The sequence below is a fragment of the Pantoea septica genome (assembly GCF_002095575.1).
GTDB lineage: Bacteria > Pseudomonadota > Gammaproteobacteria > Enterobacterales > Enterobacteriaceae > Pantoea > Pantoea septica.
In genome coordinates, this window is sequence record NZ_MLJJ01000034.1 from 1 (window position 1) to 44813 (window position 44813).

General features: G+C 58.4%; 43 protein-coding genes. 27 read left to right on the plus strand and 16 right to left on the minus strand.

Annotation, left to right across the window (positions count from 1 at the left end; all coding sequences use genetic code 11):
* Positions 1-662, minus strand: a 662-nt coding sequence (locus HA46_RS16300) for an aminotransferase class III-fold pyridoxal phosphate-dependent enzyme (RefSeq protein ID WP_143807651.1), incomplete at its 3' end; no start/stop codon positions are given.
* A 211-nt stretch (positions 663-873) separates the two neighbouring features.
* Between HA46_RS16300 and erpA the strand changes: the two genes are divergently transcribed.
* Positions 874-1221 (plus strand): iron-sulfur cluster insertion protein ErpA, encoded by a 348-nt coding sequence (erpA, locus tag HA46_RS16305; protein WP_033749565.1) that lies wholly within the window; start codon positions 874-876, stop codon positions 1219-1221.
* Between the two features lie 32 nt (positions 1222-1253).
* Here the strand turns inward: erpA and HA46_RS16310 are convergent, their stop codons facing one another.
* The 3 genes from HA46_RS16310 to mtnN all read right to left on the minus strand — a co-directional run bounded on the left by HA46_RS16310 (position 1254) and on the right by mtnN (position 3114).
* On the minus strand, positions 1254-1505 hold the full coding sequence (locus HA46_RS16310; protein ID WP_033793554.1) for a hypothetical protein: 252 nt from the start codon (positions 1503-1505) through the stop codon (positions 1254-1256).
* A 123-nt stretch (positions 1506-1628) separates the two neighbouring features.
* On the minus strand, positions 1629-2423 hold the full coding sequence (gene btuF, locus HA46_RS16315; RefSeq protein WP_084885423.1) for a vitamin B12 ABC transporter substrate-binding protein BtuF: 795 nt from the start codon (positions 2421-2423) through the stop codon (positions 1629-1631).
* Positions 2416-3114, minus strand: a complete 699-nt coding sequence (gene mtnN, locus HA46_RS16320) for a 5'-methylthioadenosine/S-adenosylhomocysteine nucleosidase (protein ID WP_033749569.1) — start codon at positions 3112-3114, stop codon at positions 2416-2418. Before mtnN ends, btuF begins: the two co-directional genes overlap by 8 nt.
* A 99-nt stretch (positions 3115-3213) precedes the next feature.
* Here mtnN and dgt point away from each other — a divergent pair, with 99 nt between their 5' ends.
* The 3 genes from dgt (at position 3214) to HA46_RS16335 (ending at position 7597) form a co-directional block, all read left to right on the plus strand.
* The gene (gene dgt, locus HA46_RS16325; RefSeq protein ID WP_084885425.1) at positions 3214-4704 is read left to right on the plus strand and encodes a dGTPase; all 1491 of its coding nucleotides are present in this window, start codon (positions 3214-3216) and stop codon (positions 4702-4704) included.
* A gap of 135 nt (positions 4705-4839) precedes the next feature.
* Entirely contained in the window at positions 4840-6267 is a 1428-nt protein-coding gene (degP, locus tag HA46_RS16330) for a serine endoprotease DegP (protein WP_033793558.1), read from the plus strand.
* Positions 6268-6439: 172 nt separating this feature from the next.
* Entirely contained in the window at positions 6440-7597 is a 1158-nt protein-coding gene (locus HA46_RS16335; protein ID WP_084885428.1) for a CdaR family transcriptional regulator, read from the plus strand.
* Between the two features lie 203 nt (positions 7598-7800).
* Here HA46_RS16335 and HA46_RS16340 read toward each other — a convergent pair whose 3' ends face one another.
* The 4 genes from HA46_RS16340 to map form a co-directional block, all read right to left on the minus strand.
* Entirely contained in the window at positions 7801-8193 is a 393-nt protein-coding gene (locus HA46_RS16340) for a DUF3461 family protein (RefSeq protein ID WP_084885430.1), read from the minus strand.
* A gap of 223 nt (positions 8194-8416) precedes the next feature.
* On the minus strand, positions 8417-9241 hold the full coding sequence (gene dapD / locus HA46_RS16345) for a 2,3,4,5-tetrahydropyridine-2,6-dicarboxylate N-succinyltransferase (protein WP_033793560.1): 825 nt from the start codon (positions 9239-9241) through the stop codon (positions 8417-8419).
* Positions 9242-9316: 75 nt separating this feature from the next.
* The gene (glnD, locus tag HA46_RS16350; protein ID WP_033793561.1) at positions 9317-11971 is read right to left on the minus strand and encodes a bifunctional uridylyltransferase/uridylyl-removing protein GlnD; all 2655 of its coding nucleotides are present in this window, start codon (positions 11969-11971) and stop codon (positions 9317-9319) included.
* A gap of 67 nt (positions 11972-12038) precedes the next feature.
* Positions 12039-12833 (minus strand): type I methionyl aminopeptidase, encoded by a 795-nt coding sequence (gene map / locus HA46_RS16355; protein ID WP_033793562.1) that lies wholly within the window; start codon positions 12831-12833, stop codon positions 12039-12041.
* 316 nt (positions 12834-13149) lie between these two features.
* Here map and rpsB point away from each other — a divergent pair, with 316 nt between their 5' ends.
* The 21 genes from rpsB (at position 13150) to HA46_RS16460 (ending at position 37192) form a co-directional block, all read left to right on the plus strand.
* Complete coding sequence (gene rpsB / locus HA46_RS16360) at positions 13150-13875, plus strand: 30S ribosomal protein S2 (protein WP_033749579.1); 726 nt, start codon at positions 13150-13152, stop codon at positions 13873-13875.
* Positions 13876-14056: 181 nt separating this feature from the next.
* Positions 14057-14908 (plus strand): translation elongation factor Ts, encoded by an 852-nt coding sequence (gene tsf / locus HA46_RS16365; RefSeq protein WP_084885433.1) that lies wholly within the window; start codon positions 14057-14059, stop codon positions 14906-14908.
* A gap of 154 nt (positions 14909-15062) precedes the next feature.
* Complete coding sequence (gene pyrH, locus HA46_RS16370) at positions 15063-15788, plus strand: UMP kinase (RefSeq protein WP_033793563.1); 726 nt, start codon at positions 15063-15065, stop codon at positions 15786-15788.
* Positions 15789-15929: 141 nt separating this feature from the next.
* Positions 15930-16487, plus strand: a complete 558-nt coding sequence (frr, locus tag HA46_RS16375; RefSeq protein ID WP_033749583.1) for a ribosome recycling factor — start codon at positions 15930-15932, stop codon at positions 16485-16487.
* 145 nt (positions 16488-16632) lie between these two features.
* Positions 16633-17835: a 1-deoxy-D-xylulose-5-phosphate reductoisomerase gene (ispC, locus tag HA46_RS16380; RefSeq protein WP_033793564.1), complete on the plus strand. Its 1203-nt coding sequence runs from the start codon at positions 16633-16635 to the stop codon at positions 17833-17835.
* 168 nt (positions 17836-18003) lie between these two features.
* Positions 18004-18756, plus strand: a complete 753-nt coding sequence (gene ispU, locus HA46_RS16385; RefSeq protein ID WP_033793566.1) for a (2E,6E)-farnesyl-diphosphate-specific ditrans,polycis-undecaprenyl-diphosphate synthase — start codon at positions 18004-18006, stop codon at positions 18754-18756.
* An 18-nt stretch (positions 18757-18774) separates the two neighbouring features.
* Positions 18775-19632 carry a phosphatidate cytidylyltransferase gene (gene cdsA / locus HA46_RS16390; RefSeq protein WP_033793567.1) on the plus strand — a complete coding sequence of 286 codons (858 nt, stop codon included), beginning with the start codon at positions 18775-18777 and terminating at the stop codon, positions 19630-19632.
* Positions 19633-19644: 12 nt separating this feature from the next.
* On the plus strand, positions 19645-20994 hold the full coding sequence (gene rseP / locus HA46_RS16395) for a sigma E protease regulator RseP (protein WP_084885435.1): 1350 nt from the start codon (positions 19645-19647) through the stop codon (positions 20992-20994).
* 51 nt (positions 20995-21045) lie between these two features.
* The gene (gene bamA, locus HA46_RS16400) at positions 21046-23457 is read left to right on the plus strand and encodes an outer membrane protein assembly factor BamA (RefSeq protein ID WP_084885438.1); all 2412 of its coding nucleotides are present in this window, start codon (positions 21046-21048) and stop codon (positions 23455-23457) included.
* Between the two features lie 113 nt (positions 23458-23570).
* On the plus strand, positions 23571-24068 hold the full coding sequence (skp, locus tag HA46_RS16405) for a molecular chaperone Skp (RefSeq protein WP_033749591.1): 498 nt from the start codon (positions 23571-23573) through the stop codon (positions 24066-24068).
* Positions 24069-24071: 3 nt separating this feature from the next.
* A complete protein-coding gene (gene lpxD / locus HA46_RS16410) occupies positions 24072-25097 on the plus strand; it encodes a UDP-3-O-(3-hydroxymyristoyl)glucosamine N-acyltransferase (protein ID WP_033793570.1) in 1026 nt (341 codons plus the stop codon).
* A 151-nt stretch (positions 25098-25248) separates the two neighbouring features.
* A complete protein-coding gene (fabZ, locus tag HA46_RS16415; protein ID WP_013507953.1) occupies positions 25249-25704 on the plus strand; it encodes a 3-hydroxyacyl-ACP dehydratase FabZ in 456 nt (151 codons plus the stop codon).
* Positions 25705-25707: 3 nt separating this feature from the next.
* Positions 25708-26496 carry an acyl-ACP--UDP-N-acetylglucosamine O-acyltransferase gene (gene lpxA / locus HA46_RS16420; protein ID WP_084885441.1) on the plus strand — a complete coding sequence of 263 codons (789 nt, stop codon included), beginning with the start codon at positions 25708-25710 and terminating at the stop codon, positions 26494-26496.
* A 3-nt stretch (positions 26497-26499) separates the two neighbouring features.
* Positions 26500-27648, plus strand: a complete 1149-nt coding sequence (gene lpxB / locus HA46_RS16425; protein ID WP_084885443.1) for a lipid-A-disaccharide synthase — start codon at positions 26500-26502, stop codon at positions 27646-27648.
* Entirely contained in the window at positions 27641-28267 is a 627-nt protein-coding gene (gene rnhB, locus HA46_RS16430) for a ribonuclease HII (protein ID WP_033749598.1), read from the plus strand. The genes lpxB and rnhB overlap by 8 nt, the downstream gene beginning before the upstream one ends.
* Before the next feature lie 31 nt (positions 28268-28298).
* Positions 28299-31781: a DNA polymerase III subunit alpha gene (gene dnaE, locus HA46_RS16435; RefSeq protein WP_084885446.1), complete on the plus strand. Its 3483-nt coding sequence runs from the start codon at positions 28299-28301 to the stop codon at positions 31779-31781.
* A gap of 12 nt (positions 31782-31793) precedes the next feature.
* Positions 31794-32750 carry an acetyl-CoA carboxylase carboxyl transferase subunit alpha gene (gene accA, locus HA46_RS16440; protein WP_084885448.1) on the plus strand — a complete coding sequence of 319 codons (957 nt, stop codon included), beginning with the start codon at positions 31794-31796 and terminating at the stop codon, positions 32748-32750.
* Positions 32751-32900: 150 nt separating this feature from the next.
* Positions 32901-35039, plus strand: a complete 2139-nt coding sequence (locus HA46_RS16445; RefSeq protein WP_033793577.1) for a lysine decarboxylase LdcC — start codon at positions 32901-32903, stop codon at positions 35037-35039.
* An 88-nt stretch (positions 35040-35127) separates the two neighbouring features.
* A complete protein-coding gene (locus HA46_RS16450) occupies positions 35128-35517 on the plus strand; it encodes a VOC family protein (RefSeq protein ID WP_033793578.1) in 390 nt (129 codons plus the stop codon).
* 50 nt (positions 35518-35567) lie between these two features.
* Positions 35568-36887, plus strand: a complete 1320-nt coding sequence (tilS, locus tag HA46_RS16455) for a tRNA lysidine(34) synthetase TilS (RefSeq protein ID WP_084885454.1) — start codon at positions 35568-35570, stop codon at positions 36885-36887.
* The gene (locus tag HA46_RS16460; protein ID WP_033793580.1) at positions 36884-37192 is read left to right on the plus strand and encodes a c-type cytochrome; all 309 of its coding nucleotides are present in this window, start codon (positions 36884-36886) and stop codon (positions 37190-37192) included. The genes tilS and HA46_RS16460 overlap by 4 nt, the downstream gene beginning before the upstream one ends.
* Positions 37193-37229: 37 nt before the next feature.
* On the opposite strand, the gene rof is transcribed toward HA46_RS16460, so the two are convergent.
* A complete protein-coding gene (gene rof, locus HA46_RS16465) occupies positions 37230-37490 on the minus strand; it encodes a Rho-binding antiterminator (protein ID WP_033749607.1) in 261 nt (86 codons plus the stop codon).
* Complete coding sequence (locus HA46_RS16470) at positions 37477-37677, minus strand: YaeP family protein (RefSeq protein ID WP_033749608.1); 201 nt, start codon at positions 37675-37677, stop codon at positions 37477-37479. Before HA46_RS16470 ends, rof begins: the two co-directional genes overlap by 14 nt.
* Positions 37678-37885: 208 nt before the next feature.
* On the opposite strand from HA46_RS16470, the gene arfB reads away from it, so the two are divergent.
* Entirely contained in the window at positions 37886-38296 is a 411-nt protein-coding gene (gene arfB / locus HA46_RS16475; protein WP_033793582.1) for an alternative ribosome rescue aminoacyl-tRNA hydrolase ArfB, read from the plus strand.
* Positions 38297-38329: 33 nt separating this feature from the next.
* Here the strand turns inward: arfB and proS are convergent, their stop codons facing one another.
* From proS to metN, 6 genes are all read right to left on the minus strand, one after another.
* Positions 38330-40048, minus strand: a complete 1719-nt coding sequence (gene proS, locus HA46_RS16480) for a proline--tRNA ligase (protein WP_033793583.1) — start codon at positions 40046-40048, stop codon at positions 38330-38332.
* 69 nt (positions 40049-40117) lie between these two features.
* Positions 40118-40846, minus strand: a complete 729-nt coding sequence (tsaA, locus tag HA46_RS16485) for a tRNA (N6-threonylcarbamoyladenosine(37)-N6)-methyltransferase TrmO (RefSeq protein WP_084885450.1) — start codon at positions 40844-40846, stop codon at positions 40118-40120.
* A complete protein-coding gene (rcsF, locus tag HA46_RS16490; RefSeq protein WP_033749612.1) occupies positions 40843-41238 on the minus strand; it encodes an Rcs stress response system protein RcsF in 396 nt (131 codons plus the stop codon). Before rcsF ends, tsaA begins: the two co-directional genes overlap by 4 nt.
* A gap of 132 nt (positions 41239-41370) precedes the next feature.
* Positions 41371-42186, minus strand: a complete 816-nt coding sequence (locus HA46_RS16495; RefSeq protein ID WP_084885452.1) for a MetQ/NlpA family lipoprotein — start codon at positions 42184-42186, stop codon at positions 41371-41373.
* Between the two features lie 37 nt (positions 42187-42223).
* Positions 42224-42877: a methionine ABC transporter permease MetI gene (locus tag HA46_RS16500; RefSeq protein WP_033793588.1), complete on the minus strand. Its 654-nt coding sequence runs from the start codon at positions 42875-42877 to the stop codon at positions 42224-42226.
* Positions 42870-43901: a methionine ABC transporter ATP-binding protein MetN gene (gene metN, locus HA46_RS16505; protein WP_033793589.1), complete on the minus strand. Its 1032-nt coding sequence runs from the start codon at positions 43899-43901 to the stop codon at positions 42870-42872. The genes HA46_RS16500 and metN overlap by 8 nt, the downstream gene beginning before the upstream one ends.
* Before the next feature lie 200 nt (positions 43902-44101).
* On the opposite strand from metN, the gene gmhB reads away from it, so the two are divergent.
* Positions 44102-44662: a D-glycero-beta-D-manno-heptose 1,7-bisphosphate 7-phosphatase gene (gene gmhB, locus HA46_RS16510; protein WP_033793590.1), complete on the plus strand. Its 561-nt coding sequence runs from the start codon at positions 44102-44104 to the stop codon at positions 44660-44662.
* Positions 44663-44813: the final 151 nt, after the last annotated feature.

The window sequence follows — 44813 nt, forward strand, 5'->3', positions numbered from 1 at the left end:
GGCAGAAAGTCCGGCTGCGGCGGAATACAGTTCATATTGCCCGCGACCGGCTCGACGATAATACAGGCGATCTCTTCCGGATACTGCTCGAACGCGGCGCGCACCGAGTCGAGATCGTTATAGGTGCAGGTCAGGGTGTGGCGGGCGAAATCGGCCGGCACGCCAGGGGAGTTCGGCTGGCCCAGTGTCAGCGCGCCGGAGCCCGCTTTAACCAGCAGGCAGTCGGCATGGCCGTGATAGCAGCCTTCGAACTTCACGATCTTGTCGCGGCCGGTAAAGCCGCGCGCCAGGCGAATGGCGCTCATGGTCGCTTCGGTGCCGGAGTTCACCATGCGCACCATATCCATGCTCGGCACCAGCTCGCACACCAGCTGCGCCATCTTTACTTCCATCTCGGTGGGTGCGCCGAAGCTCAGGCCGCGCGCGGCGGCTTCGATCACCGCGTTGCGGATTTCGACGTTGTTGTGGCCCAGCACCATCGGTCCCCATGAACCGACATAGTCGATATAGGTTTTGCCGTCGGCGTCGTACAGCCAGGCGCCGTCGGCGCGCTCGATGAACAGCGGCGTGCCGCCTACGCCGTTAAACGCGCGCACCGGCGAGTTAACGCCGCCGGGGATCAGGCGTTGCGCCTCGGCAAACAGGTTTTCGGACTTACTCATTTATTCGGCTCCAGCGGTTCATAAAAAATCTCGCGCCATTCTACGGGAAGACCACGGCAGGACGAAAGGCCGGAAAGGGCGCGCTATACTTACCTTAGCTGAAGGCTGGCGGCACAGAGTGCGAAGGGCAAAACTTGATTGCGCTATCGTGCTGGCGGATAATACGGCAATTGAGGTCGTTTTATGGCCTGGACCTTTACCGGAGTATAAGATGAGTGATGATGTTGCAGCACTGCCGTTACAGTTTACCGATGCGGCGGCCAGCAAGGTAAAGAACCTGATTGCCGACGAAGAGAATCCCGATCTGAAACTGCGCGTCTATATTACGGGCGGCGGCTGCAGCGGCTTTCAGTATGGTTTTACCTTTGACGACAAAATGAACGACGGCGACATGACCATTGAGAAACAGGGCGTGGCGCTGGTGGTGGATCCGATGAGCCTGCAGTACCTGGTCGGCGGCTCGGTTGACTATACCGAGGGTCTGGAGGGATCGCGTTTTATCGTTACCAACCCGAACGCCAAAACCACCTGCGGCTGCGGCTCCTCTTTCAGCATCTGATGCAAAAAGGCCGTCTTGCGACGGCCTTTTTCTTACCATTCAACGGTTACCAGCTTCGCCGTTTCCTTACGCATACTATCCTTCTTTAGCACGCTTTCCGTTACGCGCGGCTGCGCGTTGATGCGGCGGCCGCAATCGATCTGCGGCATTGCCCGTTGCGGCTGGCTGTTAACTTCACAGCGCGAATAGATAATCAGCTGAACGCCTATCGTTCCCGTTGTCGACGCAGTGGCAAAGGGCGCGACGGTCGCGAGCGCGAAGGCCAGCAGCAAGGCTCTGGTCATATTTGATTCCTGGTGTGCAAAATGCGCGAGGCGCATAAAAGGACGCTGAGCTTACGTGGCGTCGGCGTCTCGTTTATTGATTAACGGCAAAATTAGCGGGATCTTTAATCGCTTTCTGCTGATTTATTGTTCCGGGTGCAGGGCGGCGCAGAGCCGCTTTGCCGCCAGCAGCATACGCGGGCCGGGACGGCTGATCCAGTCATCCTCGATGGCGATGACCGGTACGGCGAGCTGGGGCTGCCAGAAGCGCGCCACGCTCTGCGCCTGTGCGGCGTCGCCGGCGACCACGATCGCCTGCGGATGGCGCATCAGGACCTGCTCGCGGCTGACCTGCGGCCAGCTGACGCGGCTGTCGGCGAAAATATTCTTTCCGGCGCACAGCGTGATGATGTCGTTTTGCAGGGTATCGCGCGCGGCGGTAAACAGGGGTTGCTGGCCGAACTGCAGAAAAAGCGGCACGGCGGGCAGGGCGGCGTAGCGCGCGCGCAGGGAATTCGCCTGCTGCTTCAGCTGTTGCGCGGTCTCCTGCGCCTGCTGCGGATGCGGGCTCCAGCGCTGCAGCGACGCGACGGCGTCCGCCATCTCGTCCAGCGAGCCGGGATCGAGCCACTCGACCCTGACGCCGAGCCGCTGCAGCTGATCGATCTGACGCTGCGGATTGCCGCCGCGCCACGCGAGCACGACATCCGGCTTCAGCGCCAGAATGCGCTCGACCTTAACGCCTTGCCAGTTGGCGACCTGCTCCAGCGCTTTCGCGGCGGGCGGATAGTCGGACCAGGCGCTGACCGCGACCGGCGTGATGCCGGCGGCGAACGCCATTTCGGTGAGATGGGGGGCGAGCGAGATAACGCGCGGAGGGGCGGCGAACAGGCTGCCGCAAAACAGCAGCAGCCCTATCGTCCAGAGCGATTTAGCCACGCGCCAGACGCGCCAGCAGCTTCTCCACCATCAGCGACGACTGCTGCGCCGCGACGCTGAGAAACTCTTCAAAGCTCAGATGCGACGCTTTGTCGGCAACGTCCGAAATGGCGCGCACCACCACGAAAGGCACCTTGAACTGGTGGCAGACATGGCCGATGGCGGTGGCTTCCATCTCTACGGCGATCGCCTGCGGGAAGGTCGCGCGAATGCGCGCCAGCGGTTCGGCGCCGTTGATAAAGGCGTCGCCGCTGACCACCAGGCCGCGCACCGCGTTCAGGTTCAGCTCGCTGATGCAGGCTTCCGCGGCGGCAATCAGCTGCGCATCGGCGGTAAAGGCCGCCGGACAGCCCGCCATCTGGCCTGGCTCGTAGCCGAAGGCGGTAACGTCGGCGTCGTGATAGCGCACTTCGTCCGAGACCACGATATCGCCGACCGAGAGCGTCGGCGCCAGACCGCCGGCCGATCCGGTGTTGATCACCAGGTCCGGCTTGCACAGCTCAAGCAGCAGGGTGGTGCCCAGCGCCGCCGAGGTTTTACCGATACCCGATTTTAGCAAAGCGACCTCAACGCCGTTCAGCGTGCCGGTGTAAATTTCGCAGCCGGCCAGCGTCAGGGTCTGGCGGTTCTCGATTTTGTCACGCAGCAGGGTCACTTCCTGCTCCATCGCGCCAATAATGCCTGCTTTCATAAAAGAGTCTCGCTAATGTGGTGGAAGTGGTCGTAAAAAGTGAGGCATAGTCTAGCATGGCTGGCAGGGGATTGATTCACGAAGGTATAAGGGGAAGCGATGGCGACGGTTAATTTCAGGAAGAAGATCAGTTTTACTCGCCCTTATAACACGCGCAAAGAGCCGGAAGGGGAATACTATATTACCCGCCACTTTGAGAGCGATCGCGGCCGTATTATCAACTCGGCGGCGATTCGCCGACTGCAGCAAAAAACCCAGGTTTTTCCGCTGGAGCGCAACGCCGCAGTGCGCTCGCGCCTTACTCATTCGCTGGAAGTGCAGCAGACGGGACGCTATATCGCCAAAGAGATCCTGCAAACCCTGAAAAATCAGGGCGGTCTGGCGCAGTACGGGCTGGACGAGATGGAGGGCGCGTTTGAAAGCCTGGTAGAAATGGCCTGCCTGCTGCACGACGTCGGTAATCCGCCGTTCGGCCATTTCGGCGAGGCGGCCATTAACGACTGGTTTGAAGAGCACCTTCCGCTGGAGCTGGTGGATCCGCTGGTGGCCGGTGTCGAAGGCGAGCCGCAGCGCGCCGATTTCAGCCAGCTCAACGCCATGATCCGCCAGGATCTGTGCCACTTCGAAGGCAATGCGCAGGCGATCCGCATGGTGCATACCCTGCTACAGCTAAATCTCAGCTATTCGCAGGTCGCCTGCATCCTGAAATATACCGCGCCCGCCTGGTGGCAGGGCGAGAAGCCCGAGCAGTTCAGCGCGCTGATGAAAAAGCCGGGTTTTTACCTCTCCGAACGCGACTATATCGCCGATCTGCGCGCAGCGACCCATATGGAAGAGCATCATCGTTTTCCGCTGACCTATATTATGGAAGCGGCGGATGATATCTCCTACTGCATCGCCGATCTGGATGACGCCGTCGAAAAAGATATATTTAACATTGATGCGCTTTATGACTATTTATGTAAGAACTGGGGGCCGATTAAAAATAACGACGCCTTCAGCCGAACGGTCGGCGAGGCCTGGCGCGAAGCCTGTAACAAAAAGCGTCGCAGCAGAAGCGATCAGTTTTTTATGTCGTTGCGCGTTAACGTACAGAACGTACTGGTCAGCCATGCGGTAAAACGTTTCGTCGATAATCTGCCCGCTATTTTCAATGGCGATTTCAATCATGCGCTATTAGAGGACGACGGCGAAGAGGGAAGGTTATTGCAGATGTTTAAAACGGTAGCGCGCCGCCACGTATTTAACCATGCCGAAGTCGAACAGCTGGAATTACAAGGTTATCGTGTCATTAAGGGATTGTTAGAAATATATCAACCTTTGATGATGCTAACGTTCGAAGCCTTTACTACGCTGATTAACGAGGACTTTCTGCGTCAACACCCGATTGAAACGCGCCTGTTTCATAAACTTTCCGGAAAGCATCGTAAAGCCTATCAGCAAAAAATGCGCACGCTGGTCGTCGAGCATAAATATCAGCGACTATTATGGGAAAGATATTATCGCTTTCGCCTGATTCAGGATTATATTAGCGGTATGACCGATCTTTATGCGTGGGATGAGTATCGCCGGCTGATGGCGGTAGAATAACTGGACTTTTGTAAAGAGCGTGCATAAATTTTTACCTTTGCCGCAAACTTTTGCTGGAACTTCGCGTTAAAAGATTAATCTCATAACTGACCACAGCAAGGGTCTGGCGTTTATTACTGGATGAGACTAATACGAATGAAAAAAAACACCCTAACGTTGAGCGCGCTGGCGCTCAGTCTTGGCCTGGCGTTAAGCCCTGCCGCCGTTTTCGCCGCTGAATCGGCTTCTTCTACCAGTCAGCAGCTGCCGAGCCTGGCGCCGATGCTGGAAAAAGTTATGCCGTCAGTGGTCAGCATCAGCGTCGAAGGCAGCACCACGGTAAAAACGCCGCGTCTGCCGCCGCAATTTCAGCAGTTCTTTGGCGATAATTCGCCTTTCTGTCAGGATGGCTCGCCTTTCCAGAGCTCGCCGATGTGCCAGGACGGCGCGGGCGGCGCTGGCCCCAACACCCAACAGGAAAAATTCCGCGCGCTTGGCTCCGGCGTCGTGATCAACGCCGAAAAAGGCTATGTGGTGACCAACAACCACGTTGTCGACAACGCAACCAAAATTCAGGTGCAGCTCAGCGATGGCCGCCGCTATGACGGCAAGGTGATTGGCAAAGATCCGCGTTCAGATATCGCGCTGGTGCAGCTGATCGACGCGAAAAACCTGACGGCGATTAAAATCGCCGACTCCGACAACCTGCGCGTCGGCGACTACACCGTCGCCATCGGCAACCCGTACGGCCTGGGCGAAACCGTCACTTCAGGCATCGTTTCGGCGCTGGGACGCAGCGGGCTTAACGTCGAAAACTACGAAAACTTTATTCAGACCGATGCGGCGATTAACCGCGGCAACTCCGGCGGCGCGCTGGTGAACCTCAACGGCGAGCTGATCGGCATCAACACGGCGATCCTTGCGCCGGACGGCGGCAATATCGGCATCGGCTTTGCCATCCCGAGCAATATGGTGAAAAACCTCACCGGACAGATGGTGGAGTTCGGTCAGGTGAAACGCGGCGAGCTGGGTATTCTGGGCGCTGAGCTGAACTCCGAGCTGGCGAAAGCGATGAAGGTCGACGCGCAGCGCGGCGCCTTCGTCAGCCAGGTGCTGCCGAACTCCGCCGCGGCGAAAGCGGGCGTGAAGGCGGGCGACGTGGTGGTGTCGATGAACGGCAAGCCGCTGAGCAGTTTTGCCGCTCTGCGCGCCGAAGTCGGTTCGCTGCCGATCGGCACCAAACTGCAGCTTGGCCTGCTGCGCGACGGCAAACCAGTGAGCGTGACCGTCGAGCTGCAGCAGAGCTCGCAGGATAAGGTGCAGTCTGCCACCATCTACACCGGCATCGAGGGCGCCGATCTGAGCAACGACAGCGGCAGCGATAAAGGGGTGCGCGTAGACAACGTGAAGCCTAACAGCGCCGCAGCGCGTATCGGCCTGAAAAAAGGCGACATCATCCTTGGCGTCAACCAGCAGCGCGTCGCTAACCTGGGCGAACTGCGTAAAATCCTCGACACCAAGCCGTCAGTGCTGGCGCTGAACGTTAAGCGCGGCGACAGCAGCATCTATCTGCTGATGCAGTAACGCTATTTCTCCCGTCAGGCGGACTTCGGTCCGCCTTTTTTATGGGGGCGGTTCAGAGTGTGACCGGAACCGCAAAACCCGTAAATCCCCGTCTGGCTCTGTGCATTTGCACAATGCCTGGCCTCGCCGCCATGCGTATGCTGTAGCATCCACTCTCTGTCAGGATTTACAGATGGCAACCTATCATCTCGATGCGCGCCTTGCGCAGGATATCGTGGCGCGCACCATGAAAATTATTGACAGCAATGTCAACGTGATGGATGCGCGCGGCCGTATCATCGGCAGCGGCGATCGCGAGCGTATTGGCGAATTGCACGAAGGCGCGCTGCTGGTGCTCTCCCAGGGGCGCGTGGTGGACATCGATGAAGCGGTAGCGAAACATCTGCACGGCGTGCGGCCAGGCATTAATCTGCCGCTGCGCATCGACGGCGAAATCGTCGGCGTAATCGGACTGACCGGCGATCCGGTCGCGCTGCGCCACTACGGCGAGCTGGTCTGCATGACGGCGGAGATGATGCTGGAGCAGACCCGACTGCTGCATATGCTGGCGCAGGACAGCCGCCTGCGCGAGGAGCTGGTGCTGAACCTTATCCGCAGCGAAAGCCTGACGCCGCAGCTGACCGAATGGGCGCAGCGTCTCGGCATCGATCTCAACCAGCCGCGCGTGGTGGCGGTGGTGGAGGTCGACAGCGGTCAGCTCGGCGTCGACAGCGCTATGTCGGAGCTTCAGCAGCTGCAAACGCTGCTGACGACCCCGGAGCGCGATAACCTGATCGCCATTGTTTCCCTGACGGAGATGGTGGTGCTGAAGCCGGCGCTGAATGCGCACGGACGCTACGATCAGGACGATCACCGCAAGCGCGTCGAACAGCTGCTGCAGCGTATGAAAGAGAGCGGCCAGGTGCGGATGCGCATCGCGCTCGGCAACTATTTTACCGGGCCGGGCAGCATTGCGCGCTCGTATCGTACCGCGCGTACCACCATGATGGTCGGCAAGCAGCGCATGCCGGAGCTGCGCAGCTATTTCTATCAGGATTTAGTGTTGCCGGTGCTGCTCGACAGCCTGCGCGGCGGCTGGCAGGCGAATGAGCTGGCGCGTCCGCTGGCGCGGCTGAAAAACATGGATAACAACGGCCTGCTGCGGCGCACGCTGGTGGCCTGGTTTACTCATAACGTGCAGCCCAGCGCTACGGCACGCGCGCTTTTTATTCACCGCAATACGCTGGAGTATCGGCTGAACCGCATTTCCGAGCTGACCGGGCTGAATCTCAGCCAGTTTGACGATCGCCTGCTGCTATACGTGGCGTTGCAGCTGGACGAGCAGAGCTGAGACGACAAAAAGGCCAGCGTTAGCTAGCCTTCTGTCGACTGGTCTGAGCGTTAGCGCGGATAGTATGGCCCGATCGCAAAGTCGCTCAAGGCATCCATGCGCGCTCGGCCCGCGACATCCCTGTCGCGGGACGCTTTGCTCTTCGGGCCATACTATCCGCAAGTTGGCACTGGTGCCTTCTGTAGCAAGCAACAGCAGGCGCATTACCGATTATTGCGCGTCAGCTTGTCCAAATCGCCTTCAATCTCGGCAATTTTATTGGTTACCACGTTCTCCAGATGGCGCAGATCCGCCAGGATCTTACGTTTCAAATCCACTTCCACCTGATCGCGCTGGCAGATCTGATCCAGTTCGTCGATCACATAGCGCAGGTTCGGGCTGATCTCCTGAACCTCTTTGTAGCCCTGATTGATATTGTCTGCGACCACGGTTTTGCGCTGGCGCGGATATTTAAACTTCACGCTCTTGGCGAAGAACTCGCCTTTGTCTTTACGAAAGTAAATTTTAAGGATGTCGTTGTTGGCTTCCTGACGCAGGCTGTAGCGATCGATATCGTCCGGATTATTAATGCCTAAGCTTTTAAGGTTGTCATACATAGCGATTTTTCCACCAAAAAGAGAGAAGCGCGCATCTGTGTTCATGGCACAAAAATAACTGTAGACAAAAAACGGATTGAACACTGCGCGACGGGAGATAACTGGCGCGGATTATGACCTGGGTAAAAAGTAAACGCACCTGTTAATTCGTTTCGCGAATCAGGTTATAAGAGGGAGAAGTGTAAAGAAAAAATGACGGACCGCAGGGGCCCGTCACAGAGGCTTAATCGATGGTGCGCAGCAGTTCGTTGATGCCCACTTTGCCGCGCGTTTTCGCGTCGACTTTCTTCACGATAACCGCGCAGTAGAGGCTATAGCTGCCATCTTTAGAGGGCAGGTTGCCGGAAACCACCACGGAACCCGCCGGTACGCGGCCGTAGTGCACTTCACCGGTTTCGCGATCGTAGATTTTGGTGCTCTGGCCGATGTAAACGCCCATCGAAATCACGGCGCCTTCTTCCACGATCACGCCTTCGACGATCTCGGAGCGCGCACCGATAAAGCAGTTATCTTCGATGATGGTCGGGTTCGCCTGCAGCGGCTCCAGCACGCCGCCGATGCCGACACCGCCGGAGAGGTGGACGTTTTTGCCAATCTGAGCGCAAGAGCCTACGGTCGCCCAGGTATCGACCATGCTGCCTTCGTCGACATAAGCGCCGATGTTGACGTAGGACGGCATCAGCACGGTATTGCGTGCGATATAGGCGCCCTGGCGAACCGCTGCCGGCGGCACGACGCGGAAGCCTGCGGCTTTAAAGCGCGCGTCGTCCCAGCCGGCGAACTTCATCGGCACCTTGTCGTAAAAGCGGGTTTCTGCGCCTTCCATCACCTGATTTTCGTTGATGCGGAACGACAGCAGAACCGCCATCTTCAGCCACTGATGCGTTACCCACTGACCGTCGATCTTTTCTGCTACGCGCAGCGCGCCGCTGTCCAGCTGAGCGATCACCTGATTGATAGCTTCACGGGTCACCGGATCGACGCTCGCTGGAGTAATCTCGGCACGACGCTCGAAGGCCGTTTCAATAACGCTCTGTAACTGTTGCATAATTTTTTCCTGATCTGTCTGGTGCATGCCGGACCACGTCCCGGCACAAAGAGTAAATAAGTAAATCGATTGCGGTCACACTTTATCGTTTGGATTAAGGGCTTCTGTCAACCGTTGTCGCAACGCTTTACGCATTTCCGCGTCAAGCGCACGCCGCTCGCTGTTGGCCAGAATAAACAAATCCTCGACGCGTTCGCCGATGGTGCTGATGCGCGCGCCGTGCAGCGAGACGCCCATATCGGCGAAGACTTCGCCTACGCGCGCCAGCAGGCCGGGCTGATCGAGCGCTACCAGCTCCAGATAGCTGCGGCGATCGGTATGGGTCGGCAAAAAGTTGACTTCGGTATCGACGCTGAAGTGGCGCAGCTTCGCCGACGGACGGCGCGTGCGCGGCGGATTCCAGCTGGTCTGCGCGATCGCCTGCTCCAGCGCCTGGCGGATCATCAGGTGGCGATCGGGCGCCAGCGGGCTGCCGTCCGGCTCCAGCACGATAAAGGTGTCCATCGCCATGCCGTCGCGGCTGGTGAAGATCTGCGCGTCGTGCACGCTGAGGTTGCGACGGTCCAGCTCGCCCGCCACGGTCGCGAAGAGATAAGGGCGGTCGGGACTCCAGATAAAAATCTCGGTGCCGCCGCGCGTCGCCTGCGGGCTGACCAGCACCAGCGGCTGGCGCAGATCGTGCTCCATTAAATGACGCGCGTGCCACGCGAGCTGGTTTGGCGTGTGGCGCAGGAAATAGTCGGCACGGCAGCGGTTCCAGATATGGTGCAGCCGCTCTTCGTCGATATTGTCCATGCGCAGCAGCGCCAGCGCCTGCAGCCGGTGGTGACGCACGCGCTCGCGCAGATCCGGGCTGTTCTCCATGCCGCGACGCAGCTGCTTCTCGGTGGCGAAGAAGAGTTCGCGCAGCAGACTCTGTTTCCAGCTGTTCCACAGCGTTTCGTTGGTGGCGCAGATGTCCGCCACGGTCAGACAGACCAGGTAGCGCAGCCGGTTCTCGTTCTGCATCACCTCGGCGAACTGCTGGATGACGGTGGGATCCTGAATATCGCGGCGCTGCGCCGTCACCGACATCAGCAGATGATGGCGCACCAGCCAGGCGACCAGCTGCGTCTCGCGCGAGTTGAGGCCGTGCAGCTCGGCGAATTCCAGCGCGTCCTGCGCGCCGAGAATCGAGTGATCGCCGTTGCGGCCTTTGGCGATGTCGTGCAGCAGCGCCGCCATTAGCAGCAGCTCCTGCTGCGGCAGACGCGGCCAGAGTTCGACGCATAGGGGATGCATCGGGCGCGTCGTCTCGCTGGCGAAGCTCTCCAGCTTTTGCAGCACGCGAATGGTGTGCTCATCGACGGTGTAGGCGTGGAACAGGTCGAACTGCATCTGTCCGACGATATGTCCCCACAGCGGCGTGTAGGCCCAGAGCACGCTGTGGCGGTGCATCGGCAGCAGCGCGCGCTTGACCGCGCCCGGATGGCGCAGAATCGACATAAAAAGCTGGCGCGCTTCCGGGATCTGACACAGCGGCTGTTTGAGATGACGGCGCGCGTAGCGCAGCTGGCGCAGCGTGGTGGAGTAGATGCCGCGAATGTTTTCATTGCGCACCATCACGTAGAACATGCGCAGGATCGCCTGCGGTTCGCGCTCGAACAGCGTTTCGTCGCGCAGGTCGATCAGGTTGCCGCGCAGCTGAAAGGTGTCGTCCAGCGGGCGCGGCTTTTCCGTGGTGGAGAGCGCCAGGATCGCTTCGTCAAACAGCTGTAGCAGCATCTGGTTCAGCTCGCCGATGCGGCGCGTGACGCGGAAGAAATCCTTCATCATGCGTTCTACCGGCTCGTTGCCTTCGCCCTGGTAGTTCAGGCGCTGCGCGACGTTGAGCTGGCGGTCAAACAGCAGCCGGTTGTCGTAGCGCGTCAGCGTCAGATGCAGCGCGAAGCGGATGCGCCAGAGAAAGGCCTGACATTCGTTAAGCTCGTTGCGTTCCGCTTCGGTGAGGAAGCCGAACCCCACCATTTCATCCAGCGTGGTGGCGCCGAAGTGGCGCCGCGCCACCCACTGCAGCGTGTGGATATCGCGCAGGCCGCCTGGGCTGCTTTTGATGTCGGGCTCAAGGTTATAGCTGGTGCCGTGGTAGCGCTGATGGCGCGCCTGCTGCTCTTCGATCTTGGCGGCGTAAAAGGTCGCCGACGGCCAGAAGCCGTCGCTGAAGATATTCTTTTGCATCTCCAGAAACAGGGCGACGTCGCCGGTCAGCATGCGCGACTCGATAAGGTTGGTGGCGACGGTCAGGTCGGCTAACCCTTCCAGCAGAGACTCCTCCAGCGTGCGCACGCTGTGGCCCACCTCTAGTTTGAGATCCCACAGCAGCGTCAGCAGTTCGCTGGTTTGCTGCGCGCTCGCATCGTCGAGCGGATCGCGGCTGAGGATCAGGATATCGACGTCAGAAAGGGGATGCAGCTCGCCGCGGCCGTAGCCGCCGACTGCCACCAGCGCGATAGCGGGCAGGGCGTCGAAGCCGTAAAAGCGCCACAGGCGGCGCAGCAGGCGGTCGATAAACAGGGTGCGCGCGTCAATCAGCATTTCTGCCGATTCGCCGGCGTCAAACGCCGTGGAGAGAAAGGCGTTAAAGGTTTCCAGCTTCTGCTTCAGGGCGTCGCGGGTCAGCACCGCGTCATCCCAGTGCGCCGGGGAGTCTTTCAGGCCGTCAATGACCTCATCCGTCAGGATAGCGCTCATACCGCTTCTCTCTTCTTGAGCCATAAAAAAACCGGCGCAGGGCCGGCTTTTTATCAGTGGGGGACGATTACCCTTCGTTGACCAGCACCGCGTCGATGGTGTCGTCGCTACGCAGGGTCAGGATTTCGCAGCCGTTATCGGTCACCACAATAGTATGCTCGTACTGCGCGGACAAGCTGCGATCTTTGGTTTTTACCGTCCACCCGTCTTTCATGGTGCGGATGCGGTAGTCGCCGGCGTTGACCATCGGCTCGATGGTAAAGGTCATGCCCGCCTGCAGCACCACGCCGCCGTCATCGGCGTCGTAGTGCAGCACCTGCGGCTCTTCGTGGAAACCTTTGCCGATGCCGTGGCCGCAGTACTCGCGCACGACGGAGAAGTCGTGCGATTCGACATATTTCTGAATGGCGCGGCCCAGCTCGCGCAGACGAATGCCCGGCTTCACCAGGCGCAGCGCCAGGTAGAGGCTCTGCTGGGTGATTTGACACAGACGCTCGCCCTGGATGGTCGGCTTGCCGACGATAAACATCTTCGAGGTGTCGCCGTGGTACTCGTCTTTAATCACGGTCACGTCGATGTTGATGATGTCGCCATCTTTCAGCAGGCGATCGTCGCTGGGAATGCCGTGACACACCACTTCGTTGACCGAGATGCAAACCGATTTCGGAAAGCCGTGATAGCCGAGGCAGGCGGAGACGGCGTGCTGCTCGTTGGTGATGTAATCGTGGCAGATGCGGTCCAGTTCGCCGGTAGAGACGCCGGGTTTGACGTGCGGGGCGATCATCTCCAGCACCTCGGCGGCCAGTCGGCCGGCGACGCGCATTTTTTCGATTTCTTCAGGGGTTTTAATTGAAATTGCCATTAAATTAATCCGCAGTTGCCGAAAATTTCAGCAATAATGAACGATGTGCTGTCATGTTAGCAGCCGAAAACAAGGCCGCCAAACAGTTCGCGTCGCGCGGCCGCGCGCTGAACAAATTCTGGCTTCAGCAGCGTGGTTGTGGTATAAAGCGCGCCGACGATTCTCTGTCAGGCCCTTGCGGTCGACGAGAAACGCGAAAAACTCACTTTGTGTACTAAAACACACATGTATCGACACATACGCCGGGGTGCTTCGAAAGAGGTCGGTCGTATGGGATACATGGAGGCCCAACCCCAAACTTAATCTAGAGGTAATCATGGCAACTGTTTCCATGCGCGACATGCTCAAGGCTGGTGTTCACTTCGGTCACCAGACCCGTTACTGGAACCCGAAAATGAAGCCGTTCATCTTCGGTGCGCGTAACAAAGTTCACATCATCAACCTTGAGCAGACTGTACCGATGTTCAACCACGCTCTGGCTGAGCTGAACAAAATCTCTGCCCGTAAAGGCAAGATCCTGTTCGTCGGTACCAAGCGCGCTGCCAGCGAAGCGATTAAAGAGTCTGCACTGAGCTGCGACCAGTTCTTTGTAAACCACCGCTGGCTGGGTGGTATGCTGACCAACTGGAAAACCGTTCGTCAGTCTATCAAACGTCTGAAAGATCTTGAGACTCAGTCTCAGGACGGCACCTTCGACAAACTGACCAAGAAAGAAGCGCTGATGCGCGGTCGCGAACTGGCCAAGCTGGAAAACAGCCTGGGCGGTATCAAAGACATGGGCGGTCTGCCGGACGCGCTGTTCGTTATCGACGCCGATCACGAGCACATCGCGATCAAAGAAGCGAACAACCTGGGCATCCCGGTATTCGCGATCGTTGATACCAACTCTGATCCAGACGGCGTTGACTTCGTTATCCCGGGTAACGACGATGCGATCCGTGCTGTTAGCCTGTACCTGACTGCCGTTGCCACTACCGTGCGCGAAGGCCGTTCACAGGACCTGGCTGAGCAGGCTGAAGAAGCGTCTTTAGAAAACGCTTAATAAGGTTCGCTCTGACAAAGAGCCCTTAGACATCAGATGTAATCTGTTAAGGGGCCAGTCTTGGCCCCTTTATTTTATCTCCGTCTGTCACGCCTCCTTATCAGGCGGGCGGGACAGAGTAAATTTTCCGCAACAGGTGCCTTAGTGCGTAAGCACGGGGGTACGAACCGAGGATTCTGGAATGGCTGAAATTACCGCTGCAATGGTAAAAGAACTGCGCGAGCGTACTGGCGCGGGCATGATGGACTGCAAAAAAGCGCTGACCGAAGCGAATGGCGACATCGAGCTGGCGATTGAGAACATGCGTAAGTCCGGCGCGATCAAAGCGGCGAAAAAAGCAGGCAACGTGGCTGCTGACGGCGTGATCAAAACCAAAATCGACGGCAACTACGGCGTGATCCTGGAAGTTAACTGCCAGACTGACTTCGTTGCGAAAGACGCTGGTTTCCAGGCCTTTGCTGACAAAGTGCTGGACGCGGCGACCGCAGAGCGCATCACCGACGTTGAAGCGCTGAAAGCGAAATTCGAAGAAGAGCGCGTTGCGCTGGTAGCGAAAATCGGCGAAAACATCAACATCCGTCGTATCGCAGTGCTGGAAGGCGAGCAGCTGGGTTCATACCTGCACGGCGCACGCATCGGCGTACTGATCTCCGCGAAAGGCGCTGACGAAGAGCTGATCAAGCAGATCGCTATGCACGTTGCAGCCAGCAAGCCGGAATTCGTTAAGCCGGAAGACGTCTCTGCCGACGTGGTTGAGAAAGAGTACCAGGTTCAGCTGGACATCGCCATGCAGTCCGGTAAGCCGAAAGAGATCGCAGAGAAGATGGTTGAAGGCCGCATGAAGAAATTCACCGGCGAAGTCTCTCTGACCGGTCAGGCTTTCGTTATCGATCCGAGCAAAACCGTTGGCCAGGCGCTGAAAGAGCAGGGCGCTGACGTCATCAACTTCATCCGCTTCGAAGTGGGCGAAGGCATTGAGAAAGTCGAAAGCGACTTCGCTGCTGAAGTAGCGGCAATGTCCAAACAGTCTTAATGCTGTGAAAGGAACCGCCAGAAGGCGGTTCTTTTTTGTCTGCTACGCTAAGCAGACGCTTTTCAGTCTCATCCCAATAGTAATTTACGCGCGCTAAGCGGATGATCGATCAGATTTAACTTCTCCTTTTCAACTCTTCCAGGAAGAACCGACCATGGCGACCAACGCAAAACCTGTATATCAACGTATCCTGCTGAAACTGAGTGGCGAAGCACTGCAAGGTGCCGAAGGTTTTGGTATCGACGCGAGCGTGCTTGACCGCATGGCGCAAGAGGTGAAAGAACTGGTCGAGCTGGGCATTCAGGTAGGCGTGGTAATTGGCGGCGGCAACCTGTTCCGCGGCGCGGGTCTGGCACAGGCGGGAATGAACCGTGTCGTGGGCGACCATATGGGCATGCTGGCGACCGTAATGAACGGCCTGGCGATGCGCGACGCGCTGCACCGCGCCTACGTTAACGCGCGCCTGATGTCCGCTATTCCCCTCAACGGCGTATGCGACAACTACAGCTGGGCCGAAGCGATCAGCCTGCTGCGCAACAACCGCGTGGTGATTTTCTCCGCCGGCACCGGCAACCCGTTCTTCACCACCGACTCGGCGGCCTGCCTGCGCGGCATCGAGATCGAAGCAGACGTAGTGCTGAAGGCGACCAAAGTCGACGGCGTTTACTCCGCCGACCCGGTGAAAAATCCGGATGCGACGCTCTACGATCAGCTCTCTTACGCCGAAGTGCTGGAAAAAGAGCTGAAAGTAATGGATCTGGCGGCCTTTACGCTGGCGCGCGACCACCAGCTGCCGATCCGCGTATTTAATATGAACAAACCTGGCGCGCTGCGTCGCGTAGTAATGGGCGAAAAAGAAGGCACCCTGATTACGCATTAATACCCGACGCAAGATAAAATAAGGTATATTCTGTCGGCGCGGTGAATTTCACCGCGCACCATTCAGGATTATCGCTCAACAGCGATACCGCTTCCGGCGACGCCGGAATGGCCAGGTCAAACCGAATCCAAGGGTTTCAACGTGATTAACGACATCAAAAAAGATGCTGAAACGCGCATGGACAAATGCGTCGAAGCGTTTAAAAACACCATCAGCAAAGTGCGCACCGGTCGCGCTTCGCCTTCACTGCTCGACGGTATCGTGGTCGAATACTACGGTACGCCAACGCCGCTGCGTCAGCTCGCTTCCGTCACCGTAGAAGACTCACGCACGCTGAAAATCAACGTGTTCGACCGCTCCATGGGCCCGGCAGTGGAAAAAGCCATCATGGCTTCTGACCTCGGCCTGAACCCGAACTCAGCCGGTAGCGACATTCGCGTTCCGCTGCCTGCGTTGACCGAAGAGCGTCGTAAAGATCTGATCAAGATCGTACGTGGCGAAGCCGAGCAGGGCCGCGTCTCCGTGCGCAATGTGCGCCGCGACGCCAACGACAAAATCAAAGCCTTGCTGAAAGATAAAGAGATCAGCGAAGACGATGAGCGTCGTACTCAGGAAGAGATCCAGAAAATGACCGATGCGCGCATCAAGAACGTCGATGCGGCGCTGGCCGAGAAAGAGAAGGAGCTGATGGAGTTCTAATCCCATCGGTTGCTCTCTATACCCGATATCCTTGGGTATAAAACGCCGTTCAGGGCTGTATTCATTGCGAATGCGCTCTGGCGGCGTTTTACATTATGCCTTCCGCGCTTGCGGAGTTATTCGACGTCTTCACAGGGATAGCTTAATGAAGCGATTAACCTTGCTGGGTTCTACCGGATCAATCGGCGCCAGCACGCTGGCGGTGGTACGCGCCAATCCTGAGCTCTATCAAATCACCGCGCTGGTCGCCGGACAAAACGTTGCGCTGATGGCGGAACAGTGCCAGGCCTTTCAGCCGCGCTATGCCGCGATGGCGGATGAAGCCTCCGCGCAGGCGCTGCGTGAACGACTGAAAGCACTCAACGTCTCTACCGAAGTGCTCTCCGGCGTTCAGGCTGCGTGCGAGCTGGCGGCGCTTGACGAGGTCGACCAGGTGATGGCGGCGATCGTCGGGGCCTCGGGTTTGCTGCCGACGCTGGCGGCGATCCGCGCCGGGAAAAGCGTGCTGCTTGCCAATAAAGAGTCTCTTGTCACCTGCGGCCGTTTGTTTATGGAGGCCGTACGCCATCATCAGGCGCAGCTGCTGCCCGTCGACAGCGAGCATAACGCGATTTTTCAGAGTTTGCCCGCTTCCATCCAGCATCAGTTAGGATACGCTGACCTGCGAGAAAATGGCATTGAGTCCATTATCCTTACGGGATCGGGTGGTCCTTTTCGTGACACGCCGCTGGCTGACCTCGCGACCATGTCGCCAGAGCAGGCCTGCGCGCATCCGAACTGGTCGATGGGACGTAAAATCTCCGTCGACTCGGCCACCATGATGAATAAAGGTCTCGAATACATTGAAGCCCGCTGGTTATTTAACGCCAGCGCAGCGCAAATGGAGGTGATCCTGCATCCGCAGTCGATGATCCACTCCATGGTGCGCTACTGCGACGGCAGCGTGCTGGCTCAGCTCGGTTCACCGGATATGCGCACCCCCATTGCACACTGCATGGCCTGGCCTGCGCGTATTTCGGCAGGCGTCACGCCGCTGGACTTCACCCGCATGTCCGCGCTGACCTTCGCTGAACCTGACTTTGCCCGCTACCCTTGCCTGAAACTGGCGATAGATGCCTGCGAGGCAGGGCAGGCGGCGACCACTACGCTGAACGCGGCCAACGAGGTTGCGGTGGCGGCCTTTCTGGATAACCAGATCCGCTTTACCGACATCGCGGCGATCAACAGCGAAGCGCTGTCGGCGCAGACGTTCGCGGAGCCGGACTCGGTGGACGCCGTGCTGGATATCGACCGCGCCGCGCGCGCCAGCGCCACAAAAATGCTGCCGCGTTTCGCGACCTCGCGTTAACGCGCGCCGCTATTTGTTCGCCTGTAGCGAAAATGGTATAGTCGCTCGCTCGCGTTTCCGGGTATGGCATCGCATCTGATGCGCCTCGCCCCTTTTGGGCGGGAGAATACCGGGCGCAATGTATTCAGAAACCACAGCATTTCTGACAACAGGAATTAATTACGCGTTATGTCGTCCAATAATCACAACAAAACCGATGACCAACAGGGAACAGGCCCGCGTCACGTGGCTATCATTATGGATGGCAATGGTCGTTGGGCTAAAAATCAGGGAAAACTGCGTATTTCCGGCCATAAAGCGGGCGTTAAAGCGGTGCGCCGCTCTGTCAGTTTCGCCGTCAGCAATAATCTTGAAGCGCTGACGCTCTATGCCTTCAGCAGTGAAAACTGGAGCCGTCCGCCTCAGGAAGTGACGGCGCTAATGGAGCTGTTTGTCTGGGCGCTCGACAGTGAAGTGAAGAGCCTGCACAAGCACAACGTGCGTCTGCGCATCATCGGCGACGTGAGCCGTTTCAGTAACCGTATTCAGGAGCGTATTCGTCGCGCCGAGGAACTGACTCAGCAAAATAGTGGACTGACTCTCAATATTGCCGCGAACTATGGCGGACGTTGGGATATTATCCAGGGAGTGAAAAAACTCGCTGAGCAGGTTCAGGAAGGTTTGCTGCGTCCTGACCAGATCACCGAGGAAAACCTGTCTGCCCATTTGTGCATGCAGGGACTGGCTCCAGTGGATTTAGTGATAAGGACCGGGGGAGAGCATCGGATTAGCAACTTCCTGCTGTGGCAGATCGCCTATGCTGAGTTTTATTTTACCGATGTTCTCTGGCCTGATTTTGATGAACACGTTTTTGAAGGTGCACTGAATGCATTCTCTCTGCGGGAGCGTCGTTTTGGCGGCGCTGCACCAGGCGGCGCCTGAGCAAACAGGGGGTAACCTTTGCTGAAGTCTCGTCTGATTACCGCGCTTATTCTCATTCCGCTGGTGATTGCTGCGCTTTTCTGGTTACCGCCCGTTGGTTTTGCGATTACGACGATTATCATCTGCATGCTCGGCGCCTGGGAATGGGGCCAGCTTGCGGGCATGGCGTCGCGCCAACAGCGCATCTGGCTTTCCCTGCTGTGCGGGCTGCTGCTGGCGGGGATGCTCTTTACTCTTCCTCCCTATCAGCGTGACGTGCATCTGCCGCAGGTCGCCACTTCGCTCTGGGCGTCGCTGGCGTGGTGGATTGTGGCGCTGTTCCTGGTTCTCTTTTATCCCGCATCGGCCTCTCTGTGGCGGCATTCGCGCCCTTTGCGCCTGGTCTTCGGCATTCTCACCCTGATTCCCTTTTTCTGGGGCATGATGGCGCTGCGTCAGTATCACTACGAGAGCGATCACTACGCCGGCTCATGGTGGCTGCTGTTCGTGATGTTCCTGGTGTGGGGCGCGGATTCCGGCGCTTACATGTTCGGCAAGATGTTTGGCAAACATAAGCTGGCGCCTAAAGTCTCGCCAGGTAAAACCTGGGAAGGCTTTCTCGGCGGCCTGTTCTCTTCCGCGCTGCTCGCCTGGCTGTTCGCCAGCTTCGCGCCGCTGACCGTTTCCGCCGGTACGCTGATTGTCTGCGCCGTGCTGGCCACGCTCGCGTCGGTACTGGGCGACTTAACAGAAAGCATGTTCAAACGTGAAGCGGGCATAAAAGACAGCGGCAGCCTGATCCCGGGTCACGGCGGCATACTCGATCGCATCGACAGCCTCACTGCGGCGGTGCCGGTTTTCGCCTGTTTACTGCTGCTGGTATTCCGCACTCTCTGAGGACAGGCGTAGATGTTGAGTATATTGTGGAGTTTTGTCGCCTTTATCATCGCCCTTGGCGTGCTTATCACCGTTCACGAGTTCGGCCATTTTTGGGTAGCGCGCCGCTGCGGCGTGCGCGTTGAACGCTTCTCTATCGGCTTCGGCAAGGCGCTCTGGCAGCGTCGCGATAAGCAGGGCACCGAATACGTTATCGCGCTGATCCCGCTCGGGGGCTATGTCAAAATGCTCGACGAGCGCGTGGAAAGCGTCCCCGCCGAACTGCGTCATCAGGCTTTCAACAATAAAGCCGTCTGGCAGCGCGCCTCGATTATCGCCGCCGGCCCCGTTGCCAATTTCATCTTCGCCGTGTTCGCCTACTGGGTCGTGTTTATTCACGGCGTTCCGGGCGTGCGCCCGGTCGTTGGCGAAATTGTGAACGGATCGGTGGCGGCGCAGGCGCAAATTGTCAGCGGGATGGAACTTAAAGCAGTCGACGGTATCGAAACGCCTGACTGGGATGCTGTGCGCATGGCGCTGATCGGCAAAATCGGCGACGCGCAGACGGTGCTGACCGTCTCGCGCTTCGGCGATGAGGCGACGCAGCAGAAAGCGGTCGATCTGCGTAACTGGCAGTTCGAGCCAGACAAAGAGGATCCGGTTGTGGCGCTGGGCATTCGTCCGCGCGGCCCGCAAATCGAAACCACGCTGGCGGAGGTGCAGGCTGACTCGCCAGCGAGCGTTGCCGGTTTGCAAGCGGGCGACAGGATCGTTAAAGTCGATGGTCAGCCGTTAACGCAATGGCAAAATTTTGTCATGCAGGTGCGGGACAATCCTGGCAAAGAGATGGTCCTGGACGTGAATCGCAACGGCGAAACGGTGCAGCTGCACCTGACGCCGGAAGCCAGGCCGGGCGCGAAGGCAGAGGGTTTCGCCGGGGTTATCCCGCGCGTTGTTCCGCTGCCGGAAGCCTACAAAACGGTAAGGCAGTATGGCGCGTTTGACGCTGTCGGTGAGGCCAGCGCGAAAACCTGGCAACTGATGAAGCTGACGGTCTCCATGCTGGGCAAGTTAATTACCGGCGATGTAAAGCTGAACAACCTGAGCGGGCCGATTTCGATTGCGCAGGGTGCAGGATTGTCAGCGGAATATGGGATGATTTACTACCTGATGTTTCTGGCGTTGATTAGCGTCAATCTTGGAATCATCAACCTCTTCCCGCTGCCGGTGTTAGATGGTGGGCATTTGCTCTTCCTGGCGATCGAAAAGATCAAAGGTGGACCGGTGTCCGAGCGAGTTCAGGACTTCAGTTATCGCATTGGCTCAATCCTGCTGGTGTTGTTAATGGGGCTTGCACTTTTCAATGATTTCTCACGTCTGTAATCGCTGGAACGCAGACAGACGCGGGATGTGTTAGGAAAACGCATAATAACGATGGCGATGAAAAAGTTGCTCATAGCGTCGCTGCTGTTTAGCAGCGCCACCGTTTACGGTGCAGACGATTTCGTGGTGAAGGATATTCATTTCGAAGGGCTGCAGCGAGTCGCCGTCGGCGCGGCTCTGCTGAGCATGCCGGTACGAGTTGGCGATACGGTTAATGACGAAGATGTCAAAAATACCATTCGTTCACTGTTCGCTACCGGCAACTTTGAGGATGTTCAGGTCCTGCGCGACGGAACTACGCTGATTGTTCAGGTGAAAGAACGTCCTACCATTGCCAGCATTACCTTTACCGGCAACAAAGCGGTGAAAGAGGAGCAGCTCAAGCAGAACCTTGAGGCCTCCGGCGTACGCGTAGGCGAAGCCCTGGACCGCACCACCATCTCTTCGATTGAGAAGGGACTGGAGGATTTCTACTACAGCGTCGGTAAATACACCGCTAACGTGAAGGCCGTGGTGACGCCGCTGCCGCGCAACCGCGTCGACCTGAAACTGGTCTTCACCGAGGGCGTCTCCGCCAAGATTCAGCAGATTAACATCGTCGGCAACAAGGCGTTTAGCTCTGACGAGCTGATCTCCCGTTTCCAGCTGCGCGACGAAGTGCCGTGGTGGAACGTGGTCGGCGATCGCAAATACCAGAAGCAAAAACTGGCGGGTGACCTTGAGACGCTGCGCAGCTTCTATCTCGATCGCGGCTATGCACGCTTTAACATCGATTCGACGCAGGTCAGCCTGACGCCGGATAAAAAAGGCATCTACATCACCGTTAATATCACCGAGGGCGATCAGTACAAAATCGCCGGCGTGATCGTCAACGGCAGCATGGCGGGCCACTCGGCAGAAATCGAACATCTGACGCAGATTCCATCGGGCGAGCTCTATAACGGCACCAAAGTCACCCAGATGGAAGATGACATCAAGAAGCTGCTGGGCCGCTACGGCTACGCCTACCCGCGCGTCATGACGCAGCCGGAAATCAACGACGCCGATAAAACGGTGAAGCTGCATATCAGCGTCGATGCCGGCAACCGTTACTACGTGCGCAAAGTGCGCTTCGAAGGCAACGACACGTCGAAAGATGCGGTGCTGCGTCGCGAAATGCGTCAGATGGAAGGCGCATGGCTGGGCAGCGACCTGGTGGAGCAGGGCAAAGAGCGCCTGAACCGCACCGGCTACTTTGAAACCGTTGATGTGGACACTCAGCGCGTGCCGGGCGCGCCCGATCAGGTAGACGTGGTCTACAAGGTGAAAGAGCGCAACACCGGTACCTTTAACTTCGGCGTCGGCTACGGTACCGAAAGCGGCGTCAGCTTCCAGGTTGGCGTTACCCAGGACAACTGGCTGGGCACCGGCAACACGGTGAGCATCAGCGGTACTAAAAATGACTATCAGACCTATGCCGAATTCTCGCTGACCGATCCCTACTTTACGGTCGACGGCGTGAGCCTGGGCGGCCGCGTCTTCTATAACGACTTTAAAGCGGACGATGCCGATCTGTCCGACTACACCAATAGAAGTTATGGCGTAGACGGCACGCTGGGCTTCCCGGTCAACGAAAACAACACGCTGCGTGTCGGTCTGGGCTATGTGCACAACGACCTCTCCAACATGCAGCCGCAGGTGGCGATGTGGCGCTATCTTGATTCGGTCGGCAAGCCGCAGGAGCTGAACGACAAGGGCGATTTCTCCGCGGATGACTTCACCTTCAACTACGGCTGGACCTACAACACCCTGGATCGCGGCTTCTTCCCGACGGCGGGTAACCGTACCAACCTGAACGGCAAGATCACTATTCCGGGCTCGGACAACAGCTTCTACAAAGCGACGCTGGATACGCAGCAGTACGTGCCGCTTAACCGCGATCGCACCTGGGTGCTGTTAGGCCGCGGCCGCGTCGGTTACGGCGATGGTCTGGGCGGCAAAGAGATGCCGTTCTATGAGAACTTCTACGCGGGTGGCTCAAGCACGGTGCGCGGTTTCCGCTCTAACACCATCGGTCCGAAAGCCGCTTACCTGAACGACCGCTCGTCAACCTGTACGCTGAGCGATCCGAACGGCATTTGTAAGTCGGACGACGCGGTCGGCGGCAACGCCATGGCGGTGGCCAGCCTCGAGCTGATCACGCCGACGCCGTTCCTGAGCGAAAAATACGCTAACTCGGTTCGTACGTCGCTGTTCGTGGATGCGGGCACCGTCTGGGATACCAAGTGGCAGAATACGGCTGAAACCCGCGCCGCCGGTATTCCGGACTATAGCGATCCAAACAATATCCGCGTTTCGAGCGGTATTGCGCTGCAGTGGATGTCCCCGCTGGGGCCGCTGGTCTTCTCCTATGCCCAGCCGGTCAAAAAAGTGGAAGGGGACAAATCAGAACAGTTCCAGTTTAACATTGGTAAAACCTGGTAAGGTTCTGAGCAAGGAAGCATAAGCTGAAGTCTTGCTACCGAACCGCGGTTTTTAATGTGGTTCGGAGCAAACACTGTGTCGCTGACACAAACGTTGATGGTAAGGAGTTTATAGTGAAAAAGTTGTTGTGTGCCGCAGGACTGGGTCTTGCTTTAGCTGTATCCGCAGGCGCTCAGGCTGCTGACAAAATCGCAGTGGTAAACGTGTCCAGCATTTTCCAACAGTTACCGCAGCGTGCGACCGTTGCTAAACAGCTGGAAAACGAATTCAAAGGCCGCGCAACCGAGCTGCAGAGCCAGGAGCGCGATCTGCAGACCAAAATGCAGCGCCTGCAGCGCGACGGTTCAACCATGAAGGCCAGCGATCGCAGCCGCATGGAAAAAGACGTCATGTCGCAGCGCGAAGCCTTCTCTTCTAAAGCCCAGGCTTTCGAACAGGATAACCGCCGTCGTCAGATGGAAGAGCGTAACAAACTGCTGAGCCGCATTCAGGACGCTGTGAAGAAAGTCGCAAGCGACGAAGGTTATGACGTGGTTATCGACGCTAACGCGGTGGCTTACGCGGCAAACGCGAAAGACATTACTGCTGACGTGCTGAAACAGGTTAAATAATCGATGTCATCAATTCGACTGGCTGATTTAGCCCAGCAGTTGGATGCAGAATTGCACGGAGATGGCGACCTCGCCATCTCCGGCATTGCTTCTATGCAATCCGCCCAAACCGGCCAAATCACATTTCTTAGCAACAGCCGCTACCGCGAGCAACTCGTCCAGTGTCAGGCATCGGCCGTGGTGCTGACGGAAGCGGATCTGGAGTGGTGTCACACGGCCGCGCTGGTGGTGAAAAATCCCTATCTGACCTATGCGCGCATGGCTCAGCTGCTGGATACCACGCCGCAGCCTGCACAGAATATCGCGCCCAGCGCGGTGATCGATCCCAGCGCGAAGCTGGGGCAGAATGTCTCTGTCGGCGCCAATGCGGTGATTGAATCGGACGTGGTGCTTGGCGATAACGTCGTTATCGGCGCAGGTTGCTTCGTTGGTAAAAAGACGCGCATCGGCAATAACAGCCGCCTCTGGGCCAACGTCACCGTCTACCATGAAATCGAAATCGGTCAGGATTGTCTGATTCAGTCCGGCACCGTGATCGGCGCGGACGGTTTCGGCTACGCCAACGATCGCGGCAATTGGGTGAAAATCCCGCAGCTTGGCGCTGTAATTATCGGCGATCGGGTAGAAATCGGCGCCTGTACCACTATCGATCGTGGCGCGCTGGATAACACTCTGATCGGCAATGGTGTTATCATAGACAACCAGTGTCAGATCGCACACAACGTGGTTATTGGCGACAATACCGCGGTTGCGGGTGGTGTGATCATGGCGGGTAGTTTGAAAATTGGACGTTACTGTATGATTGGCGGCGCCAGCGTCATTAACGGCCATATGGAAATCTGTGACAAGGTGACTGTTACCGGTATGGGGATGGTTATGCGTCCTATCACAGAGCCTGGGGTATACTCCTCGGGCATTCCGCTACAACCCAATAAAACCTGGCGCAAAACTGCAGCGCTGGTGATGAACATCGATGACATGAGCAAGCGCTTAAAAGCCATCGAGCGGAAGGTCGGCAAAGACGACTAAACGCCATCCCACATGCGACCGGCTTGCTAATAAAAACGGTTAAGCAGGCAAGCCAGGCGCCATTGAACCGATTTCGGCCTGCGGAGGATCCTGTTGATCTGTGCAGGCCGTGTTATTGATGTCATCAGATTTTTAGGACAGGAAGAGTATTTTGACTACTGAAACTCATACTCTGAAAATTGAAGAAATTTTAGAGCTGCTGCCGCACCGCTACCCATTTCTGCTGGTTGATCGCGTGCTGGAGTTTGAAGAGCACAAGTATCTGCGCGCAGTAAAGAACGTCTCTGTTAACGAACCGTTTTTCCAGGGGCATTTCCCTGGTAAACCGATTTTCCCTGGCGTTCTGATCCTCGAAGCGATGGCGCAGGCTACCGGTATCCTGGCGTTTAAAAGCGTGGGTAAACTGGAACCGGGCGAACTCTACTATTTCGCCGGCATCGACGAAGCCCGTTTCAAACGTCCGGTCGTGCCGGGCGATCAAATGATCATGGAAGTGACTTTCGAGAAAACCCGCCGCGGTTTGACGCGTTTTAAAGGCGTTGCTACCGTTGACGGCAAGATCGTCTGTGAAGCGACCATGATGTGTGCCCGTAGCCGGGAGGCATAATCTGTGATTGATCCAACCGCCACCATCCATGCCAGTTCCGTTATCGAAGAGGGGGCCATTATCGGCCCCAACGTCCACATCGGCCCGTTCTGCTTTATCGGCGCGCATGTGGAAATCGGTGAAGGGACGGTCCTGAAGTCGCATGTGGTCATCAATGGCCACACGCGTATCGGGAAAGATAACCAGATCTATCAGTTCGCCTCTATCGGCGAAGTGAACCAGGATCTGAAATATGCCGGCGAGCCGACGCGCGTTGAAGTAGGCGACCGCAACCGCATCCGCGAAAGCGTGACCATTCATCGCGGCACCGCGCAGGGCGGCGGCGTCACCACTATCGGCAGCGATAACCTGCTGATGGTGAATGCGCATATCGCGCACGACTGCGTGATCGGCAACCGCTGCATTTTCGCCAACAACGCCACGCTGGGCGGTCACGTCACCGTGGACGACTTCGCGATTATCGGCGGCATGACGGCGGTGCATCAGTGGTGCACTATCGGCGCGCACGTAATGGTTGGCGGTTGTTCAGGCGTCGCGCAGGATGTGCCGCCGTACGTTATCGCGCAGGGCAACCACGCGACCCCGTTCGGCATCAATATCGAAGGCCTGAAGCGTCGCGGCTTCAGCAAAGAGGCGCTGCACGCTATTCGCAACGCCTATAAAGTGCTGTATCGCAGCAACAAAACGCTGGAAGAAGCCAAGCCCGAAATTGAAGCGCTGGCGAAGCAGCATAGCGAAGTGCAGCCTTTCTACGACTTCTTTGCTCGTTCTACGCGTGGGTTGATTCGTTAATTCATGTCAGTGCGTCCCCTCACGATAGCCCTGGTCGCCGGAGAAACTTCCGGCGATATTCTTGGCGCCGGTCTGATCCGCGCGCTCAAAGCGCGTCATCCCGATGCCCGTTTCGTCGGCGTGGCTGGCCCGCGCATGCAGGCCGAAGGCTGCGAAACCTGGTATGAGATGGAAGAGCTGGCGGTGATGGGCATCGTGGAAGTGCTCGGCCGTCTGCCGCGCCTGATGAAAATCGGCCGCGACCTGACGGAGCGCTTTAGCGAGCTCAAACCTGACGTCTTCGTCGGCATTGATGCGCCCGATTTTAATATCCGGCTGGAAGGGCGGCTGAAGCGCAACGGCATTCGCACTATTCACTACGTCAGCCCCTCGGTCTGGGCGTGGCGACAAAAGCGCGTATTCAAAATTGGTCGTAACACCAACCTGGTGCTCGCCTTCCTGCCGTTTGAAAAAGCCTTTTACGATCGCTTCAACGTGCCGTGCCGCTTTATCGGCCACACCATGGCGGATGCGATGCCGCTGCAGCCGGACAAGGCTGCCGCACGCCGCACGCTAGGCATTAGCGACGAGGCGCTCTGCCTCGCGCTGCTGCCCGGCAGCCGACATGCGGAAGTCGAAATGCTCAGCGCCGATTTTCTGCGGGCGGCCCAGCTGCTGCGCATACGCTATCCGGCGCTGGAAATCGTCGTGCCGCTGGTCAACGCCAAACGTCGCGCGCAGTTCGAACAGATCAAAGCTGAGGTCGCGCCTGAAGTGCCGATGCATCTGCTGGACGGCCAGGGACGCGAGGCGATGATTGCGAGCGACGCCGCGATTCTGGCATCCGGCACCGCCGCGCTGGAGTGCATGCTGGCAAAATGTCCGATGGTGGTCGGCTATCGTATGAAGCCCTCGACCTTCTGGCTGGCGAAGCGGCTGGTGAAGACGCCCTACGTCTCGCTGCCCAATCTGCTGGCGGGACGCGAGCTGGTGAAAGAGCTGCTGCAGGATGAGTGCGAACCCCACGCGCTGGCGGCGGCGCTCGAGCCGCTGCTGCATGCCGGTGCGCAACGCGACGCGCTGCTCGCGACCTTCACCGAACTGCATCAGCAGATCCGCTGGAACGCAGACGAACAGGCAGCGGACGCCGTACTGGAGATCGCCAATGGCTGATTTTATCTATCCCAATGCTCGCCTGATTGCGGGCGTTGACGAAGTGGGTCGCGGTCCGCTGGTCGGCGCGGTGGTCACGGCGGCGGTTATTCTCGATCCGGCCAACCCGATTCAGGGGCTGGCGGACTCAAAGAAACTATCGGAAAAGCGACGTCTCGCTCTGTTCGACGAGATCAAAGAAAAAGCGCTGGCGTGGAGCCTGGGCCGCGCCGAGCCGGAAGAGATTGACCGGCTCAATATTCTGCACGCCACCATGCTGGCGATGCAGCGCGCGGTCGCCGGTCTGGCGATTGCGCCCGATTTTGTGCTGGTAGACGGCAACCGCTGCCCGGCGTTGCCGATGCCTTCACAGGCGGTAGTGAAAGGGGATAGCCTGGTCGCGGAGATCAGCGCGGCGTCGATTATCGCCAAGGTGTCCCGCGATAGCGAAATGGCGGAGCTGGATCGTCTGTTTCCCCAGTATGGCTTCGCGCAGCACAAAGGCTATCCTACCGCGCTACATATGGAAAAACTGACGCAGCATGGCGCCACGCCGCACCATCGCCGCAGCTTTGCGCCGGTGCGCAACGCCCTGATCGACGCTGAAGTCCTGGCCGCTGGCCAGCCAGCTACGCTTTAATAGCCTGACGCTGTTTTAACCGGAAACCGATATGGCTGAACCCCGTTTTATACATCTGCGTGTCCACAGTGACTACTCTATGGTCGATGGCCTGGCGAAAACCGGGCCGCTGGTCAAAAAGGCGGCTGCGCTCGGCATGCCGGCCCTCGCGATCACGGACTTCATGAACCTGTGCGGGCTGGTGCGTTTCTACGGCAGCGCGCACGGCGCGGGGATCAAACCGATTATCGGCGCGGATTTCAAAGTCGCCAGCGAACAGATGGGCGACGAGCTGACGCAGCTGACGGTGCTGGCCGCCAACAATACCGGCTATCAGAACCTGACGCTGCTCATCTCGCGCGCCTACCAGCGCGGCTACGGCATCGCCGGTCCGGTTATCGATCGCGACTGGCTGCCGGAGCTGGGCGAAGGATTGATTCTGCTCTCCGGCGGACGCTGCGGCGACGTGGGCCGCAGCCTGCTGCGCGGCAACAGCGCGCTGGTGGCGCAGTGCCTCGACTTCTATCAGACCCACTTTCCCTATCGCTACTACCTTGAGCTGACGCGCACCGGGCGCGCCGACGAGGAGAGCTATCTGCACGCCGCGGTTGAGCTCGCCATCGCTGAAGGCGTGCCGGTGGTCGCCACCAATGAAGTCTGCTTCCTGAACGAAGAGGACTTCGACGCCCATGAAATCCGCGTGGCGATCCACGACGGCTATACGCTGGACGATCCCAAACGCCCGCGCAACTACAGCCCTCAGCAATATATGCGCAGTGAAGAGGAGATGTGCGAGCTGTTCTCGGACATCCCGGAAGCGCTGGAAAACAGCGTAGAGATTGCTAAGCGCTGCAACGTCACGGTACGCCTCGGCGAGTACTTCCTGCCGCAGTTCCCGACGGGCGATATGTCCACCGAAGATTTTCTGGTGATGAAGTCGCGTGAAGGGCTGGAAGAGCGCCTTGAGTTTCTCTTTCCCGATCCGGCCGTGCGTGCGGAGAAGCGGCCGGAATATGACGAGCGTCTGGAGATCGAGCTCAACGTTATCAACCAGATGGGCTTCCCTGGCTACTTCCTGATCGTAATGGAGTTTATCCAGTGGTCGAAAGATAACGGCATTCCGGTCGGTCCGGGACGCGGCTCCGGTGCCGGTTCGCTGGTCGCCTACGCGCTAAAGATCACCGACCTTGATCCGCTGGAGTTCGACCTGCTGTTCGAACGATTCCTTAACCCGGAACGCGTCTCGATGCCTGACTTCGACGTCGACTTCTGTATGGAGAAGCGCGATCAGGTGATCGACCACGTCGCCGAGATGTACGGGCGCGAAGCGGTATCGCAGATCATCACCTTCGGCACCATGGCGGCGAAAGCGGTTATCCGCGACGTCGGCCGCGTGCTGGGTCATCCGTACGGCTTCGTCGATCGCATCTCCAAGCTGATCCCGCCGGATCCCGGCATGACGCTGGAAAAAGCCTTCGCCGTTGAGCCGCAGCTGCCGGAAATGTACGACGCGGACGAAGAGGTCAAAGCGCTGATTGATATGGCGCGCAAGCTGGAAGGCGTCACGCGTAACGCCGGCAAGCACGCCGGCGGCGTGGTCATCGCCCCGACGCGCATTACCGACTTCGCGCCGCTTTACTGCGACGAGAACGGCAACCATCCGGTCACGCAGTTCGATAAGAACGATGTCGAATACGCCGGCCTGGTGAAGTTCGACTTCCTTGGCCTGCGCACGCTCACCATCATCGACTGGGCGCTGAAGATGATCAACCCGCGCCGGGAGAAGCAGGGCCTGCCGCCGATCGATATCGCCGCTATCCCGCTGGAGGATAAAAAAAGCTTCGACATGCTGCAGCGTGCGGAAACCACGGCGGTGTTCCAGCTTGAATCGCGCGGCATGAAAGACCTGATCAAACGTCTGAAGCCGGACTGCTTTGAAGATATGATCGCGCTGGTGGCGCTGTTCCGTCCCGGTCCGCTGCAGTCGGGCATGGTAGATAACTTTATCGACCGTAAGCACGGACGCGAGGCGATCTCCTATCCCGATATTCAGTGGCAGCATGAAAGCCTGAAGCCGGTGCTCGAACCCACCTACGGCATTATCCTCTATCAGGAACAGGTGATGCAGATCGCCCAGGTGCTCTCCGGCTATACCCTGGGCGGCGCGGATATGCTGCGTCGCGCGATGGGTAAAAAGAAGCCGGAAGAGATGGCCAAACAGCGCTCGGTGTTTAAAGAGGGCGCGGAGCGCATGGGCATCGACGGCGAGCTGTCGATGAAGATTTTCGACCTGGTGGAAAAATTCGCCGGCTACGGCTTTAACAAATCGCACTCCGCCGCCTATGCGCTGGTTTCCTACCAGACGCTGTGGCTGAAGGCGCACTACCCGGCCGAATTTATGGCGGCGGTCATGACCGCCGATATGGACAACACCGAGAAGGTGGTCGGCCTGGTGGACGAGTGCTGGCGCATGGGCCTGAAGGTGCTGCCGCCAGATATCAACTCCGGTCTCTATCAGTTCCACGTCAACGACGACGGCGAGATCGTCTACGGTATCGGCGCGATCAAAGGCGTCGGCGAAGGCCCGATCGAGGCGATCCTCGAGGCGCGCAACCAGGATGGCTATTTCCGCGAGCTGTTCGATCTCTGCGCACGCACCGACACCAAAAAGATCAACCGCCGCGTGATGGAGAAGCTGATCATGTCCGGCGCCTTCGATCGTCTCGGTCCGCACCGGGCGGCGCTGATGAGTTCGCTCGGCGACGCGCTGAAGGCGGCGGATCAGCACGCCAAAGCGGAGGCGATCGGCCAGGCTGACATGTTCGGCGTACTGGCGGAAGAGCCGGAGCAGGTAGAGAAATCCTACGCCAGCGTAACGCCCTGGCCGGAACAGGTGCAGCTCGACGGCGAGCGGGAAACGCTCGGCCTCTATCTCACCGGCCATCCGATCAATCAGTATCTGAAAGAAATCGAACGCTATGTAGGCGGCATGCGCCTCAAGGACATGCATCCTACCGAGCGTGGTAAAATTACCGTCGCCGCCGGTCTGGTGGTGGCGGCCCGCGTGATGGTGACCAAGCGCGGCAACCGAATTGGTATCTGTACTCTGGACGATCGTTCCGGTCGCCTTGAGGTGATGTTGTTTACCGATGCGTTAGATAAATACCAGCAGTTGCTGGAGAAAGACCGTATCCTGATCGTCAGCGGACAGGTCAGCTTTGATGACTTCAGCGGCGGCCTTAAAATGACCGCCCGTGAAGTCATGGACATTGACGAAGCGCGCGAAAAATACGCGCGCGGACTTGCTATCTCGCTGACGGACAGGCAAATTGATGACCAGCTATTAAACCGGCTCCGCCAGTCTCTCGAGCCCCATCGCTCGGGGACGATACCGGTGAATCTCTACTATCAGAGAGCCGACGCGCGAGCGAAGCTACGCTTTGGTGCAGCGTGGCGTATTTCGCCCAGCGATCGCCTGCTCAACGAACTGCGTTCGTTGATAGGGTCGGAGCAGGTTGAACTGGAGTTTGACTAAAACAGGAACATTATGAGTCTTAATTACCTGGATTTTGAACAGCCGATCGCGGAACTTGAAGCGAAAATTGATTCGCTTACGTCGATTGGTCGTCAGGATGATAAACACATTAATCTGGACGAAGAGGTGCAGCGCCTGCGCGAAAAAAGCGTTGAGCTGACCCGTAAAATTTTCGCCGATTTAGGTGCATGGCAGGTCGCGCAGCTGGCGCGCCATCCGCTGCGCCCTTATACGCTTGACTACGTTCGCAACGCTTTTGACGACTTTGACGAGCTGGCAGGCGATCGCGCCTATGCCGACGACAAAGCGATTGTCGGCGGTATCGCTCGTCTCGACGGTCGTCCGGTAATGATCATTGGTCATCAAAAAGGTCGCGAAACCAAAGAGAAAATCCGCCGCAACTTCGGTATGCCGGCGCCGGAAGGCTATCGCAAAGCGCTGCGCCTGATGGAGATGGCCGAACGCTTCAAAATGCCGCTGATCACTTTTATCGACACGCCGGGCGCCTATCCAGGCGTGGGCGCGGAAGAGCGCGGTCAGTCTGAAGCGATCGCTCGTAACCTGCGCGAAATGTCTGGCCTGAAAATTCCGGTTATCTGCACCGTGATCGGCGAAGGCGGCTCAGGCGGCGCGCTGGCGATCGGCGTGGGCGACAAAGTGAATATGCTGCAGTACAGCACCTATTCGGTGATCTCGCCGGAAGGCTGCGCCTCGATTCTGTGGAAAAGCGCGGATAAAGCCCCGCTGGCGGCAGAGGCGATGGGCATTACGGCCAACCGTCTGAAAGAGCTGAAGCTGATCGACTCGATCATCCCTGAACCGCTGGGCGGCGCGCATCGTCAGCCGGTGGATATGGCGCTGTCGCTGAAAAACCAGCTGCTGGCGGATCTGGCCGATCTCGACAGCCTGAGCACCGAAGAGCTGCTCGACCGCCGCTATCAGCGTCTGATGAACTACGGCTACGCTTAAGGGCGTACGTACAGCGGTGAAAAAGCGGACTTCGGTCCGCTTTTTTTATGCCTCTGATTTGCCGACGGGTAACAGAGTAGAGCATTCCGACGTACCCGATCGCCATCCTTCGCTATGATTAGCCCTGCCACATTAAAAGGGAGGTGCGCATTGAATATTCTGGCGATCATGGGTTCACACGGCATGTTCTACAAAGACGAGCCGCTGCGCGAACTGAATACCGCGCTGACGCAGCAGGGCTTTCAGCTGATTTATCCCACTAATATCGACGACCTGCTCAAGCTGATAGAGCATAACCCGCGCATCTGCGGCGTGATCTTTGACTGGGACGCGCACAACAGCCCAGCGCTCTGTGCCGATATCAATCAGCTCAATGAATATCTGCCGCTCTATGCCTTTATCAACACCCATTCGCAGATGGATGTCAGCATCAACGAGATGCGTATGGCGCTGCACTTCTTTGAATACGCGCTGAGCGCCGCGGACGATATCGCGCTGCATATCCGCCAGTATACCGACGACTATATCGAGCAGATTACGCCGCCGCTGACCAGGGCGCTGTTTACCTACGTGAAAGAGGGCAAGTACACCTTCTGTACGCCCGGCCATATGGGCGGCACCGCTTTTCAAAAAAGCCCGGTCGGCAGCCTCTTTTACGACTTCTTCGGCGCTAATACGCTGAAGGCGGATATCTCTATCTCCGTGACTGAGCTTGGTTCGCTGCTCGATCATACCGGTCCGCACCTGGAAGCCGAAGAATACGTCGCCAGAACTTTCGGCGCTGAGCAGAGCTACATGGTGACCAACGGCACCTCGACCTCGAATAAAATCGTCGGCATGTATGCGGCGCCGACCGGCAGCACGGTATTGATCGATCGCAACTGCCATAAGTCGCTGACGCATCTGCTGATGATGAGCGATATCGTGCCGATCTGGCTCAAACCGACGCGCAACGCGCTGGGCATTCTCGGCGGCATCCCTAAGCGGGAGTTCACCCGCGCCAGCATTGAGGAGAAGGTGGCGAATACCGCGCGCGCCAGCTGGCCGGTGCACGCCGTGATCACTAACTCCACCTACGACGGCCTGCTCTATAACACCCAGTACATCAAAGAGACGCTGGAGGTGCCGTCGATCCATTTCGACTCCGCCTGGGTGCCCTATACCAACTTTCATCCCATCTATGCCGGCAAAAGCGGCATGAGCGGCGAGCGCACGCCCGGCAAAGTGATCTATGAGACCCAGTCGACCCATAAGCTGCTGGCGGCCTTCTCGCAGGCGTCGCTGATCCATATTAAAGGCGATTACGACGAGCACACTTTCAACGAAGCCTACATGATGCACACCACCACATCGCCCAACTATGCGATTGTATCGTCGATTGAAACGGCGGCGGCGATGCTGCGCGGCAATCCCGGCAAGCGGCTGATCAATCGCTCGGTCGAGCGCGCGCTGCATTTTCGCCGGGAGATCCAGCGCCTGCGGGAGGAGTCCGACAGCTGGTTCTTCGATATCTGGCAGCCGGAGCATATCGACGAGGCTGAATGCTGGCCGATCCAGCCGGGCGAGGAGGAGTGGCACGGCTTTACCCAGGCGGACGCCGACCATATGTACCTCGATCCCATCAAGGTCACCATTCTGACGCCCGGCATGAGCGAGCTGGGCGAGATGGCGGAAGAGGGGATTCCGGCGGCGCTGGTGGCGAAATTCCTCGACGAGCGCGGCATTGTGGTAGAGAAAACCGGGCCTTATAACCTGCTGTTTCTGTTTAGCATCGGCATCGACAAAACCCGGGCAATGAGCGTGCTGCGCGGCCTGACCGAGTTCAAGCGCGCCTACGATCTCAATCTGCGGGTGAAGAATATGCTGCCGGATCTCTACGCCGAAGATCCCGATTTCTACCGCAATATGCGCATCCAGACCCTGGCGCAGGGGATCCACCAGCTGATCCGCCAGCACGATCTGCCGCGCCTGATGCTCAAGGCGTTCGACGTGCTGCCTGAAATGAAGATGACGCCGCATCAGGCGTTCCAGCAGCAGGTGCAGGGCAGAGTAGAGACGGTGGATCTTAAGCAGCTGGTGGGACGCATCTCTGCCAATATGATCCTGCCCTATCCGCCGGGCGTGCCGCTGGTGATGCCAGGGGAAATGATCACCGAAGAGAGCCGCGCGGTGCTCGACTTCCTGCTGATGCTCTGCACTATCGGTCGCCACTATCCCGGTTTTGAGACCGATATTCACGGCGCGACGCTGACGGAAGAGGGCGATTATCGCGTTCGGGTGCTGAAATAACGAAAAAAGGCAGTGGCTTCAGACAATTGCGCATTGCAAGCCGCCGTCGCACGTCTCAGGATAGGCAAAACAGTCAGGGAGTCTTTTCATGTTGCAGTTATCTTCTGTTCACCATATCGCCATCATCGCCACCGATTATGCGCGCAGCAAAGCCTTTTATTGCGATGTGCTCGGTTTCAGCCTGATGGGCGAGGTTTACCGCGAAGCGCGCGATTCCTGGAAAGGCGATCTGGCGCTGAACGGCCAGTACACCATCGAGCTTTTCTCCTTTCCTTCGCCGCCGGCGCGCGTCAGCCATCCTGAAGCCTGCGGCCTGCGTCATCTGGCCTTTACCGTGCCGGACGTTGGCGCGGCGGTCGCAGCGCTGGCGGAAAAAGGCGTGGTGTGCGAACCGATCCGCATCGACGATCTGACCGGCAAGCAGTGCACCTTCTTTGCCGATCCGGATGGTTTGCCGCTGGAGCTCTATCAGGCGTAAAATAGCGCGCGCAGGGGCCGCATCCGGTGGCCCTGATTCTGGAACGCGTCATGCCTTTGTCTCATCTCGCTTCGCTGTTGCCTGACGATGCCGCGCTGGTGGTGGCGTTTAGCGGCGGTCTCGACTCCACCGTGCTGCTGCATCAGCTGGTTAGCTGGCAACAGACGCATCCGCAAGCGCGCCTGCGCGCGCTGCATGTCCACCACGGATTAAGTCCCAATGCCGACAGCTGGGCGGCGCACTGCGTGGCAATCTGCGAAGCCTGGCAGCTACGCTGCGAGGTGCTGCGCGTGCAGGTCGACGGGCGCGAGCAGGGCGTTGAGGGCGCGGCGCGCGCGGCGCGCTATCAGGCGCTGACGACAGCGATGCAGCCTGACGAGTGGCTGCTGACCGCGCAGCATCTCGACGACCAGTGCGAGACGCTGCTGCTGGCGCTGAAGCGCGGCAGCGGACCGGCCGGGCTGGCGGCGATGCCATTGCGGCATCAGCGCCACGGCCGCGTGCTGCTGCGTCCGCTGCTTGAGCAGTCGCGGCAGCAGCTTGAAGCCTACGCGCAGCAGCATCAGCTGCGCTGGATCGAAGATGAAAGCAATCAGGACGCGCGCTACGATCGCAATTTCCTGCGCCAGCATCTGCTGCCGACCCTGCAGGCGCGCTGGCCGCACTTCGCCGCCGCGTGCGCGCGCAGCGCGGCGCTGTGCGGCGAGCAGGAGCAGCTGCTGGACGAACTGCTGGCGGAGCAGCTGGCCGAACTGCTGCATCCTGACGGCAGCCTGCATTTCCCGCCGCTTTTACAGATGAGCGAGATGCGCGCGAATGCGCTGCTGCGACGCTGGATAGCCCGCCAGGGCGCGCCGATGGTGTCGCGCGCCGCGCTGATACGCCTGCGCCAGGAGGTGATGCTGAGCCGCGAAGACGCGCAGCCGCGTTTACGCTTTGGCGATGCGGAGGCGCGCCGCTATCGCGATCGGCTCTACTGGGTGCCGCGCTGCGCGTCGCTAAAGGATCGGCAGCTGCCCTGGCCCGATCGCCGCGCGCCGCTGGCGCTGCCGCAGCGGCTCGGCGTGCTGCATGCCCATCGCGCGCCCTCGGTGCTGCGTCAGCCCGAGGCAGACGAAGAGGTGAGCGTGCGTTTTCACGCGCAGGGCTATTTTCATCTTGCGGGCCGCGCCGGGGGCCGGGAAATCAAAAAGCTGTGGCAGGAGCTGGCGGTCCCGCCCTGGCAGCGCGAACGTATTCCGCTGATCTACTACAATCAGACGCTTGTCTGCGCGCCCGGTCTGTTCGTCACCCGGGAAGGCGCCGCCGTCGACGACAGCGGCTGGCAGGCGATCTGGCAAAATAATGAGAGTGCTGGAGAGCAACCATGAAGAGATTACTGGCCGTCTTGCTGCTGGCGGCGTCGCTGCCTACGCTGGCCGACGGCGACGTCAACGCGGGGGCGCAGAAGTCGGCCGCCTGCGCCGCCTGCCATGGCGCGCAGGGAAAAAGCAGCATGCCGCTCTATCCCAATCTTGCGGGACAGAACGCCGCCTACCTCAACCATGCGCTGCAGGCCTATAAAAAGGGCGAGCGCAGCGGCGGGCAGGCAGAAGTCATGAAAGCGTTTGTGGCTGGATTGAGCGATGAGGATATGGCGGATCTGTCGGCTTACTATGGGTCGCTGAAACCTTAGGGAAGGGGGCGGGAATATCCCGCCCGAGGCGCTGTCGTTATTCTTCGCTGACGACAACGGTGCCCAGCTCAGGATGACTGAAGCTGGCGATGTGATCGAGGCGCAACTCGCGCGTTTCGCCGGAGAGATCGATAGAAAGGTATTCGACGTTTTTACGTGAAACCATATCCGTCGCTTTCGCCTTCAGCGCTTCCCCGTTTTTCAGGGTCAGCTCAAGCGTCCAGCGTTTCGTGCAGGCGAGTTCCAGGTTGTCGTAATCATCGCAGTTGATGGGTCTATAGGCTTCATTCGTCAACATAGTCGCTCACCAGTAAGTTTGCAGCGGCATAAGCTGCCTGTTCCCTGACAGAAGAGTTTAGCGCAGAATTTGCGGCAATATCATCGAGTGCCTTTAAAACGCATCCAATCGCATCGGGCACATATCCCAGTTCGCCACTGCCGATCTCGGCATACTTCTGGCGAACCAATTCACAATATTTTTGCACTTTCACCTCCTCAGCAGAGCAAGAATACTCTGGTTGCCTGAGGAACTATATCACAGGCATTTCCAGGATTTCAGCCAGAGCAAAGCAGGATCCTGGCGTCGAAAGAGGCTAAAGTGACAGAATCCGCTGGCTACGCGCCATAAACAGCAAGCACAAAAGGTTAAGTTGATGAACAGGTTAAACGAGGCGACGTTGTCTCAGGTGACAGATGATTAAAGTTTCACGTACGGTCGAGCTGCCCGACAGCGAAGTCGAGCTAAGCGCCATTCGCGCCCAGGGGGCGGGTGGACAACATGTGAATAAAACCAGCACAGCCATTCATCTGCGTTTCGATATAGCCGCCTCCTCGCTGCCGCCGTTTTACAAACAGCGCATGCTGGCGGTGAAGCACCATTTGATTACGCCGGAAGGCATGGTGATTATCAAAGCGCAGGAGTATCGCAGCCAGGAGATGAACCGCGAGGCGGCGGTACAGAGGCTGGTCAATTTGATTCAGGAACTGACGCGGGTAGAGAAGGCGCGGCGCGCTACGCGGCCGACGCGCGCGTCGAAAGAGCGGCGGCTGGAAGGGAAAGCGCGGCGCAGTTCGACCAAATCGATGCGGGGAAAAGTGCTGTAAAAAAACGCCCCCGAAAACGGGGCGGGAAGCATCTTACTTGTTAAGCGCTTTCAACAGGAAGTCGACGATTTCGCTCTGCTTGATCATCTCTTTCTCGCCGGCGCGACGCGCTTTGTACTCAATCTCTTCGTTGTCGAGATTGCGGTCGCCGATGACGATAGTGTGAGGCACGCCAATCAGCTCCATATCGGCGAACATCACGCCCGGACGCTCTTTACGGTCGTCCAGGATCACCTCGACGCCTTTGGCGCGCAGGGTGTGGTAAAGCTCTTCCGCCAGCTCTTTCACGCGGAAAGATTTGTGCATGTTCATCGGCAGAATCGCAACGTCGAACGGCGCCAGCGCCGCAGGCCAGATAATGCCGCGCTCGTCGTGGTTCTGCTCGATCGCCGCCGCGACGACGCGCGTAATGCCGATACCGTAGCAGCCCATGGTCAACACCTGGTTGCGGCCATCTTCGCCCTGAACCGCCGCTTTCATCGCTTCCGAGTATTTGGTGCCGAGCTGGAAAATATGGCCGACTTCGATGCCGCGTTTGATCTGCAGCGTGCCTTTGCCGTCTGGGCTCGGATCGCCTTCCACCACGTTGCGGATATCGGCCACGATCGCCTGCGGCAGATCGCGTTCCCAGTTAATCCCGACATAGTGTTTGCCGTCGACGTTGGCGCCGGCGCTGAAGTCGCTCATCTTATCCACGCTGCGATCGGCGATAATCGGCATTGCGAGACCCACAGGGCCAAGCGAGCCCGGACCTGCGCCCACTGCGGCGCGGATCTCGTCTTCGGTGGCGAACGCCAGCGGCGAGGCGACGATGTCGAGCTTCTCCGCTTTGATCTCATTCAGCTCGTGATCGCCGCGCACCAGCAGCGCAACCAGCGTATGGCCGCTCTCTTCGCTGGCTTTCACCATCAGCGTCTTCACGGTTTTCTCGATCGGCAGCTGGAACTGTTCCACCAGTTCGGCGATGGTTTTCGCGTTCGGCGTGTCGATCTGCGCCAGCGCCTGAGTCGGCTGCGGGCGATCGCCAGCCGGCGCCACCGCTTCGGCCATTTCGATATTGGCGGCGTAGTCCGAGTCGGTTGAGAAAATCACATCATCTTCGCCGCTCTGCGCCAGCACCTGGAATTCGTGCGACGCGCTGCCGCCGATAGAACCGGTGTCCGCCTGAACCGCACGGAAGTCGAGGCCCATACGGCTAAAGCTGTTGCTGTAGGCGCGGTACATCGCGTCGTAGGTTTCCTGCAGCGACTCCTGCGAAATATGGAAGGAGTAGGCGTCTTTCATGATGAACTCGCGCGAGCGCATCACGCCAAAGCGCGGACGCACTTCATCGCGGAATTTGGTCTGGATCTGATAGAGGTTCAGCGGCAGCTGCTTGTAGGAGCTGAGCTCGTTGCGAATCAGATCGGTGATCACTTCTTCATGCGTCGGACCGAGCACGAACGGGCGTTCGTGGCGATCGGCCACGCGCAGCAGTTCCGGGCCGTACTGTTCCCAGCGACCGCTCTCCTGCCACAAATCGGCAGGCTGAACCACCGGCATAGAGATCTCAATCGCGCCTGCGTTGTTCATCTCTTCGCGCACGATGTTTTCGACTTTTTTCAGCACGCGTAAACCGGTCGGCAGCCAGGTGTAGAGACCTGAAGCCAGTTTGCGGATCATCCCGGCGCGCAGCATCAGCTGGTGGCTGATCACTTCCGCGTCGGAGGGCGTCTCCTTAAGGGTGGAGAGCAAATATTGAGTAGTACGCATTGATTAAGGTTCCAGTTGAACGGAGAGTCACTGACAAAAGTTTTGTTGGCGGCTAGTGTACCAGCGAGATCACGGGCTCAAAAGCGCGTTTTCGCGCGGGTCGATGCCGGTCACCTCGGTGCCGGTTTCATCGACGCGCCAGCGCACATTGAAATCGAGCAGCCAGACGGCATATTCGCGCGACTGCGCTTCGCCTTTGCGGTAGGCGGGACGCGGATCTTGCGCCAGCACGTCGCGGATAAAACGCGCCAGATGGGGATAGCGCTGCTGCTGCTGCGCCAGCTGCTGTTCCGCCTGCGGCGAGAAGCGCACCGGCATATCGGCCGCTGGCGCCGCCTGCGCGAAACCGGCTTTTGCCTGCGGCAGCGCCTCGGCGAAGGGAAGGTAAGGCTTGATATCCACCACCGGCGTGCCGTCCACCAGATCCAGGCTGCCGAGCTGCAGGATCACCTGATTCTTCTCGCAGCGTATGGCTTTCAGCTCAACCAGCGACATGCCGATAGGGTTCGGGCGAAAGGTCGAGCGCGTCGCGAACACGCCCATGCGGGCGTTGCCGCCCAGGCGCGGCGGGCGCACCGTGGGCCGCCAGCCGCCTGCCATGGTCTGATGAAACACGAACAGCACCCAGAGATGGCTGAAACTCTCCAGGCCGCGTACCGCCTCCGGCTGGTTATAGGGCGCCATCAGGTGCAGCTCGCCGTGACCGTCCTGCACCAGGCCAGGCTGGCGCGGAACGGCGAACTTCTCTTTCCACGGCGAACGGATTACGCCGATCTGCTCGAAGGCAAAAGCGCTCATTGATTCACTTTCAGCGCGGAGCCCTGACAAATCGCCTGGCGATAGCAGCCCGGCGTGCTGCTGACGATCTCACACTTATGCAGCAGAACGGCATTGGCTTTCAGGTAAGAGGCTTTGATCTGCAGACGCTTGCGCGCGGTGGCGATATTCGGCGGCGAATCCTGGCGGCTGCTCTGACAGTCATCGCCGGCGACTTCGCCCAGATCGCGGAACGGTTTGCTGACCAAATCGGCTGCGTCGGTATAGACTTTGACAGGCGCGGGACGCGGCGCGGGTTTGCGCGCGGGCTCGCGGGATGGCTGCGAATGAGCGGGTGCGCTGCTTATCGGGTGGTATTCGTGAACGCACCCGGTCAGCATCAATGCTAACAAGCAGAGCGGTAATAAACGCATGGCAACATCCTCAAGGTTGTAAAAAGTGGCGTTATTGAAACAAGGACCCGGCGAAATAACAAGTCGCGCCGGATGCGGCGCAAAAGAAAGGGCGGCTAAGCGCCGCCCTGGTCAGAAGTGTCAGGAAAGGGATTACCAGCCTTTCACTGCGCCGCCGTTGAAGATCTTGTTCGCGGCTTCCGCGACTTCGTCAGACTGATAAGCCTGAACGAATTTTTTCACGTTTTCAGCGTCTTTGTTATCTTCGCGGCTGACGATCAGATTCACGTACGGCGAATCTTTATCTTCAACGAAGATGCCGTCTTTTGCCGGCGTCAGGCCAATCTGGCTGGCGTAGGTGGTGTTGATCACCGCCAGCGCGATCTGCTGGTCATCCAGCGAACGCGGCAGCTGCGGCGCTTCCAGCTCGACGATCTTCAGGTTTTTCGGGTTCTCGACGATATCGAGCGAGGTCGGCAGCAGGCCGACGCCATCCTTCAGCTTGATCAGGCCCGCTTTCTGCAGCAGCAGCAGTGAACGGCCCAGGTTGGTCGGATCGTTAGGGATAGCGACCTGCGCGCCGTTCTGCAACTCATCCAGCGATTTGATTTTCTTCGAGTAGCCAGCGATCGGATAAACGAAAGAGTTGCCGACCGGCACCAGCTTGTAGCCGCGATCTTTAATCTGCTGATCCAGATAAGGTTTGTGCTGGAAGGCGTTAACGTCGATATCGCCTTTGCTCAGCGCTTCGTTCGGCAGCACGTAGTCGTTAAAGGTCACCAGCTCGACGTCGAGGCCATATTTGTCTTTCGCGACTTTCTGCGCCGCCTCGGCGACCTGCTGCTCTGCGCCGACAATCACGCCCACTTTGATATGGTTCGGATCTTTGGCTTTCTGATCGCATCCTGCCAGCGCAATCGCGCCAATCAGTGCACCCACAGCGGCAATCTTTTTAAATGTAAAAGTCATATCTCTTCCTTAATGGAGACGTAATGATATTGCTGACTTATTTATGGGACACGGCACGCACGATGCTGTCGCCACAAAACTGAATTAAATACACCAGAACGACCAGTAACACGAGCACCGTATTCATCACCGTCGCGTTATAGCCGATATAGCCGTACTGATAGCCAATCTGCCCCAGCCCGCCCGCGCCGACGGCGCCGCCCATGGCGGAGTAGCCGACCAGCGTAATCAGCGTGATGGTCGCGGCGTTCACCAGGCCCGGCAGCGCTTCCGGCAGCAGCACCTTGCGCACGATTTGCAGCGGCGTGGCGCCCATGGCGCGCGACGCCTCGATCAGTCCGGTCGGCAGCTCAAGCAGCGCGTTCTCGACCATACGCGCGATAAAAGGCGCGGCGCCGACGGTCAGCGGCACGATAGCCGCCTGCAGGCCGATAGAGGTGCCGACGATGGCGCGAGTAAAGGGGATCATCCAGACCAGCAGAATGATAAAGGGAATAGAACGGAAAATATTCACCAGCGCAGAAAGGATGCGATAGAGCGTCTGGTTTTCCCGAATCTGTCCCGGACGGGTGACGTAGAGCAGCACGCCGACCGGCAGGCCCAGCACGAAGCCAAAGAAGCCGGAGACAAAGGTCATCATCAGCGTTTCCCAGACGCCGCGCGCCAGTAAAGCCATCATCGCTTCAGACATAACCCAGTACCTCTACTTTCACATGATTTTCCTGCAGCCACGCGATAGCGGCGTTGGCGTCGCTCTCAGCGCCGTCCATTTCGGCCAGCATAATGCCGAACTTCACGCCGCCGGCGTAATCCATCTGCGCGCTGATAATATTGTTATTAACGTTGAAGCGGCGCGCGGCTTCTGACAGCAGCGGCGCGTCGACCGATTTACCGGTGAACTCAAGACGCAGCAGCGGCACGCGCTCGGCAGCAGGCTGCGACACCATACGCTGCTGATAATCCTCCGGGATATCGAGGTGCAGCGTCGACTGGATAAACTGCTGCGCCAGCGGCGTTTTCGGATGAGAGAAGACTTCGCTGACGCTGTCCTTTTCAATCAGCTCGCCCTGGCTGATTACCGCAACCTGATCGCAGATGCGCTTCACCACGTCCATTTCATGCGTAATCAGCAGAATAGTCAGGCCGAGGCGACGGTTGATATCTTTCAGCAGCTCAAGGATAGAGCGGGTGGTGGCCGGATCGAGCGCGCTGGTGGCTTCGTCGCACAGCAGCACTTTGGGATTGCTGGCCAGCGCGCGGGCGATGGCGACGCGCTGTTTCTGTCCGCCGGAAAGATTGGCGGGCCAGGCGTCATGCTTATCGCCCAGACCGACCAGCTCCAGCAGTTCCGTCACGCGCTGTTTGATCGCTTCGCGCGACAGGCTGCCCAGCTCAAGCGGCAGCGCCACGTTGCCGAAGACGGTACGCGAGTTCATCAAGTTAAAGTGCTGGAAGATCATGCCGATTTGACGGCGCGCCTGAGTCAGCTGACGTTCGCTCAGGGCGGTCAACTCCTGGCCGTCGACCAGTACGCGGCCTGACGTTGGGCGTTCCAGCAGGTTAACGCAGCGGATAAGGGTACTTTTACCGGCGCCGGACGAGCCGATAACGCCATAAATCTGTCCTGCAGGCACATGCAGGCTAACATCTGACAGCGCCTGAATAGTGCGTGAGCCTTGCTGGAACACTTTGGTAATATTTTCGAGTTTAATCATTAGGTTATTTATTATCGTCTTGCGTTGTCCGTGGTGTGGAACCTTTCGCGCTGAAATCCGGTGCGAAAGCTGAACGGATGGTAAGGCATCCAGACGTCTAAATCAATCAAAGTCATCTCATCTGCCATTCTCTCTTTTATTGCAATCATGCAATACTAGGCGGCAATTTTAGTAGCATCTTTAGTAGCAGGAGTTTCTCAGTGGCGAATAAAGTCCCGGCGGTATTTCTCGATCGTGATGGCACCTTGAACGTAGATCACGGCTATGTTCATGAAATCGACAACTTCCAGTTTATCGACGGCGCCATCGAGGCGTTGCAGGAGCTGAAGAAGATGGGATTCGCGCTGGTGCTGATCACCAATCAGTCCGGCATCGCCCGCGGCATGTTCAGCGAAGACCAGTTCATGCAGCTGACGGAATGGATGGACTGGTCGCTGGCGGACCGCGACGTCGATCTCGACGGCATCTATTTCTGTCCTCATCTGCCGGACGCGCCGGTGGAAGCCTATCGTCAGGCGTGCGACTGCCGCAAGCCGCACCCTGGCATGCTGCTCTCAGCGCAGAAGCATCTTGATATCGACATGGCGGCTTCTTATATGGTGGGTGACAAAACGGAAGATGTGCTGGCAGGCAAAGCGGCGGGCGTAGGCACAAACGTGCTGGTGCGCAGCGGTAAACCCGTCACGGCGGAAGGCGAAGCGGCCGCGGATTGGGTTCTTAATAGTATCGCCGAGCTGCCACAGGCGATTAAAAAGCGCTAAAAACGCGCGTTTTGCGCATTAATCAGACGAACGACACAAAACTTTAAAAAAGGCGCTTGCGCTCTCTGAACGACTCCCTATAATGCGCCTCCATCGACACGGCACAACGGCTTACGGAATGCGGTGTTGAGGTGATGAAAGTCACCGTCGG

What these genes read in the sequence shown, in the direction of transcription:
- map (WP_033793562.1), bottom strand. Translation starts at nt 12,833, where the DNA reads ATGGCAATTTCAATTAAAACCCCTGAAGAAATCGAAAAAATGCGCGTC.
- accA (WP_084885448.1), top strand. Translation starts at nt 31,794, where the DNA reads ATGAGTCTTAATTACCTGGATTTTGAACAGCCGATCGCGGAACTTGAA.
- HA46_RS16450 (WP_033793578.1), top strand. Translation starts at nt 35,128, where the DNA reads ATGTTGCAGTTATCTTCTGTTCACCATATCGCCATCATCGCCACCGAT.
- lpxB (WP_084885443.1), top strand. Translation starts at nt 26,500, where the DNA reads ATGTCAGTGCGTCCCCTCACGATAGCCCTGGTCGCCGGAGAAACTTCC.
- rnhB (WP_033749598.1), top strand. Translation starts at nt 27,641, where the DNA reads ATGGCTGATTTTATCTATCCCAATGCTCGCCTGATTGCGGGCGTTGAC.
- lpxD (WP_033793570.1), top strand. Translation starts at nt 24,072, where the DNA reads ATGTCATCAATTCGACTGGCTGATTTAGCCCAGCAGTTGGATGCAGAA.
- rseP (WP_084885435.1), top strand. Translation starts at nt 19,645, where the DNA reads ATGTTGAGTATATTGTGGAGTTTTGTCGCCTTTATCATCGCCCTTGGC.
- arfB (WP_033793582.1), top strand. Translation starts at nt 37,886, where the DNA reads ATGATTAAAGTTTCACGTACGGTCGAGCTGCCCGACAGCGAAGTCGAG.
- erpA (WP_033749565.1), top strand. Translation starts at nt 874, where the DNA reads ATGAGTGATGATGTTGCAGCACTGCCGTTACAGTTTACCGATGCGGCG.
- ispC (WP_033793564.1), top strand. Translation starts at nt 16,633, where the DNA reads ATGAAGCGATTAACCTTGCTGGGTTCTACCGGATCAATCGGCGCCAGC.
- mtnN (WP_033749569.1), bottom strand. Translation starts at nt 3,114, where the DNA reads ATGAAAGCAGGCATTATTGGCGCGATGGAGCAGGAAGTGACCCTGCTG.
- glnD (WP_033793561.1), bottom strand. Translation starts at nt 11,971, where the DNA reads ATGAGCGCTATCCTGACGGATGAGGTCATTGACGGCCTGAAAGACTCC.
- HA46_RS16460 (WP_033793580.1), top strand. Translation starts at nt 36,884, where the DNA reads ATGAAGAGATTACTGGCCGTCTTGCTGCTGGCGGCGTCGCTGCCTACG.
- dnaE (WP_084885446.1), top strand. Translation starts at nt 28,299, where the DNA reads ATGGCTGAACCCCGTTTTATACATCTGCGTGTCCACAGTGACTACTCT.
- HA46_RS16310 (WP_033793554.1), bottom strand. Translation starts at nt 1,505, where the DNA reads ATGACCAGAGCCTTGCTGCTGGCCTTCGCGCTCGCGACCGTCGCGCCC.
- dgt (WP_084885425.1), top strand. Translation starts at nt 3,214, where the DNA reads ATGGCGACGGTTAATTTCAGGAAGAAGATCAGTTTTACTCGCCCTTAT.
- rpsB (WP_033749579.1), top strand. Translation starts at nt 13,150, where the DNA reads ATGGCAACTGTTTCCATGCGCGACATGCTCAAGGCTGGTGTTCACTTC.
- rcsF (WP_033749612.1), bottom strand. Translation starts at nt 41,238, where the DNA reads ATGCGTTTATTACCGCTCTGCTTGTTAGCATTGATGCTGACCGGGTGC.
- proS (WP_033793583.1), bottom strand. Translation starts at nt 40,048, where the DNA reads ATGCGTACTACTCAATATTTGCTCTCCACCCTTAAGGAGACGCCCTCC.
- bamA (WP_084885438.1), top strand. Translation starts at nt 21,046, where the DNA reads ATGGCGATGAAAAAGTTGCTCATAGCGTCGCTGCTGTTTAGCAGCGCC.
- metN (WP_033793589.1), bottom strand. Translation starts at nt 43,901, where the DNA reads ATGATTAAACTCGAAAATATTACCAAAGTGTTCCAGCAAGGCTCACGC.
- HA46_RS16335 (WP_084885428.1), top strand. Translation starts at nt 6,440, where the DNA reads ATGGCAACCTATCATCTCGATGCGCGCCTTGCGCAGGATATCGTGGCG.
- HA46_RS16495 (WP_084885452.1), bottom strand. Translation starts at nt 42,186, where the DNA reads ATGACTTTTACATTTAAAAAGATTGCCGCTGTGGGTGCACTGATTGGC.
- dapD (WP_033793560.1), bottom strand. Translation starts at nt 9,241, where the DNA reads ATGCAACAGTTACAGAGCGTTATTGAAACGGCCTTCGAGCGTCGTGCC.
- tsaA (WP_084885450.1), bottom strand. Translation starts at nt 40,846, where the DNA reads ATGAGCGCTTTTGCCTTCGAGCAGATCGGCGTAATCCGTTCGCCGTGG.
- HA46_RS16500 (WP_033793588.1), bottom strand. Translation starts at nt 42,877, where the DNA reads ATGTCTGAAGCGATGATGGCTTTACTGGCGCGCGGCGTCTGGGAAACG.
- tsf (WP_084885433.1), top strand. Translation starts at nt 14,057, where the DNA reads ATGGCTGAAATTACCGCTGCAATGGTAAAAGAACTGCGCGAGCGTACT.
- ispU (WP_033793566.1), top strand. Translation starts at nt 18,004, where the DNA reads ATGTCGTCCAATAATCACAACAAAACCGATGACCAACAGGGAACAGGC.
- tilS (WP_084885454.1), top strand. Translation starts at nt 35,568, where the DNA reads ATGCCTTTGTCTCATCTCGCTTCGCTGTTGCCTGACGATGCCGCGCTG.
- degP (WP_033793558.1), top strand. Translation starts at nt 4,840, where the DNA reads ATGAAAAAAAACACCCTAACGTTGAGCGCGCTGGCGCTCAGTCTTGGC.
- HA46_RS16340 (WP_084885430.1), bottom strand. Translation starts at nt 8,193, where the DNA reads ATGTATGACAACCTTAAAAGCTTAGGCATTAATAATCCGGACGATATC.
- rof (WP_033749607.1), bottom strand. Translation starts at nt 37,490, where the DNA reads ATGTTGACGAATGAAGCCTATAGACCCATCAACTGCGATGATTACGAC.
- pyrH (WP_033793563.1), top strand. Translation starts at nt 15,063, where the DNA reads ATGGCGACCAACGCAAAACCTGTATATCAACGTATCCTGCTGAAACTG.